This is a genomic window from Liberiplasma polymorphum (assembly GCF_043951795.1).
GTDB classification, from domain to species: domain Bacteria; phylum Bacillota_I; class Bacilli_A; order Izemoplasmatales; family Izemoplasmataceae; genus Liberiplasma; species Liberiplasma polymorphum.
The window spans coordinates 1-57,671 of sequence record NZ_JBIOAG010000006.1 but is presented as its reverse complement, the minus strand read 5'-3'; the positions used below and the strand labels follow the sequence as shown (position 1 = coordinate 57,671).

Annotated in this window: 63 protein-coding genes (1 of these 63 running past the window's edge); 6 read left to right on the top strand and 57 right to left on the bottom strand. The window is 30.9% G+C overall.

What is annotated here, in order from left to right:
- From wzx to ACHAJD_RS02265, 51 genes are all read right to left on the bottom strand, one after another.
- Positions 1–1,137 carry the 5' portion of an O-unit flippase-like protein gene (wzx, locus tag ACHAJD_RS02515; protein ID WP_435584283.1) on the bottom strand. Its footprint begins 303 nt before the window's first position, so 1,137 of the gene's 1,440 nt are visible here — the first part of the coding sequence; it begins with the start codon at positions 1,135–1,137; its stop codon lies beyond the left edge, outside the window.
- The gene (locus ACHAJD_RS02510) at positions 1,118–2,236 is read right to left on the bottom strand and encodes a glycosyltransferase (RefSeq protein WP_435584282.1); all 1,119 of its coding nucleotides are present in this window, start codon (positions 2,234–2,236) and stop codon (positions 1,118–1,120) included. The genes wzx and ACHAJD_RS02510 overlap by 20 nt, the downstream gene beginning before the upstream one ends.
- The gene (locus ACHAJD_RS02505; protein ID WP_435584281.1) at positions 2,233–3,618 is read right to left on the bottom strand and encodes an O-antigen polymerase; all 1,386 of its coding nucleotides are present in this window, start codon (positions 3,616–3,618) and stop codon (positions 2,233–2,235) included. Before ACHAJD_RS02505 ends, ACHAJD_RS02510 begins: the two co-directional genes overlap by 4 nt.
- Before the next feature lie 32 nt (positions 3,619–3,650).
- Positions 3,651–4,727 carry a glycosyltransferase family protein gene (locus tag ACHAJD_RS02500; RefSeq protein ID WP_435584280.1) on the bottom strand — a complete coding sequence of 359 codons (1,077 nt, stop codon included), beginning with the start codon at positions 4,725–4,727 and terminating at the stop codon, positions 3,651–3,653.
- Entirely contained in the window at positions 4,717–6,846 is a 2,130-nt protein-coding gene (locus ACHAJD_RS02495) for a bi-domain-containing oxidoreductase (RefSeq protein WP_435584279.1), read from the bottom strand. The genes ACHAJD_RS02500 and ACHAJD_RS02495 overlap by 11 nt, the downstream gene beginning before the upstream one ends.
- Positions 6,847–6,848: 2 nt before the next feature.
- Entirely contained in the window at positions 6,849–7,955 is a 1,107-nt protein-coding gene (wecB, locus tag ACHAJD_RS02490; protein ID WP_435584278.1) for a non-hydrolyzing UDP-N-acetylglucosamine 2-epimerase, read from the bottom strand.
- Positions 7,956–7,963: 8 nt separating this feature from the next.
- The gene (locus ACHAJD_RS02485) at positions 7,964–9,187 is read right to left on the bottom strand and encodes a nucleotide sugar dehydrogenase (RefSeq protein ID WP_435584277.1); all 1,224 of its coding nucleotides are present in this window, start codon (positions 9,185–9,187) and stop codon (positions 7,964–7,966) included.
- The gene (locus tag ACHAJD_RS02480) at positions 9,180–11,042 is read right to left on the bottom strand and encodes a heparinase II/III domain-containing protein (protein WP_435584276.1); all 1,863 of its coding nucleotides are present in this window, start codon (positions 11,040–11,042) and stop codon (positions 9,180–9,182) included. Before ACHAJD_RS02480 ends, ACHAJD_RS02485 begins: the two co-directional genes overlap by 8 nt.
- Positions 11,029–12,303 carry a glycosyltransferase family 4 protein gene (locus ACHAJD_RS02475; protein WP_435584275.1) on the bottom strand — a complete coding sequence of 425 codons (1,275 nt, stop codon included), beginning with the start codon at positions 12,301–12,303 and terminating at the stop codon, positions 11,029–11,031. Before ACHAJD_RS02475 ends, ACHAJD_RS02480 begins: the two co-directional genes overlap by 14 nt.
- The gene (locus ACHAJD_RS02470; RefSeq protein WP_435584274.1) at positions 12,293–13,171 is read right to left on the bottom strand and encodes an NAD-dependent epimerase/dehydratase family protein; all 879 of its coding nucleotides are present in this window, start codon (positions 13,169–13,171) and stop codon (positions 12,293–12,295) included. The genes ACHAJD_RS02475 and ACHAJD_RS02470 overlap by 11 nt, the downstream gene beginning before the upstream one ends.
- 18 nt (positions 13,172–13,189) lie before the next feature.
- Positions 13,190–13,792, bottom strand: a complete 603-nt coding sequence (locus ACHAJD_RS02465; protein ID WP_435584273.1) for a sugar transferase — start codon at positions 13,790–13,792, stop codon at positions 13,190–13,192.
- Entirely contained in the window at positions 13,782–14,609 is an 828-nt protein-coding gene (locus ACHAJD_RS02460; RefSeq protein WP_435584272.1) for a formyltransferase family protein, read from the bottom strand. Before ACHAJD_RS02460 ends, ACHAJD_RS02465 begins: the two co-directional genes overlap by 11 nt.
- Complete coding sequence (locus ACHAJD_RS02455) at positions 14,609–15,289, bottom strand: PIG-L deacetylase family protein (protein WP_435584271.1); 681 nt, start codon at positions 15,287–15,289, stop codon at positions 14,609–14,611. Before ACHAJD_RS02455 ends, ACHAJD_RS02460 begins: the two co-directional genes overlap by 1 nt.
- A gap of 15 nt (positions 15,290–15,304) precedes the next feature.
- Positions 15,305–15,925, bottom strand: coding sequence for a winged helix-turn-helix transcriptional regulator (locus tag ACHAJD_RS02450; protein WP_435584270.1), 621 nt, complete (start codon positions 15,923–15,925; stop codon positions 15,305–15,307).
- A 208-nt stretch (positions 15,926–16,133) separates the two neighbouring features.
- A complete protein-coding gene (locus ACHAJD_RS02445; RefSeq protein WP_435584269.1) occupies positions 16,134–16,628 on the bottom strand; it encodes a hypothetical protein in 495 nt (164 codons plus the stop codon).
- Positions 16,615–16,941: a hypothetical protein gene (locus ACHAJD_RS02440; RefSeq protein ID WP_435584268.1), complete on the bottom strand. Its 327-nt coding sequence runs from the start codon at positions 16,939–16,941 to the stop codon at positions 16,615–16,617. The genes ACHAJD_RS02445 and ACHAJD_RS02440 overlap by 14 nt, the downstream gene beginning before the upstream one ends.
- On the bottom strand, positions 16,928–17,569 hold the full coding sequence (locus ACHAJD_RS02435; protein WP_435584267.1) for a hypothetical protein: 642 nt from the start codon (positions 17,567–17,569) through the stop codon (positions 16,928–16,930). The genes ACHAJD_RS02440 and ACHAJD_RS02435 overlap by 14 nt, the downstream gene beginning before the upstream one ends.
- Positions 17,550–17,891 (bottom strand): hypothetical protein, encoded by a 342-nt coding sequence (locus tag ACHAJD_RS02430; RefSeq protein ID WP_435584266.1) that lies wholly within the window; start codon positions 17,889–17,891, stop codon positions 17,550–17,552. Before ACHAJD_RS02430 ends, ACHAJD_RS02435 begins: the two co-directional genes overlap by 20 nt.
- Positions 17,892–17,898: 7 nt before the next feature.
- Positions 17,899–18,579: a hypothetical protein gene (locus ACHAJD_RS02425; RefSeq protein WP_435584265.1), complete on the bottom strand. Its 681-nt coding sequence runs from the start codon at positions 18,577–18,579 to the stop codon at positions 17,899–17,901.
- Complete coding sequence (locus ACHAJD_RS02420; protein WP_435584264.1) at positions 18,579–19,430, bottom strand: hypothetical protein; 852 nt, start codon at positions 19,428–19,430, stop codon at positions 18,579–18,581. The genes ACHAJD_RS02425 and ACHAJD_RS02420 overlap by 1 nt, the downstream gene beginning before the upstream one ends.
- Before the next feature lie 12 nt (positions 19,431–19,442).
- Positions 19,443–20,219, bottom strand: coding sequence for a hypothetical protein (locus tag ACHAJD_RS02415; protein WP_435584263.1), 777 nt, complete (start codon positions 20,217–20,219; stop codon positions 19,443–19,445).
- Complete coding sequence (locus ACHAJD_RS02410; protein WP_435584262.1) at positions 20,219–21,334, bottom strand: hypothetical protein; 1,116 nt, start codon at positions 21,332–21,334, stop codon at positions 20,219–20,221. The genes ACHAJD_RS02415 and ACHAJD_RS02410 overlap by 1 nt, the downstream gene beginning before the upstream one ends.
- Position 21,335: 1 nt before the next feature.
- Positions 21,336–22,166: a phage distal tail protein domain-containing protein gene (locus tag ACHAJD_RS02405; RefSeq protein WP_435584261.1), complete on the bottom strand. Its 831-nt coding sequence runs from the start codon at positions 22,164–22,166 to the stop codon at positions 21,336–21,338.
- Positions 22,163–24,181, bottom strand: coding sequence for a phage tail tape measure protein (locus tag ACHAJD_RS02400; protein ID WP_435584260.1), 2,019 nt, complete (start codon positions 24,179–24,181; stop codon positions 22,163–22,165). Before ACHAJD_RS02400 ends, ACHAJD_RS02405 begins: the two co-directional genes overlap by 4 nt.
- Before the next feature lie 199 nt (positions 24,182–24,380).
- Positions 24,381–24,722: a hypothetical protein gene (locus ACHAJD_RS02395; RefSeq protein WP_435584259.1), complete on the bottom strand. Its 342-nt coding sequence runs from the start codon at positions 24,720–24,722 to the stop codon at positions 24,381–24,383.
- A 10-nt stretch (positions 24,723–24,732) separates the two neighbouring features.
- Entirely contained in the window at positions 24,733–25,299 is a 567-nt protein-coding gene (locus tag ACHAJD_RS02390; protein ID WP_435584258.1) for a major tail protein, read from the bottom strand.
- 2 nt (positions 25,300–25,301) lie between these two features.
- Complete coding sequence (locus ACHAJD_RS02385) at positions 25,302–25,637, bottom strand: hypothetical protein (RefSeq protein ID WP_435584257.1); 336 nt, start codon at positions 25,635–25,637, stop codon at positions 25,302–25,304.
- 1 nt (position 25,638) lies between these two features.
- The gene (locus ACHAJD_RS02380) at positions 25,639–26,019 is read right to left on the bottom strand and encodes an HK97 gp10 family phage protein (protein WP_435584256.1); all 381 of its coding nucleotides are present in this window, start codon (positions 26,017–26,019) and stop codon (positions 25,639–25,641) included.
- The gene (locus ACHAJD_RS02375) at positions 26,006–26,341 is read right to left on the bottom strand and encodes a hypothetical protein (protein WP_435584255.1); all 336 of its coding nucleotides are present in this window, start codon (positions 26,339–26,341) and stop codon (positions 26,006–26,008) included. Before ACHAJD_RS02375 ends, ACHAJD_RS02380 begins: the two co-directional genes overlap by 14 nt.
- Positions 26,342–26,346: 5 nt before the next feature.
- Positions 26,347–26,625, bottom strand: a complete 279-nt coding sequence (locus ACHAJD_RS02370; protein WP_435584254.1) for a phage head-tail connector protein — start codon at positions 26,623–26,625, stop codon at positions 26,347–26,349.
- 28 nt (positions 26,626–26,653) lie between these two features.
- On the bottom strand, positions 26,654–27,796 hold the full coding sequence (locus ACHAJD_RS02365) for a phage major capsid protein (RefSeq protein ID WP_435584288.1): 1,143 nt from the start codon (positions 27,794–27,796) through the stop codon (positions 26,654–26,656).
- A gap of 10 nt (positions 27,797–27,806) precedes the next feature.
- Positions 27,807–28,397: an HK97 family phage prohead protease gene (locus ACHAJD_RS02360; RefSeq protein WP_435584253.1), complete on the bottom strand. Its 591-nt coding sequence runs from the start codon at positions 28,395–28,397 to the stop codon at positions 27,807–27,809.
- Positions 28,381–28,599 carry a hypothetical protein gene (locus ACHAJD_RS02355; protein WP_435584252.1) on the bottom strand — a complete coding sequence of 73 codons (219 nt, stop codon included), beginning with the start codon at positions 28,597–28,599 and terminating at the stop codon, positions 28,381–28,383. The genes ACHAJD_RS02360 and ACHAJD_RS02355 overlap by 17 nt, the downstream gene beginning before the upstream one ends.
- The gene (locus ACHAJD_RS02350) at positions 28,583–29,803 is read right to left on the bottom strand and encodes a phage portal protein (protein ID WP_435584251.1); all 1,221 of its coding nucleotides are present in this window, start codon (positions 29,801–29,803) and stop codon (positions 28,583–28,585) included. The genes ACHAJD_RS02355 and ACHAJD_RS02350 overlap by 17 nt, the downstream gene beginning before the upstream one ends.
- A gap of 2 nt (positions 29,804–29,805) precedes the next feature.
- Positions 29,806–30,993 carry a hypothetical protein gene (locus ACHAJD_RS02345; protein ID WP_435584250.1) on the bottom strand — a complete coding sequence of 396 codons (1,188 nt, stop codon included), beginning with the start codon at positions 30,991–30,993 and terminating at the stop codon, positions 29,806–29,808.
- A gap of 25 nt (positions 30,994–31,018) precedes the next feature.
- Positions 31,019–32,662, bottom strand: a complete 1,644-nt coding sequence (locus ACHAJD_RS02340) for a terminase large subunit (protein WP_435584249.1) — start codon at positions 32,660–32,662, stop codon at positions 31,019–31,021.
- Positions 32,662–32,982: a hypothetical protein gene (locus ACHAJD_RS02335; protein WP_435584248.1), complete on the bottom strand. Its 321-nt coding sequence runs from the start codon at positions 32,980–32,982 to the stop codon at positions 32,662–32,664. Before ACHAJD_RS02335 ends, ACHAJD_RS02340 begins: the two co-directional genes overlap by 1 nt.
- Before the next feature lie 5 nt (positions 32,983–32,987).
- Positions 32,988–33,902, bottom strand: a complete 915-nt coding sequence (locus ACHAJD_RS02330; protein WP_435584247.1) for a hypothetical protein — start codon at positions 33,900–33,902, stop codon at positions 32,988–32,990.
- A 95-nt stretch (positions 33,903–33,997) separates the two neighbouring features.
- Positions 33,998–34,303 carry a hypothetical protein gene (locus ACHAJD_RS02325; protein ID WP_435584246.1) on the bottom strand — a complete coding sequence of 102 codons (306 nt, stop codon included), beginning with the start codon at positions 34,301–34,303 and terminating at the stop codon, positions 33,998–34,000.
- 44 nt (positions 34,304–34,347) lie between these two features.
- A complete protein-coding gene (locus ACHAJD_RS02320; protein WP_435584245.1) occupies positions 34,348–34,632 on the bottom strand; it encodes an HNH endonuclease in 285 nt (94 codons plus the stop codon).
- The gene (gene metK / locus ACHAJD_RS02315) at positions 34,619–35,749 is read right to left on the bottom strand and encodes a methionine adenosyltransferase (RefSeq protein ID WP_435584244.1); all 1,131 of its coding nucleotides are present in this window, start codon (positions 35,747–35,749) and stop codon (positions 34,619–34,621) included. Before metK ends, ACHAJD_RS02320 begins: the two co-directional genes overlap by 14 nt.
- 40 nt (positions 35,750–35,789) lie before the next feature.
- On the bottom strand, positions 35,790–36,089 hold the full coding sequence (locus ACHAJD_RS02310) for a DUF6329 domain-containing protein (protein ID WP_435584243.1): 300 nt from the start codon (positions 36,087–36,089) through the stop codon (positions 35,790–35,792).
- Positions 36,086–36,463, bottom strand: a complete 378-nt coding sequence (locus ACHAJD_RS02305) for a hypothetical protein (protein WP_435584242.1) — start codon at positions 36,461–36,463, stop codon at positions 36,086–36,088. Before ACHAJD_RS02305 ends, ACHAJD_RS02310 begins: the two co-directional genes overlap by 4 nt.
- Positions 36,456–36,890 carry a hypothetical protein gene (locus tag ACHAJD_RS02300; RefSeq protein WP_435584241.1) on the bottom strand — a complete coding sequence of 145 codons (435 nt, stop codon included), beginning with the start codon at positions 36,888–36,890 and terminating at the stop codon, positions 36,456–36,458. Before ACHAJD_RS02300 ends, ACHAJD_RS02305 begins: the two co-directional genes overlap by 8 nt.
- A gap of 78 nt (positions 36,891–36,968) precedes the next feature.
- Positions 36,969–38,180: a DNA modification methylase gene (locus ACHAJD_RS02295; RefSeq protein WP_435584240.1), complete on the bottom strand. Its 1,212-nt coding sequence runs from the start codon at positions 38,178–38,180 to the stop codon at positions 36,969–36,971.
- Positions 38,119–38,640: a hypothetical protein gene (locus tag ACHAJD_RS02290; protein WP_435584239.1), complete on the bottom strand. Its 522-nt coding sequence runs from the start codon at positions 38,638–38,640 to the stop codon at positions 38,119–38,121. Before ACHAJD_RS02290 ends, ACHAJD_RS02295 begins: the two co-directional genes overlap by 62 nt.
- A 197-nt stretch (positions 38,641–38,837) precedes the next feature.
- Positions 38,838–39,272 (bottom strand): hypothetical protein, encoded by a 435-nt coding sequence (locus ACHAJD_RS02285; protein WP_435584238.1) that lies wholly within the window; start codon positions 39,270–39,272, stop codon positions 38,838–38,840.
- 275 nt (positions 39,273–39,547) lie between these two features.
- The gene (locus ACHAJD_RS02280) at positions 39,548–40,339 is read right to left on the bottom strand and encodes a Lin1244/Lin1753 domain-containing protein (protein WP_435584237.1); all 792 of its coding nucleotides are present in this window, start codon (positions 40,337–40,339) and stop codon (positions 39,548–39,550) included.
- The gene (locus ACHAJD_RS02275; protein ID WP_435584236.1) at positions 40,326–40,532 is read right to left on the bottom strand and encodes a helix-turn-helix domain-containing protein; all 207 of its coding nucleotides are present in this window, start codon (positions 40,530–40,532) and stop codon (positions 40,326–40,328) included. The genes ACHAJD_RS02280 and ACHAJD_RS02275 overlap by 14 nt, the downstream gene beginning before the upstream one ends.
- The gene (locus ACHAJD_RS02270; protein WP_435584235.1) at positions 40,529–41,479 is read right to left on the bottom strand and encodes a tyrosine-type recombinase/integrase; all 951 of its coding nucleotides are present in this window, start codon (positions 41,477–41,479) and stop codon (positions 40,529–40,531) included. The genes ACHAJD_RS02275 and ACHAJD_RS02270 overlap by 4 nt, the downstream gene beginning before the upstream one ends.
- Positions 41,472–41,741 (bottom strand): helix-turn-helix domain-containing protein, encoded by a 270-nt coding sequence (locus ACHAJD_RS02265; protein WP_435584234.1) that lies wholly within the window; start codon positions 41,739–41,741, stop codon positions 41,472–41,474. The genes ACHAJD_RS02270 and ACHAJD_RS02265 overlap by 8 nt, the downstream gene beginning before the upstream one ends.
- A 632-nt stretch (positions 41,742–42,373) precedes the next feature.
- On the opposite strand from ACHAJD_RS02265, the gene ACHAJD_RS02260 reads away from it, so the two are divergent.
- From ACHAJD_RS02260 to ACHAJD_RS02235, 6 genes are all read left to right on the top strand, one after another.
- A complete protein-coding gene (locus ACHAJD_RS02260) occupies positions 42,374–43,120 on the top strand; it encodes a helix-turn-helix domain-containing protein (RefSeq protein ID WP_435584233.1) in 747 nt (248 codons plus the stop codon).
- A gap of 176 nt (positions 43,121–43,296) precedes the next feature.
- The gene (locus ACHAJD_RS02255; protein ID WP_435584232.1) at positions 43,297–44,994 is read left to right on the top strand and encodes a recombinase family protein; all 1,698 of its coding nucleotides are present in this window, start codon (positions 43,297–43,299) and stop codon (positions 44,992–44,994) included.
- A complete protein-coding gene (locus ACHAJD_RS02250) occupies positions 44,981–46,615 on the top strand; it encodes a recombinase family protein (RefSeq protein ID WP_435584231.1) in 1,635 nt (544 codons plus the stop codon). Before ACHAJD_RS02255 ends, ACHAJD_RS02250 begins: the two co-directional genes overlap by 14 nt.
- A gap of 508 nt (positions 46,616–47,123) precedes the next feature.
- Entirely contained in the window at positions 47,124–47,861 is a 738-nt protein-coding gene (locus tag ACHAJD_RS02245; RefSeq protein ID WP_435584230.1) for a hypothetical protein, read from the top strand.
- Positions 47,862–48,687: 826 nt separating this feature from the next.
- Entirely contained in the window at positions 48,688–49,209 is a 522-nt protein-coding gene (locus tag ACHAJD_RS02240; RefSeq protein WP_435584229.1) for a hypothetical protein, read from the top strand.
- A 1,268-nt stretch (positions 49,210–50,477) separates the two neighbouring features.
- Positions 50,478–51,167, top strand: a complete 690-nt coding sequence (locus tag ACHAJD_RS02235; RefSeq protein ID WP_435584228.1) for a hypothetical protein — start codon at positions 50,478–50,480, stop codon at positions 51,165–51,167.
- Positions 51,168–51,200: 33 nt separating this feature from the next.
- On the opposite strand, the gene ACHAJD_RS02230 is transcribed toward ACHAJD_RS02235, so the two are convergent.
- The 6 genes from ACHAJD_RS02230 to ACHAJD_RS02205 all read right to left on the bottom strand — a co-directional run.
- The gene (locus ACHAJD_RS02230) at positions 51,201–53,798 is read right to left on the bottom strand and encodes a TOTE conflict system archaeo-eukaryotic primase domain-containing protein (protein WP_435584227.1); all 2,598 of its coding nucleotides are present in this window, start codon (positions 53,796–53,798) and stop codon (positions 51,201–51,203) included.
- 70 nt (positions 53,799–53,868) lie between these two features.
- Complete coding sequence (locus ACHAJD_RS02225; protein WP_435584226.1) at positions 53,869–54,924, bottom strand: nucleotidyl transferase AbiEii/AbiGii toxin family protein; 1,056 nt, start codon at positions 54,922–54,924, stop codon at positions 53,869–53,871.
- On the bottom strand, positions 54,921–55,646 hold the full coding sequence (locus ACHAJD_RS02220; RefSeq protein WP_435584225.1) for a DUF6577 family protein: 726 nt from the start codon (positions 55,644–55,646) through the stop codon (positions 54,921–54,923). Before ACHAJD_RS02220 ends, ACHAJD_RS02225 begins: the two co-directional genes overlap by 4 nt.
- Positions 55,647–55,837: 191 nt before the next feature.
- Positions 55,838–56,329, bottom strand: a complete 492-nt coding sequence (locus ACHAJD_RS02215) for a hypothetical protein (protein WP_435584224.1) — start codon at positions 56,327–56,329, stop codon at positions 55,838–55,840.
- 85 nt (positions 56,330–56,414) lie between these two features.
- The gene (locus tag ACHAJD_RS02210) at positions 56,415–57,041 is read right to left on the bottom strand and encodes a hypothetical protein (protein ID WP_435584223.1); all 627 of its coding nucleotides are present in this window, start codon (positions 57,039–57,041) and stop codon (positions 56,415–56,417) included.
- 231 nt (positions 57,042–57,272) lie between these two features.
- Positions 57,273–57,671, bottom strand: a 399-nt coding sequence (locus tag ACHAJD_RS02205) for a type II toxin-antitoxin system RelB/DinJ family antitoxin (protein WP_435584222.1), incomplete at its 5' end; no start/stop codon positions are given.

Genomic DNA, 57,671 nt, shown 5'->3' with positions numbered 1-57,671 from the left:
TTGGTGAAATGAAAAAATATATACAAATATCAATAAAATAAGTAAATTGATGCGACTAACTAAGTAAGTGTTAGAGTTAATTATACTTAAGAAAAAGTTACCGAAAAGTATAATAGTAATTCCTCCTGAAAAAATTATTAGTGCCTGCACTGCAATTGAATATTTCATTTTCTTATATGCTTGAACATTATTCTTTTTAACCTTTAAATGTATAATCTTAGGTAAATATATATTAAATAAAACATTTCCAATAGTTGCAGTTAATGTTAAAATTTGAATAGACAGTCCTAAACTAGCAGAAACAGCTAAACCCAAAAAAGCTGAAGTCAATAAAATAATTACTTTATCTGATAGATAATTTGCGATTGATATTGCACCTTGGCGAAAGGCATTTGGCCACATTATGTATATAACTTGTTTAAATTCTCTATAATGAATCTTTTTAGAGAAGAAATTGTACGAAGTACCAAGATATTTTTTAAAATAGTGCGCTGCAAATAACCTCAATGAAGCTGATCCTGCAAAAAAAGCTATCGAAACAGCTAGTAAACCATAACCCATGTATAAACCTGCGATGGCAATAACAAGATTGATCATTTTTGAAAACACCATAGATTTATAAGATTCTTTTATTGCGCCTATACCTTTTAAAGATGGTAACCAATACCCTAAGAAAATATTGAAAAAAATAGCGAGGATATAGATTATCCAAGGGAGCAGAATAATCCTAATAGCAATACTCTCTTTACCAACGTAAAAAATGTATAAAGTTCCAAAACTGGCTAATAATGCTAGGACTACAATCCCAATTATAAAGTAGAAAAATCTGGCACTTTTGATGACTTTATTGGTTAGTATCAAATTAGGTTCATTTTGATATTCTCCAATTGGTTGATTAAACCTAGGTAAATCTTTTGCTCCACCCCAGCCGTATGCAATATTTCGAGTAATAGTATTTTTAAAACCAAAATCAAGTAGATTAGCTAAACCACCAATTGCAGTGAATGTATACCACATACCCAGCTCAATATTAGGCAATAATTTTAGAACAAACGGTAGCAATAGTATGTTGACACCTAAATATAGAAATTGACCAAAATAACCCCAATAAATATCTTTATTTATTCGATTTTTCATTTTTAGCTCTATCTATGATTTTGTCAATATAATTCTTCCATTTATTATATATATCTTTTTCATTATAAACATCTTTAACTTCTATTGCTTTAATTGACAGTTTTTCAGAAAAAACTGGATTTTCCACTAAATAAACCATCTTTTTTGCTAAATCAATGTAGTCTTCATTTCTAAAAAGAAGTCCTCTATCTGAATTATTTGTTAAAAGTTTGGTTCCACCAGATGGACAATCCGATGATACAGTAGGAACTCCTTGTGCTAAAAATTCTAATAGAATATTTGGTATTCCTTCCACTCTTGAGGGCAAAACAAATATTTTCGAATCTCGCATTTCCCATGAAACATTTGACCTATAACCCATAAAAAACACCTTGTTTTCTATTTTTAATTTTCTTGCTAGATCTTTATAACGTTTACTTTTGTAATAATCACCAAATATTAAAAGCTTATAATCATGGTGTTTCTCTAGAAACAAAGCAAAACCTTTTAGTAAAATATCTATTCCTTTACGATGTTCAAATCTTGCAACAGCACTAACAACTATGTTTTTTCTATTCTCGAAAGCAATATGGTCTGATTGTTCTAAACTTTTCTTCGGTATATAAGGATTGTGTATGATAATACCTTTCTTGCTTATTTTATGTGAAAAATAATTCTTTGCATCTTCTGTTTGAAATACCACTCCAGAGCTAGAATTATATACAACTTTACTTAAAAACTTTATTTTTCTTGACACTTTAGACGGCGCTGTTCTTTCAGAGCAAAGAAGAGGGACATCCCTTCTTCTCTTTGACAATAGAGTGATAATTGCATCGTATACATTAAAGGTAATAAACAATTCCGAATCATCATTTTTTAATGTTGTTCGTAAGAATTGTATTTTTTGTATGAATCTAAACAGTTTAAATCTTTTCAAACCTTTAGAATTGATTGTAAGATTCAATCCTTTTGTATTAAAATCAGTGTTTTTCACACTTGGTGAAAGAGATATAACATTAATATTGTAGCCATCATTAAACAATTTGGTTGCCAAAAAATCAACATTTTTTTGCACACCACCAACTCCTAATTTTTGTATAACAAAAGTAATATTCTTCATCTTTTTTTAATCCTTTTCGTTTGAGTTTTATATACAATAATAGGTACAATTGTTACAATGATAACAGTTCTAAAAATTTCAAAAAATGATGCTCTAACTAGATTGAGTATCAAAGGGAAAAGAGAATAATACAATACAATCTTTAAAAGATCGTTTTTCATTTTACTAAAATGCATAATTTTTGATATAAACATATAAAACAACAACAAGAATACAATATAAAACAATCCAAAGTTAGCATATGAATCTCCAATTATACTACCTCCTGTAGGAATATTGGTAGTACTATATAAGTAATTAGATATAGATACCTTCTCAAAAAATCCAGGTAGAAGCCACCCGATAGGAAGAATGGAAATAATTGATCCGACAAAACTTAAACCATATTGGTAATTTATTATATTCGGTATATATTTATACACTTGAGCAACAGAAAAAATAGAGTACCCAAAACTTCTAAAAACTCTATATATAATCCCATATTCACTTCCATAATTAGTGATGAAACTGTTCAAAGTAAATTCGTTAAGTCTAAGTTCACTTAAAATAGTTAAAACATCAATAAACAAAATAGCAAAGATGATATAAAAAATTGTTTTAAAAGTAAACAATTTAATATTAGTGAGATACATATGAAGAGCTAATATACTCAATATTGATAATGTTTGGTATCTTCTATCTCCAGTAAAAATCATAATAAGAATAAAATATGCAATGGATGTTAATAATATTGTCTTGTAACTTCGCTTATGACTCACAAATAAAAATACTAAAATAAAGATTAAAGATGGTAAAAATAATTTAGCTGGCTCTCTAAATAAGCCAAAAGTACTATTTAAAGCAGAATACGATTGTGAAAACTGAACAAGCAATATCGCTCTTATATCTTCGAATAATCTAAACGGTAAGGATATTAAAAACAGAATTAACCCGGTATTATATAGTGCACTAATATTTTGCTTTTTAATCAGATTAAAATCTTTAATAAAAGAATGTTTTTGCTTTGTCAAAACGAAAGAGACAAATACTGTCATTATACCAGCTAAAACTATTAAACTAGAATTATACAGTATTTTATTATCAAAACTATTTAAAAGATTCCAATATATATTATCATCTAATTCTAAAGCATTTAAATAAATGCGTCCAAACATAAATATGTGCAAAAGAACAATTGATATTATTTGATATTCCCAAACTCTAAATTTTTCAAACTTAAGAACTATCACTTGAAATATTAGCGAAAAAAACGAGATTACAGATATTGTTTTTGACCAATTTTCTAAAAAATAATTATTGTTAACTAAAAAATAACATAAAAAAATATACGCGATAAGTAACAATATATATAAATAATTACCAAGTTTAATTGAAAATTTCATTGTAAAACCACCTATCTTATCAATTATTACAATCAATCCTCTTTATTAATTAAACAACTCGTTATAACTGATTTAAATGTTTCTTCATCATTACTTACAATCTCTAAAAAATTATTACATCTTATTTTGAAATCATTAAAATCTATTTTTATGTAACTATCATAAACAAAATCAGGAATTCTATTAGCTTCATAGTCAATAACAAATCCAAGGTTATATTTATTAACAATTTCTGACATATATGTATCCTTATCAACAATTAATGGAATATTCAATTGAACACCATAATACAACTTATTAGATAACGCATAGTCTAAATATGGATTATTGTTACCATATGTATTTAGTATTATGTCAGTTTCTAAGTAGAAATCAATTGTTTTTTCTTTGACAAATCTTCCAATTAATTTAACGTTCTTGATTGATTCTTTTTCTACAAATAACCTTAAGTTTTCTGATCCTCTTCCAATAAATCTTAACTCGAATCTATTGTCGTTTTTAAATATGTTTATTATTTTTTTGAATTGCTCAATAAATCTAATACTACCAATACATGAAATTATGATTTTTTCACTTCTTGGCTTAGGGTTATCTTCTTTTTTTGGATATTCGAATTTTGTTGACGAAATATTATGCGAGATAATATAGTTATGTTCTGGTAAAAAGTTCCTATATGCTTGCGAAGTAATGACAGTTTGAAGAGAGTTTTTTACTAAGTTACTAATAAAATAGTACTTTACTTTATTTCTTTCACCTGAATAATCTCTAATATCTAAAATATATTTGTTTCTATAATGTTTTAATAGATATTTATAAATCAAAAGACCAACTTGAGTTGGAAGAATTATTAATTTATCATATTTTTCTTTTTTAAGTACTTTAATTATATATCTTCTATATTTTAAATACCCTTGCAGTTTCTTAATTTTGGATTTATTATATGTTAAATTAAAAGCAAATTTGTGAGCTGTTTTTCCTTCAAATAATTCATTGATACTGTGTTGATCCCAATAAATAATATCCATGTCATTCGATATATCTAAATATTTGTGGAGACTACTAATATTAAACAAATTCCGTGTGGTTATTAAGCATATTTTACTTTTCATTTGGTGTCAACTCTATTGAATTTTCAAGAGACATCATTAATTGTCGATGATTATTGAAAGTAGAATTAATGTATATATTTTTCTGGTTTCCAACTAAAACATTATATATGAAGTCATATTCTTCAAGAAATCCCTTGTTTTGTCTTAGCTTAGATTTATTTTTTGAAATAGTAGAATATTTAACCAACTTTAAATAGTTTGTCATTTCGAATGTTTTCCCTGTCGAATGAACAACTAGTTTCTCTTTTGGGAATTTTTTTGATCCTACAGAAGTATATATTATCGTTCCAACTGAACCATTGCTAAAAGAAATAGTCATTACTGCATTGTCTTTGGATCCATTATCATTTTTTGCATATGTAGTTATGATGTTTGTAATATCATTACCTTCTAAAAATTGTAAAGTATCTACAAAATGAATAGCTTCACCAATAATGCGTCCACCACCGATATTCTCGTCTTGATTCCAGTTATCCTTTGGTATATGACCAGCATTACATTGATAATTATAAATGTTTGAAGATGAAGTACTTATATCTTTTTTTATCTGCCTTATAAATGGTGAATGTTTTCTGTTCAGGCCTACAAACAATTCACCTTTGGACAATGAATATGCTTTTTCTATTTGATTTAGCTCTTCCATATTCAAGCAAAGTGGCTTTTCACAATAAACATTTTTGTTATTATTAAGTGCTTCAATAACAAATGCTGCATGTGAATTATGTGCTGTAGAGATAACAATTAAATCTATACTATCATCAGCTAATAAATCACTATAATTATTTGTTGCATAATCAAATTTATACATTTTTGTTGTTTGAGCCGAACTAATCCCACCCGTAGTAGCTATTGATCTAAAATTAAATTTTTTCGATTTCTTCATATTCTTTAAGAGCGTACTTCTAGCAAAAGCTCCTCCACCAATAATACCAATACTTATATTATCTGGGTTTAATATCGGTTTTTTGTTTAATATAATTTTATCATCATTTTTGCTTTCGCTTTCTAAATAATTAAATAATATTCCAATATATTTCTCATTGTTTGGATTATTAGTGATTAAATTGTAAGCATCACTGGACTCTTTAAAATCATATATATGAGTTATTAAGTCTGTTAAATTAATTTTGTTGTTTTCTATTAATCTTATAAACTCTTCGATGTTTCTACCTTCAGTGAAACGAACATGACCTATAGGATAATCAATTCCCTTTTCTTCGTAGTTTAAATCATATCGTCCAGGACCATATGATCTTGCCATTGTGAAAGTTAATTCTTTTTCATAGAATGGACGTCTATCCAGTTCCATTTTTGTAACACCAATCATACAAATAATTGCTTTGTCTCTAGCTATTGCAGCAGCAATATCCACAGGATCGTTACTTGATGTAGAAGCCGTGATAATTACTTTATCTACACCCCTATGTTTTGTAAGTGAATTTACAGAATCGATAAGATTTTTGTCTGTAGTTAAAATAAAAGCTTTCAATTTTGTATCTAACAATTCTTTGTTATTTATATCTAGTCCAATCACATCACAACCATATGCATTTAATATTCTTGCAGTGATATGTCCTAATAAACCCATGCCAATAATTGCTACTGTTTCACCAGGTTTCACATCTGACTGGTGTATTCCCTGTAAAGCTATTCCTCCTAATGCAGCAAAAGCTGCTTGTTTAATAACTTTTTCATCGTTTGATACTTTTGTTATTAAATTTTTATTGACTCGATTAATCTCTGAGTGATAAGCTTGTCCAACCATAGCTACAATGTCACCTACAAAATACTCAGATGTATTTTTACCACATTCTATTATTCTACCAACACCAGTATATCCAAGAGGCATTGGCTCCTCTAACTTATTAAAAGCCGCTTCAATAGTTGTTAAGAGTCCGTCAGTAGATATTTTTTCTAATACTTTTTTTAGCTGGTCTGGTCTTTCTATTGCTTTTTGTAGTAGATTTTTATTACCAAAAGATGCTAAAGATCTTTCAGTTCCTGCACTAACTACTGAATACAACGTTTCAACTATGACATAATTTTCTTTTGCAGTGGGTTTAGGTGTTTCAATTAACTCAACATCTCCACTCTTTATATTTAAAAATAATTGTTTCATTCCTATACCTCTTTCTTTTCAATTTGCAATATATCTGCTATTCGTTTCGATGCATTTCCATCTCCATAAGGATTCGATGCTTTACTCATTGCATTGTATACATTAATATCATTTAGTAATATCTTAAAGTTGTTATAAATAGTTTCTTCATTTGTTCCTACTAATTTTAATGTGCCTGCTTTTATACCCTCAGGTCTTTCTGTGGTATCCCTCATTACTAGGACGGGTTTCCCAAGACTTGGTGCTTCTTCTTGAATACCACCACTATCAGTTAAAATTAAATATGATCTTGCCAAAAAGTTATGAAAATCAATAACTTCTAATGGTTCGATTAATTTCAATCTATCCATATTACCAAATATCTTTGCTGCAGTTTCTCTAACTAGTGGATTTAAATGAATTGGATAAATTGCTTTAACATCATCATACTCATCAAGAATCCTTTTTATTGCTTTAAACATATTTTCCATAGGTTTACCGAGATTTTCTCTTCTATGCGCAGTTATCATAACTAATCTAGAATCAGAAGCCCAGTTTAGTAAATCGTGATCATATTTATCATTAACAGTAGTTTTCAATGCATCAATAGCAGTGTTCCCCGTTACATAAATATCTTTTTCACATTTCCCTTCTTTAATAAGGTTTTCTTTTGAAATATTAGTTGGAGCAAAATGGTATTTTGCAATAATTCCAACTGCTTGTCTATTAAATTCTTCAGGATAAGGTGAGTAAATATTGTATGTTCTCAACCCGGCTTCTACATGTCCTACAGGAATTTGCAAATAAAAACATGCGAGACTTGTAATAAATGTTGTTGATGTATCACCATGTACTAAAACTACATCTGGCTTTACTTTCTCGAGAACATCTTTCATTTTATCTAAAATAGATGTTGTTATATCAAACAAAGTCTGTCCTTTTTTCATAATAGATAGATCATAATCAGGTACAACACTGAATGCGTGCAGTACCTGGTCCAACATTTCTCTATGTTGTCCAGTTACACAAACGATAGTCTCTATAGAATCTCTAGTTTTTAACTCATTAACTAAGGAACACATTTTTATTGCCTCAGGACGAGTACCAAATACAACCATTATTTTCTTCATACAACCTCCTAAAGTTTGTAAATGTCATTTTTATCTTTTACAATATTTTTCGTATCAAGAATCTTCATGTCGTTTATAAGATTTAAATTCTCTTTTATCTCATCATGTGCCACCATAATAACTAATATGTCAATTTCTTTTAAGAAAGTATCAAGACTAAAGTATTGGTTTTCAACCATTTTCTCTTTAATATAAGGGTCATAAACTTTAATTCCATACGATAAATTCTCTTCTAATTTTTTTAACAACTGCAACGTTGGACTCTCACGGACATCATCGACATTTTCCTTATAGGTTAAACCATAAAGTCCTACACGTGAAACATCCTTTATATTTTGTTCTTTCATAATAGAACTAATTCTTTTCAAAACATGTGAAGGCATAGAGTCATTAATTTTTCTGGCTGCTAATATAAGGTTTGTTAGATCAGGATAATCGCCAACCAAAAACCATGGATCAACAGATATGCAATGACCTCCAACACCTGGACCTGGCTGTAGTATATTTACCCTTGGATGTTTGTTTGCTATTCTAATTATCTCATACACATCCATATTATCTGATCTACATATTTTAGCTAACTCATTTGCAAAAGCTATATTCACATCCCTAAAAGTGTTCTCCACAACCTTTGACATTTCAGCTGATCTAATGTCTGTTAAAACGATTTCCTCTTTACAAAAAGTAGCATAAATATTCTTTACTTCTTGTGCTACAACCATAGAGTCGGCTCCTATAGTTCTTGAATTGTACACTAATTCATAGATCATATTACCTGGTATAATTCTTTCAGGAGCATGAACCAAGTGAATGTCTTTTCCAATGATGTATCCTTTTTCTTCAATCACTGGTCTGATATGCTTATCTATAGAACCAGGAGATATTGTAGATTCAATAATAATCACAGCACCTTTATCAGCGATTTTCATTATGCTTTTCACTGCACTTATTACGTATGTGGGATCTAATTTTTTACTTAAATGCATAAAAGGTGTTGGTACTGCAACTATATACATGTTAGTATTTTGATAATCAGTTGTAAACTCAATGCCATTTGAAACAGCATCAGTAAATAGTTCGTTTAGACCCTTTTCTTCAAAAGTCAAAATATTATTATTCAATTTTTCAACGAGTTTAGCATTCAAATCTGTACCGACAACTCTATTTCCATTTTTAGCCAAAATAAGTGCTGTTGGTAATCCTATGTAGCCTAATCCTATAACATTAATCATTTCTATTCTCCTTACTTTCTATTCTAAATTTAAATTTTTGTTCATTATTATTATTATCTATAAAAATTATTTGATAAGCTTTTATTTGTTGCATATAATATTTGCTTTGGTATATTTCTTCAACAATAACTTTTAAATCTAGTGAATATTCGATATATAGAGTAAACTTATCACTAGCCTCGATTTTAATTTTTCCATTTTCTATAATTGGCATTAAAGGTGTATGAAAATAATAACTAATTTCTTTTTCACTTGTTAATACCTTATCCTTCAAATAAAAGTAGTCATTTGCAAATTGCAATTGTCTAACATGTGTATAATTGTTTATAAATATACATTCGCCAATAAAATTATAATCATCTAATTTCAATATTCTTGATTTGCTCCTATTAAGTACCATAAATTCACTGATTTTATTCATTTGTTCAATATCTATATAAGGAACGTTATGTGCTGCTGTTTTTGATAAGTTTTGTCCTAATTTACTAGCATAACTATATGTGCCAGAATCTGACAACACATTTACACCATCAACCCATAAGTCCAAATGTAGTTGATCCATATGTGCTGGCCTTGACTTATATTCTTGAAGTGGAATAAATACATGATATTTATCAAACCTATACACATAGTGACCTATGTTATTATAATGATTAGTTTCTCTTCTTAACTCCTCTAGAACTATGTTTGACTTAATATTATTCCACAATAATTCCTCATCATAAATATTATTCATGTAAAGTTTTTTATTATTTATTTTTGCATATAATGCATTTATCATCGGTCTATAATCGGAATAATCAGAATTAGAAACCGGGAATATTAAAGCGCCATCATTTGATCCATAATTAGGAACCTCGCCAGATTTATTTTGTAAATTATAGAGTTGTAACAAACTTTTAGTTAGTATATGAGTGTTTTTTAAATCACTAATTTCAACTTCTTTTAAATTGAAGAAATGTTCAAATAACTGCAAAGTAAATCTTTGATAATTAAATGAGTATTGAGTAAAGCCACCATCGTTTGTAAACTGCTTTGTTATTTCTTTATCCAATAGCGTAATTGACTTTACTAATTTCCGTTTTGAACAAATTAACTTGCTTCCTATAACAAGGCCAATGATTTCAGTAAAAGTATGATTGTTTTTTATACATCTATGTGCATAATAAAAATTAGATAACACTTTTTTATAACTACCTTCACAAATGGCTAAAACATTTTCTTCATCATTGTTGTTTGCCAACCCTACCTCTGCAAAATATTTATAACTTAAAAGAACATTAATCATTCTCAATGTAGCTTCTTGTCCACATTTGTAGTTGGGACCATAACCATATTTGTTTGTCTTTATCCAACTACTCAGTTGGGTAGAAAATGCATTATAATATTTAATATCCTTTGTAAGCATGTGAGCTCTTATTAAAATAAACAAATGCTTAAATCTTGATGGTTCCCAGACAATCTTAATATCACCAATAGTTCTATCAAAATCTTTGATTTGAAACCATTTTTTGTTCAAATCATAGGTTTTACCTGTTGTAGGATTATAGTTCCACTGAATTGGATTTCCATAATCATATAATGTAGATTCAAATGCATATATTAAACCATTTATTGCATTGTCTGCATTAAAAATTATTTTATCCTTTTCGCTACTATCAAGTTTACTAAGGAAACTATTAATTGGCGTAAAATCTAAATTGAATATATCTAATTTTTTTATATGAACTTTTTTTTCAAAAACAAACGATAGAACAGGAAATAAGTTTAATGCTTTAAGTTTAAGAATATAGGAGAATCTAAAAACAGTCCAAATTAGACCAAATTCCTTAATAATCAATCTAAGTTTTTTCATTAGCAACATTCCTAATAGTTTCTTCAAATTTTCTTGATAAAACATTATAATCATATTCTTCAGCTGCTTGTCTAGCATTATTTGACATTAAAGTGTATTCCTTAGTAGACAGCTTCATTATTGAAATTATAGCGTGAGCTAGTTTCATAGGTTCGTGTGATTCAATTTCAAGTCCACAACTATACTTTTCGATAATAGAATATCCCATTTTAACTGTTGAAATTACTGGTTTACGAGAAGCTAAATACTCAAACAACTTATTTGAACTATTTCCTCTTGACCAATCATATAGATTATCAGAATAATTTAGCAAATTTATATTAGAGTTTGATAGTATACTAGGGATTAAACTTCTATTTACATAGCCTTTAATTCTTACATTATCTATATTTTCTCGAATTATCCTCTGCTGAAGTCTTTCTCTTTCGGTACCTTCACCATAAATTAGAAACAAAACCTTTTCTTTAGTAAGGAGTTTTGCGGCATCTAAAATGAAATCAATATCATTTATTTTTCTTAATGCACCTGTATAAACTATTTTAAATTTATTAGATGATAGATCAGGATCTTTTAAGACTATTTTAGTATCTATTTTCTCATCAAAATCAGTCAGATTAATACCATTATTGATATAAACCGTTTTATCAAGTAGTATTGCTTTTTTACCTCGATGCCATTGCCTGTCAATAATATATTGACAATCTCCCTCTTTAAGAAATATTAATGCACTAGAATAATAATAAATTTTTTTTTCGATTGACAATAAGAATTTACCTAATAGCGATCTTTCAGAAAGTTTGCCTGATTGGAAGATAACTTCAGGCCAAAAATCTCTGATTTCTGAAATCAATGGAACTGACATTTTTCTTGATAATTTCATCCCTGCTAGTAATGTTAACAGATGAGGCGATGAAGCAACGATAACATCTGGATAGCCAATTTCATTAATTAAATGATTCTTTAGTGATAACAATCTAAAATAATAAGAAAACATATTAAGTAATCTTCTAAATCCTTTGTTTCCATTTACAGTTTTTAAATAAACAAAATTAGAGTGCTGATCAGTTTCAACAATGAATTTAGTATTATTCTTTATTAAATTAGTATCACTAAAATGCAAATATGATGAAGCTATTGTAGAAATAATGATATTATTCGATTTAAGTTCTTTAGCAAACATATATGGCCGAAATAAACCATTATATTTTGGGGTTACAGCATAATGGTGCAATAACCACACGTTCAAACTCTTATTTTCCATTTTCTGATACCTCCGTCATTTTTCTGCTGTCCTCAAATGAGAAAATATTGTAATATGTTTTATATTTCTTTTTCATCCCGTGTGGACTTCCAGGCATATCATATGAATACTCTAGATTTCCTAATACTTTTGAAAAATTTTTTGACAAAGGAATGAATACTTTTGATATGTTCAAAATTCGCGTTCTCATTGTATTCTTTCCAGCATATTTACGAATATTGAAAATTAAATTGGATAATGAAACATACTCATCATTTTGAGGGAAGCTGATTCCACAAATCTTACATTCAATAATATTCATCAAAAAATTACATAAGTTATCAATATAAATCAAACATCTGCTATTATTAAATTTAGGTACAAAAGTCATCGATTTTGCAAATCTACTTAAAGTAACATAATTGCCCATACAATTGTGATTATAAACCATTGGAGGTCTTGTAATATGAAGACAGAATGTGTTACTAACAAGATTTAACAACATATTTTCTGCTTCCAACTTTGATTTAGCGTAATTTGTTTTTGGATTTAAGTTAGTCCATAAATCTACATATCCCTTTTCTATGCCGTATATACCCATAGTACTTAATAAAATAAACTGCTTAACTCTAACAAACTTTGTTTTTTTTGCGATTTCATATGTTAAATCCCTATTAACTTTATGGTAAAGATTTTTATTTTTTTTCTTAAAATGAACAATTGCTGCTACGTGTAAAACAACATCATAAACTGAAAAATCATGCTTTTTCCATGAGTCGTCTTGAACATCAATAGCCTCAACTTTATATACGTCTGACCATTGACTCACCCATTTTTCAAATGAAGTTCCTATGTAAATATCTTTACCTGTTATAAGAATTTTTGTCATGTTATACTTCCTTTACGACTATACTAGTGGCTTATCTTTGAATCTGTCTTCTCCCAATATAACCACAAGAATTGTTCTAATAATTATTTTAACGTCTAAAATAAATGAATAATGCTCTACATAATATACGTCATATCGATACCTATCTTTTAAAGTTAGGTAGATATTTCCACTGACTTGTGCTAATCCAGTAATACCTGGTCTAATGTTCAATCTCTTAGATATCTCCTCATTATATTCTTCTAGTGATGCAATGCGTTCAGGTCTTGGACCAACTAAACTCATATCGCCTTTAAGAATATTGAGCACTTGTGGAATTTCATCGATTTTAGTTCTTCTAAGAACTTTACCAATTATTGTGACTCTATCATCGTCACCTAGTACTTCTTTACCCTTGATCATTTTTTCTGATCCCGGTTTCATTGTTCTAAATTTATAAACTTTAAATATTTTTTTGTTTTTCCCAGGTCTATCTTGTAAAAAGAAAACTGGACCTCTAGAGGTTAATTTTATTAATATTGCGACTACTAACCAAATCGGTAAGAAAATAAGTAAAACTGAAATAGAAAATACAAAGTCAACAGTTCTTTTCAAAAATAATTGACCCCACTTACTCTTCATGTTCTAAAACCTCATAATCTATTAACTCCAAATATCCGTCTTTTAATTTAATGTCACCAACATTTTTATTCTTCGATGCACTCCAGATAACTATTTTACTGCTATTTCTAATAAAGAATGCTCCCGGATAAGGATGGGTCGTCCCCCTAACTAATGCATGGGCTTCATCCATTGTCATTGCCTCACTTATTTTTCCATCTTTAGGTTTTCTACCTGGCCATTCTGTAGCTAATTCATCATCTTGTTTTATTGGACTTATGTTATCAGAAATAATATCAAACCACTTATCTCTAATTAACTTAGTATGCATGGCATTTACTTTATCGTATAGTTCAGTAGCAATAATATCATTGCTAAGTTCTATTTCACCTTGTGTAATGATATCACCTGTGTCTACACCTTCATTAAGTTTAAACATGGTAACACCTGTTTTATCCAGTCCTTTTATGATAGCCCAAGGAATCGCTGCTCTACCTCTTCCAATTGGAAGCAGTGTTGGATGCATACCTATACACCCTTTTTTTGGTGTATTCAATAGTTCACTTTTTGCGATTTGAGACCATCCAATGATAAATAACCAATCGATATCATATTTGACTAGCGCTTCAATAACTTCTCTATCATTGACATTATAAATTTTCAATAACGGTACATTGTTATTTGCTGCTATTTCATCTAGATAAATGCGCCCTGACTTATCAGCTGCTTTATGATCCTTTAGTGTAATTAGTAAATCTAGTTTTCCACCAATTTTATAAATTTCTTCTATACAACTTAGTCCAATTTGCACACATGTAACGAATGCTGTTTTGATCATTAAAAACCTCTCCTAAATACACTCTCGAATGCTTCAGCGTAATAAGTTCCTGATTGCCCACCTCGATAAGCTGCTAATCCTTTAATAAATTCATCACTTCTTGGGTGAGGAAATGGTCTCATAACACCTCTATATAAAGATAGAGCAAACACTTTTTTTTCTACTGCATCTTTTCCAACTTCGATAAATAGATTCGGATTGAAAGCATTCATAGCCTTATTAACAGACCATTCGGTAGATGAAGGAACTTCCATAAATAACAATTCTTTAATTGGTTTAACTTTAGAATTTCTTTGAAATAATCTTATAGCTGCTTGTGTTGCTATTGAAGTGTGTAAGTGATCATTGTTTGTATCAGCCGGATGATGTGTTATAACTACATCTGCTTCTGAATCAATAATTGCTTTTTCGACGAATTGCACTAATTCTAAATGATTGACGTTATTAAATTTAATGTTAGGAAATGTACCCTTAAAAGTGTTTTTAACACCTAGAAAATCTAATGATGACTGAACATCATGATCTAATTCATTGAGTTCAGGGCGACCTTTTCTTGCTTCCACATGACCAGACATAATACATACATCTACTCTATGTCCTTCGTTAGATAGTTTAAACATAGTGGCCCCTGCACCAAGCACTTCATCATCTGGATGGGCAACAACAATTAGATAATTCATAAATTTAATCCTCCATTAATCAAAAAACTGTGTGATTTTATTTTTGGGATATTCTATTGATAGTAAGTTTTTCAGTAAAATCTTATGATGTTTATAGCTTGAAACAAGAATAGAATCGTGATCATAGTTAATAATGTCCTCTTTTGAAATGATTACTTTGTTTAAAAGTAGTGAATTGCGCTTATCATTATCATCATCAACAATGGCTACAACATTTATTTTGCAAGTGGGTGTCTCATTTATTACTTTTAAAATAATCTCTGCAACTTCCCCTGCTGGGTATAGAAGGATACTTCTGTATCCCTTTTTAACTAACTCGTTTAAAAATTCTAATATATTATTAGTTGCAGACTGATAAACTGACTGAGCTGATTTTAAATACCAGATGTTAAGAAGTTTTCTTCTCTCCACACCTTTTTTAGTGACAAAATACTCTACATGCTTCGTAGAGTGTTTTTTTCTTTTAATAAGTCCATTTTTCTCATACTTGTCAACGTAGCTGTTTATCATTGAGACTGCTACACCAATAGTCTTACTAATTTCTCTTTGTGTAATATTAGCATCTTTTTCAATAAGATCTAAAATCATAAATTCTTTGTATAAAAGTGTTGGTTTGAAAAACGAGTTATCACTCATGACTTCACCGTCCATTGTTCGATAATTGAATAATTCTATTTTATATGATTGAATTATAAATTACAAGGGTAAATGGGATTTTTTGTTAAAAAAACGAACATTTATTTCATAAGAGTTTCTAATGTTTCAAACATAATCTTTAAAAATACAAAAAAGCCATTGTGTGATTTTACTCATACAATGGCTTAATATAGTTTATTGATATATTCTATTTGCTTTGTATCAAAAGCTTTTCTGCAATAATTTTCTCAGCTTCAGATAAAGTGGATTTACCTTGCATCTTATTGCTGAAGGAAATATAGTCATCAATGATTGCCTCAATCTTACTTTGATTATCTTCTACGAAATGAATTGCTTTTTCAGTTGATCCAGTGAGATTTGAAACCCACTCACTAAGTCTTCCAATAACTGCATGCTTCTTATCATCACCATTTAGGTATGCTTCACCTTTAGATTTTGCAAGCTGATTCTTTTCCTCAACAATCATAATAAATTCTTTGATGGTTTTCTGAACCGCTTCATCAAAAACAATGTCTTTAGCTTTAGAGATAAGTTCAGATACAACTTCAGAAGATTGTTTTATATCATCTTTAACTTCTTTAATAACTGAGGAAAGGCTTTTATTTTCTTTAAACTTTGAAGTGATGTATAAAGCTAATAAGGCGATATTAATCACGAGTAAAATGATTTCAAGTGTTGTCACTGTTTTGTCCTCCTAGACGTTTATATATATTAACTTGTGAATCTTCTAGCCTAGATACACGGTGTTCAAGGATATTGACATCCTTTTTTAAAGTCCTAATATCTTGGCCATGCATTTCTAATAAATTCAGCATTTTGACATTCTGCCTATCTATTTTCTGTAAATTCGTTAAAATTTCATCATTGCTCAATTTGCTTTTCTTATCCTGTCTGTTGAATTGCTTTATAGTCGTTAAAATAACTACAACCATGGTTACAATCCAATAGATCAGGTTTTCCATTCTAAAAAATGTGATTAAATTATCCCAGTCCATCATCTATCATCCTATCTCTGTATTCTATTAAGTATTGAAGCTCAGCTTCCAGTTCCTCAAGATAGCTTTGTCCTATCTTGTTATCCCAATTATGTTTATAGTCCATCATTTTCGAATACCAAGGTTCTGGTACCGTTAAATTGTAATGGCCAGTCTCATCATAGTTATCAATCATACCTCTCAAACGAAAGATATGATAATGTGACTTTAAGTTTTGATTGATTTCAAATCGCATTTTTCCATAATCAATCTGGGCTTTTAAATGTTTTAGCATGAATTCCTTTGAATCACAGTTTTTAATATGCTCTAATTCATCTACAAATGAAGAATCAAGATAAATCAGATTTGAATCAATGCTCATTAAGTTATCTGCACTCGCTCTGTGGTATGAAGTAATTGATTCATCAAAATGCTGTCTTTGGATAAAACGTTCTTTTGAGAATACAAACAAATCAATCTTATCAAGATTTAAATGAATATTTCCATTAAAGTTATCAAGAACAACTGTGATATCTTCATCACTTTCATCATCTTGTATGCCGTATGCGATTGAACCACCATAATAAACAAGTAATAGCTTTGAAGTAGGAAAAAGCCCTTCTATTTGACTAAGTAACTGGTTCTTCATTATCTAATGTCTCTACTTCTAAGATGGAATCTACAACTTCAAAATCATCTGCCGCGTCTTCAAAACCTACCACATTTTCTTTTAGCCAAAGATAGCCACGTTCAATCGGATTCGTTTCTAAAAATGTATTAAAATCACTTTGTGGTATTTCGATATCAATCTCTTCAATAGGTTCACTATGATTTTGCCGTGCTTCTTTTGATAGATAGGTTGCGACACATAAAACAATGTTTTTCCTTGAATAACTGATATTAAATGCTGTAATTCGATGATATGAAGCCTGTACTCCAAACTTGGTATCTAATTCTTTTATAATTGCCACATGATCCCTACTTTCTTTTCATTCTATATACCGTAATCGATAGACTATCTGGTGAACCAAGATTTAAACCGGTGTTGATATAAATTTGTCCAAGATTACCATTAACAGAATGTACAAAATCGCATGATTTAACCGTCGTATCACTTTGTCCTGATAAAGTCGTTACACTTTTTCCATATGCATTCCATTGAGCGATATTACTTAAAGATGCATTAAAGGTAGGTGACAAATCAAATGAAATCACTTTTGTAATTCCGCTTGTTATAGTTGATCCTGATTCATAGCTGTCTTCGATATATTGAATAGTTGAATTTTTTGCACTTCTCGTTTGATACACACTGCTTTCTGTACTTGCATGATAGTTTAAATAGCTACCAAGTAAAGTTGACGATGCTGCAGTCCTGTAGTAGAAATAGGTGTCCGAAGTATCTACTGATGTACCATAAGTTGAAGAAATAATATGAAGCTTGTAGACATAATTTGGATCAAAAGCATAATTTAAGGTATGTGTATAAGCGTAACCTTCATATGAGTAAACGAGTTCTAATTCTCCACCAATCTTAACAACTGAAGATGGTGTTCTTGCATAGAGAGCATTATTGTTATAATCAAACGCTAATTCTCCTAAATAATTAAGTTGTGCAGTCGTGGGTTTAGCTGTTCCTCTTTTAACCCTAATAATCGCCATTAATACGTTCCACCATCAATAACAGATGAAGGTTGTAATACTTTACTTGAATCAATGCCAATTGAATACTTAATCATATGTGGTGTGTAATTGGAATCGATGACTTGATTTATCTTTAATCCACTGCCAATGACAGCTGCATCAAATGCTGCTTGTGATAAAGAGAAATCAGATCCTGCACCACTAACCACGCGTGAGTTCATAATGTTTGCGATAACGTTTCGTTGTGTTTCTGTTAAGTGAAGGTTACTTGCAACATGGGTATTATAAGTTGATGATGCAACACCGCCTAAACCTGCAAGCGTAATTGAAACTGCACCAGTCGATCCATTGACGCTCGTTACTGCATCGGTTGGTGTTAAAAGTTCTTGCCAGTTTGCAAGCGTTGAATATGGAGATGCCTTTAGGATAAAGGATTTGTTTAAATCGGTTCTAACCGCAACGTCACCTTCTTGAGCTGCTGATAAAGCTAGCATTGCTGTTTGTGAAGCAACTACAAACGTATTTGTCATCGCAATCTTTGGAACGACACTATCAGCTAGTTTTCCGTTCGCATCAAGTATTGGCACATTGCCATTTCCTGTTCCTGTATTTTTAGTTGCAGCTGTTCCTAAGCCTAAAGCTGTAATCTTTGTATCAATTTGTGTATCTACCTTGCTTGTAGATGGAATTTTTAGATAATCACTATCTGCAAGTGGTACGGATACTGATGCAGTTTTATCTGCCTTTGCAATATAGAGATGCTCACCAGTAAAATCAACTAATGGTTCACCGGCTTTTACACTACCGGTTGTTCCAACGAGTGGACCTGTCCCAGCAGAGGTTCTTCTTTTAATTTGAATTGTTGCCATAGTACTTCCTCCTTATTTTTTTAAGTAAGCTGATGTAATGTTGTGCATTGTGTTCCCACAAGATAATGTGACAACACCATTTTCATAAACCACAGAAAGCGAATAATCTCCTCCAGCATATCTGTAGTTCACATTTCTATTTGAACCAATATGAATAAATAGACTATCGCCTGGAAAACTAATTACTGTCGTATTATTGATAAACACATAAACTAATGATTCCATAAGTTCCGTTGAACTTGTGCCAAAGAATTGATAGACACCATTTGATACTTTGGTTAATGTCTTTCTTTGCGGTATATATTTAACTAATAACCTTTGTTCCAGATTATTAATGATCGTTTTTGGACTTAAAATAAACTTCCTTTGATAGGCTTGATTTAAAGTCACAGAGGTTGTTGTTTTGGTATAAGCACATAATACAAACTCATAAAGTCCATCATTATTAATTAAATTGGTTAGCGTCAAAGAAGGATAGCCACCTGTTTGTTCTTTTAAATAAAGGTTTACCTCATTATTTGATGTATTAACACCTAAAATCACATAACCACTTTTACTTGAGTCTGGTGTCACGCCAATCGTTGTTTGATTTTCCATATAGATGACTCTCCCGTAGATTGAAACATAACCATCTTGAAACGTAATTGTATTGTTGGCTAGTGTCATCGAGCATTCATTCTTTAGACTCTTTAAAATACCAACATCATATGAATTAAAGAAATGATATAAATCTGCATCGATTTTTGCAGTGACATTCCCACCTTCAAATGTAATTTTTTGTAACCCCATTAGAATTCACCTCCATCTAAATCTGTATTCGTTATTGAAATATGACTCACCTGTTGTGATTTAGCTTTACTCAATAATTGCACCTTTTCTGTTAATTTCACTCGGTATTCACCAAGTGTGACCTTTGCAACTTTGAGTGTATCCTTAAAAACCAGTCCAGTTACAACCGTATCATATGTTTTTTTATTATGTTTAAACGAAATATAATCTCCCAAATTAAAGTTCTTAAATGGGATAAAAACTTGATTATTCAAATCTAGATTAAATGTAATCTGGTGATCAAGCTTTGAAGTTACCATTTCACTTCTTGCCTTAGTTTCTAACGTTTCATATTCATGATCACTATAGATAAATGTTTTTGTCATCACTGCTTGATAACGCAAGACATGATTCATATCTGTTGTGATATTGCCATCTGTTAATAAGTAAAAAACCATACTTGAGGTATGGAGTTGATTATCACTTCTTGGATAATAAATGACCTTATTAATAACTTGGCTAGATGAATCATTCGTTTCTACATTTAAAATAGAGGAAAAATTACTCTTCATGACCAGTCCTTCTTGGACATTTACGATCTTAAATAATATATGAGTGATTCTACCTCTTAGATAAACAACTTCTGTTTGAAAACTAATCCCATAGCTTTTTGAAACAAGCTCGAATATCTTTGAAATGTTTTCAACTTTATCAGCCTCATAGGTCAGTGATCCAGTAACACTGGCTTCTTTTTGAATCGTTAAGTAATCTAAATTCTGCAAGGTATCTGGATTTGTTTTGAAGTGTGAAGAGATGAGTTGATACAGATAATCTATTAAATCCCCTGTAAAACTTGTGACTAAGACATCCAAGTTGAAGATCTCTCTAAAATCAAGTGTTCTAATAATTGTTGAATGATCATCTTTTTGTTCGATACTTTCTAGTATTCCAATATATGAAAATTCATCATTCTTGGCGATAACTATATCGCCAATTGAAGTCTCAATATTTGTCTTGTTTAGCTTAAAGCTTGAACGTTGAATGAGAACCATATCTAGGATAATTTCATATGCTTTACCAACTGGTGCATTGTCCTTATAGCCTAATGTTTTACGATCTAAAAATATGACTTTCATATCAAATACCTACATAACCTTCAAAAAGTGTGACTCTACAAACAGTTGTTGAACTAACACCAGGTTTAAATTCAAGCTCATAATCTCCATGACTCACGAATAAGAAGTTATCCGCTTCAAAATCTTGCATGCCGTAGACATCATAAGTCGATCCATTTTCAATCATCTGAATGACTTGTTCACTGGGATTTGATACGATAGTTAGCGTTGCATCTTCTGATTCAACATATAGTTTAAGTCTTTGGATAATATTACCGTTCTTTTTGATTGTAATTTCAGGATTTAAAAAAGCACCATAAATCTCAATGTTGAGCGGTGCTTCATCTAATCCTTGATTATTAATATGTGTGATGCCTTGATAAGAGTTTGCATAAATAAATGGATATGGGTAGGGATAAACTTTCCCATAACTACTGCCGTTGGCAATTATCTCATATGTTTTTTCTTTGATCCAAAGAGATAGTTTTTTAAAGATAATTTGACTTTGAATTGTACCGCTAACGAGCTCAGCTTTAGAAAGGTTTGATACATCGACAATTGTATATGCTTTAAATGCAGGTGTGATGTAATGAAGTTTATGTTCTTTTTTTGATTTTGATAAGTAATCCACAAATGCTTTATAGCCTTGATAACCTTTTAAAAAGACTAAGGTTTCACTGATTTCAGTGAGTGGTAGTTGATATTCTGATTTCGCATAGATACGGTTATACTCCAGATACTTGATATCTAGTGTAAATCCCAGTCCACTAGCTTGAGTAATGATTGTCTGGGTTCTATGATCAAAATAATAGATCTCGCCATACTCATTTTCTAAATAAAATTGTCTAATCAAATCACATTACCTCCTAACGCTCTGTTAATAGAATCAATATCAAATGTTGGAGATGTTGTGTTGATGGTGATGTTGTTTGTATTCGTTGATGATGAATTAGAGCTTGAATTATTGACCATACTTGAACCTTTTAAATTAAAGGTATCACTAAAAAATCCTCCAACCTTACCAAATAGTCCTCCAACTTTATCTGCAGCTTTACCTGCAAAATCACTGATACCTTCTGTAACGTTTGATGCGATATTACTGATACCTTCTGTTACACTGCCAAATACGTTTTTAATCTTTCCTCCAAAGTCGCCTATTTTAGAAGGTAGATTTCCAATCCATTCAAAGACCTTTTGAATAAACTCGATGATTTTTTGAACCACTTTTAGGATTGGATCTAGTACGGTCTTTAAGACTTTAATCGCTGGAACTAATATGGCTTGTAAAACTTGGCCTAAGGTCGTAATGAGTGGTGCGAGTGCTTCTAATATTTCTGCAAACATTCCAACTTGCATAATGAGTGGCATCAGTATGATATCTAAGATTGGTACGAGTAAATCAATCAGCATAACGACGAGATCAATGATCACATCGAGGATGGGTTGTAATGCAGTCATCAGAGCATCGACAATCGATAAAATCGGCGGCAAGAGTTGCATGAAAGTTTCCATGAGTCTACCTAATAATGCTTTAAACTCCTCACTTTGAAGTAATGCCATCGCTAAAATGGCGATGAGCGCGCCTATACCAAGCGTAGCAAAGTTTATACCCGCCCCTGCAAAAAGCCCCGCAGAACCGACACCTTTAAGCGTCATGGCCACAATATTTAAGAGTGGTCCAACTTTACCAACAATGGCTAGAACTGGACCAACCGCAGCAACTAGACCTACAAGGGTTGCGATCATTTTTTTCGTATCTGAATCAAGCCCATTCCATTTAGCAACCCAGTCTTTGACAACTGGAATCATTTCATCTCTTACTTTGATGATTAATGATTGTAAGATTGGCATCATCGTTGTTGCAATATCGACACCTAAACTTGATAATGCTTGTTTCGTACGATCTAGTGCATCGGTAAACTCACCAGCTTGCGCTGCTTGTTCATTAGTAACAATACCTAAGTCTCTTGCTTCTTGTCTTAAATCTCTAATCGTAGAAATCTCGCTGGAAAGAATAGGTATGAGTTCTGTTCCGATTTTCTCACCAAAAAACTTATTGGCGACACCTACTCTTAGTGCTTCATCTTCCACCTTACTTAGTGCTTCACTAATGATTTCAAATGCCTCATCAGCGTTCTTACCCTTAATATCATCAACAGTTAATCCAATCAATGCTAAACTATCAACGACTTTATCAGCATTACCTGTAGCAATATCACCTAAGATACCATTGACTTTAATAAATGCCTTATTAAGACTTTCAGTTGATGATCCCATGATTTTAGCAACATGATTCCATTCCTGAAACGCTTCTGCAGATAAACCTATCTTTTGTGCGGTATCGCCAATTGTATCAGCAGTATATGCTGCTTTGACTGAAAAGGCTGTTAAAGCAGAAACGGCTCCTAATATAGGAACCGTAACAGATTTTGTAAGTGTTGAACCAAGTTTACCAATCTTATCGAATTTAGCATTGTTTAATTCTTTGATTTTACTGTTTGTTTTACCTAGTTCATTGTTTAGTTTTGATAACTCAGCTTCTGTGTATTGGACATTCCGCTTGAGCTTATTAAACTCATCTTGACTCATATCGCCAATTTGAACAGCTTTTTTGGCTTTTTCTAGTTCTTTATTCTGAGTATCAAGTCGCTTTTTTGTGGTCGATAGGATGTCATTAAGTTTATCTTGTTTTGATTTCCATAAATCAAGATTAGAACTATCATATCTTAGATTAGTATTAATGGCTTTGAGATCTTTGTTTTGTTCTTTAAGATCCTTTTTTATACCGTTAAGTTCGTTTTCTAAATCTTTACCATCAAGCGTTAACTTGATGTTTAACCCTTTGACTGTTTCAGCGATTGTAATCACCTCCTATAGCAGAAAATTATCTATATCTTTTTGATTTGCTAACCGAGCGCTTTTATTCCCACTAATTACATTCATCTCTAGCCCTACAATTTCAAAATAGGTTTCTAAATCAAAGTGCTTTGTATCTTCAATGGATAGTCCTAAATGTGCTAGGTTAAAAATGATGTTTGCTGTAACGTTTTCTATTTCTTGGTTATTTTCACTTGTTTGTTGGGGGTGTGCTTTTCTGAAATGTCCCGAGCATTTCACCTATCGTATTCGTCAGATTTTGTAATTCATCCTGGTTACTTAATAAACCAAAATCAAGTGACATTAAAAAGTCGTTATATGATTGCTTACTAAACGGTCTATGAAGTACATAGATGATCCTAAAGATTGTATCAATCACTGTGGATAAATCTTCTTCTTTCTTACCAGTCTTTTCTAGCTTTTTTATATCACTAAATAATTCCGTTGAAAATACATTACGGTAATCAATGATCGTAAAAAGTGATGAATGCAGGCGATAGTCTTTATCACCTAGATTAAGTATTTTTTCCATGTGCTACCCCTTATATAAATGTTGGCAACGTAGGTGCAGATGTTAGAAACGTTGCGTAATTTGTATCACTTGCTCCTGCGATTGCTCTTAAAATTAGATTGTTTCCTGCTTCAATCGGTCTTGCAGTAATACTTAACTCAATTGAGTTCGCTTCAATAGAATCACCTTTTGATTTGCTTGCATCGCCTGATGGTGTTGCAGTACATAAATAATACCAAATACGTCTTGCTTTTTGATCACCTTGAATTTCATAGCCTAATGCAAAAGTTTTTGTTTCAGCATTCACAATTTCTATTAAGTTGCCATTGGTATCTTCTAAGAAACCAAAGATATCTTTTTTAAACGCTTCATCAATTTCAGTGAACTTTAGTGTCACGTTAGACCCTGAATTAGATACGAGTGTCTTAATCACTTTATCATCTGCGTAAACTTGTGACATATTTCCGATAGCTTCAGTTGTAATTTCTTGTGCACCTTCTAGTCGTTTAGGTATACCAAAGGTCCAACTACCATCTTCTGTTTGTGTTGCCAGTGCATAATGCACATTGGTTAAACCAAATGTTACTTTATTACTCATTGTTATAAAACCTCCAATTTGATTTCATATACACGGTTTATTGAACCGTCTTCATTTTGATATTCTGTGATCATTTGAAATTCATAACCACTGTAATATAAAGATACCTCGAGCTTTTCTTCTAACTCGAGGTTCTTATGTTTTGTAATTAAATTAAGTTGGATTGTCAGTATACGCATGGTTACTTTATCATCTGCATACATTGATCCTTTATTTGATACTTCTTGATAAATGATATAATCATCACTCGCAACAATACTTTCTTTTTTACCATAACTCACTTGCCCTGGTAAAACAGAACTTAATGTCGTGAAAAGTGATTCTAAAATTTCTTTCATATCAGTTTCCTTTAGAAATGATTTCTTTGATGTCTTCTAGCATCTTTGGTGTAAACATATCATAAGCTGGTCGCATAAAAGGTCTTGGTCCAACATACTTTCCACTTCGGTGTGTATAGCCAAACTCAAGTAAATGTGTGAGTCCACCTTTACCTTCAGAATAGATGGATATAGAAGTGTTCATACCAGTACCTTGTGAGGTTGCGACAAATGAATCCGCAAACGCATTTTTATAGCCACTTCTTGGAGCATTACGTTTCATGTAATTTAATATGTCTTCTGCAGTATCACTCAGCCTTTTCTCAAGCTTAGGAATTAAGCCTTCTACATAACTTTCTATTTCATCTTCAATGGCTTTGCCTAAGTCATCAAGTGTAATCAATGATATCACCTAACTTGATTGATGTTCTTTTTAAATATAATTCAATAAACTGTCCTGTTTGATAGGTTCTTTCAATCTTATAGATAACTTGTCCGATATCCACATACTTAGAACCATCATAGACAATCCCTTGTACTTTAACAGCGACATCTATTCTGATATCTGAACGTTTACTTTCATAATACTCTCTTGAAGTAATTGAAAAATTAATACCTATGACTTCTTTTTTTGACTTAAACTGATAAGCCATTACACCCATGGTGTTAGGAATCATCTCCAAGGTTAGCAAGTGCATTCTTATATTAGGGGAATTAGGATACATTTTATTTAGCTCCCTTTAGTTAATGCAAGTTGACCTACCAGCATATCAAATGACTTGGGTAGGTCTTTTGTGCTTCCATCGTTTTTAAAGCCATAAAATGTCTTCACATAAATAATAATGACCGTACTAACCATTGGATTTGATTCATCATTGATGTAAGTTGGATCAACCCCACAACTCAAAAGGTAATGTTTACAGCTATTGATGTGCGTGTTTATCTCATCATCAGCATAAGTCTCTACTTGGGGGATGAGTAAAGCCTTTTTTACAATATCTAAAATCATGATGGGATCAATCCTTTCTTAACTAAAATTAGCCTGCAGGTGCAGCTTTCTTTTTAATACGTAAGAAGCCGTTATAACCGACTACGTTACCACCAGTAAAGACTGAAGCTTTATAACTGATAATACCGTCTTTAAATTTATAATCTGTTGATTTACCAATTTCTACCGGTGAGAACACTGGCACTTCATAGTTCTTAAGCGCACCATAAGCAATACCATATTCACCAGCAACTGTATTACTATCTGAAATAGCTTTACAATGCGAATTAATGATATATGGAATACCATCAATGGTTTTATTGACATAATCGATCGTATGTACTTTTCGACCTTCTTGAGTCTTAAGTCCTGCAAATGCTCTTAAGTCATTCTTATTCAAAATAAGAACTGCGCCACCTTCGACTTCTTCATCGCCACCATAGGCAAAGACAATATCATCAAGTGTTGAATCCGTAATTGCTTCAATTTCAAGTGCTGCTTTATCTGCAAGTGCCACTGCAGCTTCACTAAAAATACCAGTAAATGTATTTGTGGTTCCAGCACCACGTAAGATTTGTTCACTGATTTTCTTCTTAAGTGAAATATTAATGTTTCTTAAGACTTCTGCTTGATAAGGAATTGAAGGTAGTTTTTCTAACTCTTCAGTAATCTCTGTATAAGCAGTGATTTTCACTTTTGAAATAGTTAAATATCCAAATGCAGGTTCTGTTTCTGAGTATGCTGCACCTTCAGCAGTCGTTCCAGCGATTCCATTTGATTTAACAAATGATTTCTTGTAAGTCTCGCCACCATTTAAGTTAATCACATTCACACGATCAACTAAGCTTGATACTTGAGCAAATGGAACTGGCGCAAGATTCGTTGATGTGTGATCAGGGAGTAAAATTTCTGTACTAGATACTTGAATGACTCTGCTTTCTTTTAAGCTTTGTCCTCTTGTTTCCAGTTTTTCTTTATCGACCATTTGACGGTTATCTACTTGAATCGGTTTAAACTCAGTTTTAGAAGCAATCGCCATCTTCTTATCAATTGATGCTCTTTCTTCTTGAAGAGTTGTTGTTTCTGTGTCTAGTGCTTCTAGTTTTTCTAGATCAGTTTCAGAATCTACTAGACTTCTAATTTCTTTTAATCGTGATTCGATTTCTTTTCTTCTTAATTCTAAATTCATGATTTTTCTCTCCTTAGATTTGTGATTTAATTTTGATACGTTTTTTGATAATGTTTGATTTTTCTTTTTGCTCTGCTAACTCCATAGTCTTTAGTTCCAACTCCATGGACTCTAAAGAACGAGCGTATATACTAGTTGCATCATATGCTGGTGTATCCACAACCGACACATCATACAATCTTTCTATCTTTGTAATGGTTCTTTTAGGAATATCACCTTCACGGTTCCATACTTGTTCATCAACTGTAAAGGCAAAACTCATTTTATCTAAAAGTCCACTTCTAACCATCTTATAGATATCCTGGTTATGACTTGTATCTAAAAGTTCCGCTCTTACCTTTAGACCGATATGATCAACAGTGAGTTCAAGTGATTTATTCTTGGTTCTAGCAATAATTAAAAAGGAGTCCATATGATTGTATTTCATAGGAACATCCTTCATTTTGGTTTCCCCTAAAGCAGTAGGTGATATTTCTTCAATGAATCCATATGTTTCATCACCGATTAAGGTTTCTTGATTAAAGACTAAAGCATAGCCTTCTAAAATCATCTTGCCTTCATCTTCATGAAGACTGACTTCTGCAAGTCTAGTTTCCTTTATCATTGGTTCTTACCTCTACTTTTTTTGTTTGTTTAGGTTTCACTTCTTGTTCATAGTCAAACTCAAGTTCAGAGTCTTTATACGAAAAAGTTTCTAGCTTCTCTTTCTTACAAAAATCAGCGATGGTTTTTGTCTTTTCCTTTTGTGTTTCTAAAATACTTTTTAAAGCTTCATTTGATATTTTTCCGTTAATCGTTACTTTCATGATCTTCTTCCTCCTTAGATCCTACTTGATATAAGTTTGCTTTATCAGCATCCACAAAATTTAAAGATTGAAGGCGTTTGTGTCCACCTTCGATGGGTTCTAATCCGAGTAGTGCTCTTGATTCATTTAATGACATAATCCCTAAGCTCATAAGTTTTTCTATCGCAGTGACTTTCGTGTTCCATGAAGCATATTGTAATCTTTCACTAAAGAACACAATCTCTTCACCACGTTCAAGTTGATTATTGGTAAGTAAGCCTATAGAAAAAGCCTCGCTAAGTTGAATAGCTAAAGGCTCAATGGTTGACTCGTAAAACGAGTTATATTCATCTTCTGTATACTTATTTGTAAATATGGGAACTGATACACCAAAGTAATCTAAAATCTTTGACTGTAAGAATTCTAGCGTATCTTTGTCTATGAGTTTAGGATCAACATCAAGTGGGATATATTCACTCTTTAGATCAATTGGAATAATAGAACTACCTTTATTGTTAACCGAATCAGAGAGTGCACTATCAAAGAGTTCTCTTTGTTTTTTCTTATCTGCTTCTGATAACATCCCGTTCATCTTCACAATCCCTTTAATCTGCATCGATGATTTTATCGCATTATCAATGCCTTGAAGTAAACTATCATTGATTGAGATGGTTTTTAGGATTGCTTCATGATCACCACTAGATCCATTACCACCAAAGATATCATTTTGTCCGTAGTGTTTTCTTAAGTGAATGATATTCTCATAAGGTAATGTATAGGAGTCGCCATTTTCAAATAGGAACTTTATATAATAATGATCACTCTGATCGATTACCATTTCAACCGTTATGGGTTTAAGTGGATATAGACCTATAAGGTGTCCTGTATATTTATCAAATCTTGGATAAATAAAGGCATTATCATTTAACAACAGTGTAGTGATAACCTTATAGATAAAATCATAAGGTGTCATGATTTCATTTGGCTTATGCTTCAAAAGAAAAGACAGCTTTCCGCTTTTCTCGGATACTGTCTTATCGTTTTCTATTTTGATATATCTTGGTTTTAGTTTTGCACATTGACTGGCCACCCTATCAATACAAATCTTAACAACATCACTTTTAGAAATGTTCGTTCCAAATGGTGTGTAAAATGTGTTTAAATTACTAATTAACTTGAGTGCATCAAATGATCCAGTTTTGTTTTTGCGTTTAAATATTGTCATGGTCACCTCTTAACAGATTTACAATAATCATCGATTATTGTTCTTATCTTATTCAGTGTAGATTTTTCCAGCTTTTCTGCTTGTTCAACATAAATTTTTTGCTTGTCATCAACAACAAATATAGATATTACTATATCTTCATAATTTAGATTCAAAACATCATCTTTTAAGTTAAAATATTTTTCGTGTTCCATGTTTTTTATGTAAGGTTGGATTTCTTTGGGTATGTTGCTAGTAGAATATTTGCTTACACCATTCCAGATATCAATTGCATAAATCATGTTAGATTCACAGGCAATTTGAAATGCTAGTTTATCATCATCATATAAATATTCAAATTGCTCTACTACTTCATTTTTTTTAGTAAGGTCTATAAATTTATATTTCATGAGTTCAGCTACTGAATCATAAAATTTAGGATCTTGCATAAATTGTTCATAATGCAATTCATAAAATTCGCATTTTTTATATGCTTCTATATTTTTAATACCTATATACTTCGAGACGAAATCATCTGTCAGTGGTCCTGACATTGTGTCTTTAGTTCTAAGATAAATTCCTTTATCCATAAGTAATACTGGCATAGGATCAATAAATAGTCTAAAAACAATAATTGCTCCTATGATTTTTTCTACTGCTTCCTCGAAGAATTCTTGTTCTCTATCAAAATCATATTTAGATGATGCAATAGGATGTGATCTACTTGCATAAAAATTAAAGAAACTTTGCTTGTGCACTTTTTTATTTAACTTTTTATTTAGCTCTCTAATTGATTCAAAATATTCTTCCATTTGAGAAGTAATATCCTTATACAAATCACTTCTTGTAGATAAATATGAATCCATTCTTGAGAAGGTATCCATGTGATCTAGACGATTCCATTTCTTTAAATGTTCTCCTAAATTGATTGTCTGATGTTCAATAAAATATACCAGTAACATAAATAGTTCTAATATTGACCTAAGGCTATAAAATGCTGCATCAAAATAACCTAATTCAAATTGCTTAATGGAGTTAGCAGTCATATGCTCTGCTTCAACTAAAAAACTAAAAGAAACCTCTGCTCCCATTCTACCTGATATGCTACTAGTCACTGCTGTTTTTAAGTCTGATAAGAACTCTATTTTTCTTTTAATGATTGATTTTCTCAAATGATTTTTTTCACAAAAATCAATAAAACCGTTACTCAATACAACCACCTCATCTTTATAACAATTATAACATGTTTTCAAAATCTATTTTATATCTATTCAAAACAGCATATGCAATAATCAAAGCGACCGTTCCATCAATTCTTTTATACTTTGAGTTTAGCTTTGAGGGTTGTATATTTCCATTTAAGTCTACTTTAGCTTGTGTATTAGATAAACACCATTTTAGGATTGGATTATTATCATAAACTAGTAAATTGTTTTTAAGGTCTGCTTCCATCTGTTTCATTGGTTCTGATAATGAATAAATACCTTGTCTAACTTTTTCCATGTTAAACCCTAGGTATTCCATCTCTTTAATCCAATATTGAGAGTTCCATGGGTCGTAACCTACCCAAAGAGGTCTTATACCATATGTTTGAATCATCTTCATAAACCATTTAGTTACTAGACTGAAATCATTTTGATTCCCTTCAGTTAATGTTACAAAACCCTTTTTAATCCATATATCATAGGGTACATTGTCTTCAGTTATTCTTTTATCTAAAACTTCACTAGGCATAAAGAAATGTGGAATCACAAACTTTTTATTGCTATCTTTTTTCTGGATGATTAAGACTGCAGCAGTTAAATCTGTTGTTGATGATAAGTCTACTCCACCAATCGCATAACTATCTCTTAAATCTTCTAGACTATATCTTTCTTCATTGTTTAGATCATCATAAGACAACCATGATCCAGAATCTGCTTGTTTGATATTGAAATCCTTACAAAGCATGGTTACTCTTGTTGATAGATCATGCTTTGATTTATTCATAACATCTTCAAGATAAGATGACGTCTTTACTACACCAATACTTGGATTTGATTTTTGCCATGTTCTTTGATTATCATATATTTCTTTGACTGTGTCTTGCGTGTATAACCAGGGAAGTACTCTCTCATCATCAATTTCACCTTTAATCATCTTCCTAGCATAATCAAGTTTGTGATCTAAAAAACCACCGATGGTTGTACCTTCAGTGGTTATGATAAATATCAGAGGTTCTTTTTTAGTTGATTGTGATTGCTTAATCGCATCATATACCTTAGAATCTGTCATTTCATGGACTTCATCAATACAACCAACTTCAATATTGTAACCATCTTTATTCCTTGATTGAGCAGATAACTTTTTAATTTTGTTCTTTGTCTTTGGTGAATAAATATAAAAGATGTTCTTTCTACTTCTAGTATCCTTTGATAAGGATGGAGATTGTTCTCTCATATTGTTTATCTCTTCAAAAAGAATGTTAGCTTGTTCTGTCGTATTTGATGCACATACAATATCAACACCACCACTTGCTAAAAAGAACTCAGCAAGATCTAATCCTGCAATAAATGTAGTTTTACCATTCTTACGTGCGATCAATAAAACAACTTCATTAAAACGTCTTAATTCTGTATCAGCCATTTTAAATCCGTAAGCAGTTTGTATGATTGCCTTTTCCCAAAGCTCAAGAATAAATGGTTGTCCATTAAACGGTGATTTTGTATGCTTACAAAAAGTTTCAATAAAATCAATTCGAAGCTTACCAGGCTGCTCATCAAAAAGATACTTTGGATTTTTCAAATCCCTGATTAAACAAGTGAGCTGGTTATATAACTCTTCACCAACTAGAATGTTGCCAGATTGAATCTCGTTGTAATATTCAACTAAATAGTTCATTAGGTTGCTCTCTTAAGAAATTCATCAAATGCATCATCTCCATCATTCACTTGTGTTCCTAGAATTGAATTTAAAGTCTTTATAACTGTCCCGTATGAGTTTACAAGCTTTGTATAATACTTGGCTGCTTCTGTTTGCCGTTGAGCACCCTTACTTGATATTTGAATAGCACCGTGAATTCTGATTTGATCTTGAAGTTTGGAAAGTTCAACTTTCATAAATGCAGCTTGATGGATTAAATTATCTACTAACTCAGTTTTTGATTCATCAACCGATGAAAAAAGCGACCGTAATCGCTCGTATTCAAGTTCAATATTCATATGCTTCAAAACTCCTTTGAATCAAATAATGTTGCGTGAGGTATGTTGCTCTTCCATATATTTGCTTCTTTATTATTAACTATATCGTAGACATATATTATGACAACTGGGATTTTCGCTAACTTATTCATCAATAGTTCATCTCCTACTGGTGAAATTCCGTATAGAGTTATTTCATTTAATGAGTCAAGATCAGCATAGATATCCTTTGCTTCTACTTTTTCAGTTCTCTCCAGTAACATAAAACCAAATTGAGTGTACTTATTCTCTATATCTCTGACTTCATTTTTATCAATTTGGTATCCAACAGGTAACATAATAAGCTCATCTAAACTCTCAATTGGGAAATGGTATTTTTCAATAAACATATCATCAATAGCAGATGCATATTCTATATCGAACATCATACGATCTTCTTCAATTGTATAATCATTTTTATCAAACGGAATGAAATCTATCTTACCATGTAAATGAATTGTAATATTTTCATCATCCCAATATTCATAGTAATTTGTGCTAAGAATTTTTTTATGGTTTTTAATTTTATAAACAATTTCCTTTGGTATATCAACTTTAATCAGTTCGTTATTTTCTACAAACATAGCATTAATAAAAACTCTTTTTAACAAAGTGAGTAGTTCAAGAAACCTTTTCTCTGTCATTTTTTTGAAATAGCTTTCTCTTTTTGTTATAACTAATTTAAAACATTCAAACAACAATTCTTCTACATTTCCAGAAAACCTAGTGAAGTCAAAGTTATTTTTGATTTCCGTTAAAAAGACTATATTATTTTGAGTACCTAAAAAATATATTGCAGACTGTAAAGTCTTCTCTATTCTTTTAACTATTTCTTTTGATGACAAGTAATTGCTATTAGTTAAATTTACACCATTACCAAGTAGAAGATTATCAGTCTTCAAGATGAATCACCACTTTTCAAAAAAAATTGACCGCGTAAATTAAACGTCCCCCTACGCGGTACCCGCGCAATAAATAATAAGCATTAAGGCGGGGTCTATAAACGCTTTCCTGCATATAATTCTAAATCAAAATAAACGTAATCTCTCTCTTCATACAACTTTATTACACATTTTTTGTACCCCAGAGCATTTGTCAACTTTTGATCAACAGTACTTTTAATACTATTCAAATTAGTATGAGTAGGATTTGAAAACAGCACAAAATTTTGAGTCTTACTTAGTGTTGCTCCATTCTTACCTACCTTTTGATAATTAATTTCAATTTCAAGTGTATTATTAGTAATTTTTGAAGTGTATGTAAAGTTACTAATTATTTTCCCTTCACCTGGTAATTTTATCACTTTTTTCACAACCTTTCTGTGAATAGTATATCATGAATGCATATTTAACTCATTATCAATTGACCATCTTCATCAAATTGCTGTGACTTCGAGAAACGCTTATGTTCTTTGTTGTGACAGTCTTTACACAGAAGTTCTAGGTTTTCTTGATTAATACTAATCGTTGGATCTTTAATATTATCAACTGTAAGTCTAATCTTATGATGGACTTCTTCACCAACCCTGCCACATCGTTCACACTTACCATTTTGTTCTTGATACTTAATTTGTCTAGCAACTTGCCATACTGTGGATTTATAGAAGTTATGTAATATCTTAGGCTTCTTCATATAATTCTAGTAGCTCTTCTATTTTGTGATCTACATCTTCCCATGGAACATCTAAATCTTCTCTACCAAAATGACCATAAGTTGCGACTTGTTTGAACTTAACATTATCTAGTTTAAGTTCTTTTTTCATTTCACCTGGTCTAAAGTCAAAAACCTCATTGACAAATTGTGTGATTTCTTGATCTGATGTTACTCCTGTATCAAAAGTATTAATAAGAATGCTTGTTGGCTCCGCAACACCAATCGCATAGCTTAAACAGACTTCGCAGCGTGTCGCCAAACCTGCCCCTACAACGGCTTTTGCTACATATCTTGCATAGTAAGCCGCAGAACGATCAACTTTGCTTACGTCCTTTCCTGAGAAGGCACCACCACCATGTCTAGAGCTACCACCATAAGTATCTACAATGATTTTTCTACCAGTTAATCCAGAGTCTGCTTTAGGTCCACCAAGTATAAATTCTCCAGTAGGATTAATGAGTATCTGAGTACCATTTAATAAATCATGTCTTCCAATTGTTCTAAGGATTGCTTGTCTAATGATTTCTTCATAGACATCTCGATAAACACCTGGTTTTGTTTGAGCAGATACAACAATGATTGGAATGTTTACTGGTTTTCCATCCTTGTAATCAACACTTACTTGGCATTTACCATCAGGACCAAAGATATGACTGTATTGTTCTTTTCTTAGTCTATCAACTTCTTTTGAAATCTCATGTGCTAGCATTATTGGTAATGGCATAAACTCTTGTGTTTCATTACAAGCATAACCAAACATAATACCTTGGTCTCCTGCACCTTGTTCTTTTTTTTCTGTTTTATTAACACCTAATGCAATATCAGGTGATTGTTTACTTATTTGTTCTATAACTACAAAATCTTCATTATAGCCAATATCTTTTAAGACAGTTTTAGCTATTGCCTTGTAGTTTAATGATGCAGTAGTTGTTACTTCACCAAAGATAAATACTAGATTGTCTTTAATGGCAGTTTCAACTGCTACTCTTGATTCTTTATCTTGTTCTAGTAATGCATCTAATATCGCATCACTAATTTGGTCACATACCTTATCAGGATGTCCTTGAAATACTGATTCACTTGTTACTCTTTGCATAATATAATCTCCTTCGTTTTAAGTAGAAAAAAAGGAGCTTTTAGCTCCCAAGGTTTGTTTTAGGTAAATAGGCTGCATACCTCGCATAATGATAGCCTTCGCTTTCTACGAGAATCCCAAATTCATGTTCATTTGATGTCACATAAATACAGTGGTAAACTCCATCAGTATCACAATACATCACATTTTTATTATCTTTAATAAAGTCGTAATCTCCAAGAGGATTACCAATAAACTCATCAAAGTCCCTCTTACTTAAAATTACTTCTTTTTCAATCACAAACTCATCTTGTGGAATAAGTTCTTCGTATTCTGCTTTACGAATAAAATTCACTTTCATTTCTTAATCTCCCATGCTGTATATACTGAGCGGTAACTACAATCCCATGTGTCAAGTATGACTCCATCAACACAAGCTGTAATGTGTCCCGTCATTTTTAAGATAAAAGTTCCTTTTGGATGCAACTTTGTAAAGTCACTACCTTTAATTCTAGGTTCACCTTTAATTGGTTTAAATATGAGTCTTGGATAACCTTGGAAATATTCATATAAGAACTTAGTATCTTTATAAGTATTGTAGCATAACTCACGCTTTTTTCTATTCAGTATTTTTCTTGTTTCTAGGTAGTCTGAGTTGGTCGCAGTTGTGATTGCTCTAACGACACAATCACTTGTTTTAAGTCCTTTAGGATGAGCATTGTATTCTTTATACATTGTCACTCCACCCTTCATTAAACCAATTGATAAGTTCTCTTGATTTATCTGTTTCAAAAAGTGGTTCTGTGAAATCATTCTTTCTACCGTACACAGTATATCTTTTTTCTTCTCTAAAGCAGTTAATCGTTATTGTGAATAAGGTATCGCCAGACTGAATGTCTGCAATTCTGAAATCATCATATAATGGTCCAGCCAGTGGACAATTATTTTTAAACCAAACATACGTTTTATCAAGATTGAGTTTCCCACTATCTTTAAATTGTTTAACGATGTTTCCCATACGTTTGGTTTTGTTTGCTAGACTTTCATCTTTGCAAAACCAATCATACCAACCTGCCTTAATCTGTGTTTGTAAATCTTTCGAATCGTATTCACCTTTGTTAAATGATTCGATCCATGTTTTTAGATTTTGTTCTTTACTCATAAGTCTATAGTCTCCTTATAATTTTTTGGTTACTATATATATCACTCTAAAGGCTCATAATAGCAAGCACTTTTGTTACTATAGTAAGATATTATTAAAAACCTCAAAAGAGCTTAATGGAGACTTCTTTCCATTTCTAATCAAATAGCATTCATCAACTGAATTGGTATGTTTAACATATCTTTTAACAATGACATCCACAAATCTTTCATCAAGTTCCATTAAACAGGATTGACGATAAAGTTGATCAGCTGCAATCATAGTTGAACCTGAACCACCAAATAGATCAAGGATCGTTTCATGACGTCTTGATGAATTAGAGATAGCTTTTCCGACTAACTCTAAAGGTTTCATGGTTGGATGTTCTTCATTCTTTCTTGGTTTGTTATATTCCCAGATAGTATCTTGAGAACGGTCATCAACAAAGTAATGAGCTGCGCCTTCTTTCCAACCATATAAAATAGGCTCATGTCGCCAATGATAATCTTGTCTTCCAAGCACCAAAGCATTCTTAACCCAGATTAAACATTCCGCCAATTTGAATCCAGCATTTTTGAATGCATTTCTAAAGTTTAATCCTTCAGTATCTGCATGACAGACATAGATAGCACCACCTGGTTTAATATTTTGAAACATGTTATTAAAAGCATCGTATAAAAAAAGATAGAAGTTATTATCTTCCATCTTATCGTTTTTAATTTTTCCTGCAGTTCCTTCATAATCCACATTATATGGTGGATCCGTAAAAATCATATCAACTTGTTTTCCATCAACTAACTTAGTAACATCTACTTCGCTTGTTGAATCTCCACACATGACTCTATGTTCACCAAGTTCATAGATGTCACCAGTTTGTGAAAAAGGTGTTTCTGGTATTTCTTCATCGATATCGAAATCATCATCAGTAGCGTTATCTGGAATGAGTGATTCCATTTCTTCAAAACCAAATTGAAGCATATCCATATCGACATCAAACAACTCAGACTCAAGTTTAGTAAAGTCCCAAGTCGCAAGTTCAGCTGTTTTATTATCAGCCAATCTAAATGCTTTGATTTGTTCATCTGATAAGTCATCTGCAATAATACATGGCACCTCTTCTAGATCAAGCGAAATTGCCGCTTTAAGCCTTGTATGTCCAGCAATGATAACATGATTGGAAGTAATCACAATAGGCACTTTAAAGCCGAATGCTTTGATACTGTTGGCTACTGCTTCTATAGCTTCCTCATTATTTCTCGGATTGTTTTCGTATTCGTTTAATTGGGTTACTTTCTTCATGACTATTTTCATTCGACCAAACCTCCTCACCTTTTTCTAAGCGTTTATTCATCAATTCTATTTCTTCTTTTTTATCGTTGTATTCAAGTCCAAACTTGATAATCAGTAAATACTTAATCGCAGCTATCTCAGGTAAGGATTTCTTTTTATATTTGGTAATTCTTTTTTTAGTTCCTGTCTTGGTTTCTTCTATGATGGTTTGCGTTTCTTCATAATCAAAACCGACAGCTCTTTGATACATGGAATCAAGTAAGGTTTGTTTTAACTCCTCATCACCATATTGAAAGGCTTTATCTAATTTAGGATGTACTTTTCGTAACTTGATTAATGTCTTTTCAGTCACACCTAAGTACTGAGCAATTTGTTTTTGAGTTGCTCTTTTAGAAATCATCTCAGATATTGCTTTTAATTTTGTTTCTAAATTTCCGGATTCTTTCCAGCGCTCGTAGGTATCAAGCATTTTTCCTTTCATTAAATCACTCCAACTGTTAATTATTAAACATAAGATTCACAGTTGGAATACTACAAGTATCTCTGCAAAAACAAAAAAAGAACCCATATTTAAATGAATTCTTCTTGCTTCTAGGCTGGTTATATAGCCAGTATTCCATATCTATATAAACTTTTCTCAGTTTAATCCTATCACACCCTTGACAGTTTCACAATTTGTCATAGTTGTTCAACCTTGTCTTTTTCCGAAAGCGCAATTTGTGACAACGCTTTTTCATGCCAGCGTCTTACTGTTGAAGATGAGTATACCAGATTTTTTGCAATGTTATCCCAACTCAACCAATCAATATATCTGTAGATCAATAATCTTTTGCATCTTGAATCATCAAGCCTATTAATGACACCAATAATCTCACCTTTAATAATTGGGAGCTTTCTTTTCATTAGCGTAATTTTTTGCTCATTTTCTAATGTTTTTTGTATCCATATTTCAAATGGTGCTTTTAAACTTTTCGTTCCATCCACACGCAACTGATCAAAACTAATTCCAGGAATTGAGTTGGCTAATCTTATGAACTCTTCTATTTCTTTTTCTAAAAGTTTGATCTTTTCTTTTGTGTTGTGGTATCTACTCAGATAATCTTTTACTTGCATCGTTTTTCTCCTCGATTGCTCTTAAATGTAATTTTTAGTCGTTTTTCTTCTAAGCAATTAAAAACTGTAATTGTTTACCAGTATGGATCTATGTTTTTTTAGATATCAGTCATTAATCACTTTTTATACTTAAATTTTATAAATTTCCTTAAAATCATGTTTTCTCATGAAAATGCTTATTCATCATAATGCACTATGACATATGCTTTCGTATAGTTATTACTATGAAATATCTTTGTTCTCGCTGATGTTCACATCTATTAGTGACACCACATTTATGAATTAATTAATGATTTAAATAGTTCTTCTATAGATATATGATTAGGTTCTTTTGTTAATCGCTCTAAATTTTTTGTAATTGAAGTTTCAAAAAAATTATAGCGGTCATCAATCTTCGTATTTGATCTTGATGCATAATTACACAAGTATCTAACTGCCTGGTATAATGTATCACCATCATAACGATGTAACAAATCTTCAAAGAGTTCATTATATTTATAAATATCTAAAGAGTATTCATTAATATATCGATATTCTATTAAACAACTTGTTAAGTAATGCTTCTTAGGCGCATGTTCATTGATGTCTTTGATTCTTCTTTCTTGAATTTTTTGTTTCTTAGGTTTTTTCTTTTGTTCTTTTTTTACTTCTTCAACGATTTCATTTGGTGTTTCTTCTTCATCTAATAACCAGTACTTTGATAAATCTTGATTTTTACGGCTTCTTGTTGCTACTAAAAATCGTTTTTGAATACCTTTAGAAGTCACAATGTTTTGATGCAATAAATCCTTATCTATCAAATCAATATAAGCTAAATACAAAATAATTTCTTGTAATTTATTTTTCCCATTGATGTACTTACCGCCTATCCCATTAAGCAAGATATAAGCCAAGTCACTCGTTGATGCCTCAAGATAATAGCCATTCATAAATACATTGGTAAGTATTAGATAATAAGACATAAATCCAAGCGGTCCATAACGATGGATTAATTTTATAATTTTTGCATCATTGAAGATATTGACATCTAAATTGAAAAAATCTAATCCCAGACTACTTTTTGACATAACGTGGATACTCCACTTCTGAAAGTTGTTTTAAGAAATCATCAATATGTTTTTTTGAAAAACGCCATTTATTGGCAATTTTGATGCCTCTTAATTTTCCTATTTTAATATAGGTGTAAATCGTTCTTTGTGTAACACGTAAGTTGGTTGCCACTTCATTCACTGTATAATGCGTGATATCTTCTTTCATCATTTGTTTTCCTCCTCCTCTTCATCAAAAAGATAATTATTAATACGAAACTCTGAATCATCGTTAATGCGATTTATATTGTGTGCATAAATTAATGTCGTTTCGATATTTTTGTGTCGTAGCAATTGTTGAGTAGATTCTAAAGTGCCACCTGCTTGTAGATTTAAATACGCAGTTGTATGTCTTAATGAATGAGGTGTATGTTTTGCATTATAAATACCTGCTTTTTTCATTAAAACAGTGATGGCTCTTCTTAGTGTGTTTGATGATAACTGCTGGCAGCTAGATGTTTCCCCATGAGTCACAAATAAATACCTAGAATTATCTTTTCTACGGTTTAAATAATCATTTAATGCATCAGTTACTTCTTGAGATAATTTTACAAAAGTATCTGCACCATCTTTTCCTTTACCATGGACATATAAAATCGAAAAATTAAATAGTTTTGATATATCTGTCTTCATTGCCCTTACAACTTCTATGGATCTAATACCTGTAATAATCATTAATAGAATGATTGCATAATTACGATAACCAGTAATATCAGTTTTATTTTGTTTAGCTATTTCAATTAGTTTAATGGCTTCTTCTTTATTTAAGGGTTCTTTCTTATAATTACGATCAATCTTTGCGCCTTTTATTTGTTCTGCAATATTAAACTGATAGATTTCTTCAAATTCTAATTGTCTTTGATTTACTTTTAACCATTGATAAAAGTTACGTATCACTACGATTTGTTTTTGAATGGTATTTGCTCTTAACCCTTCTTCCCACATTTGCTCTCTATAATTAATAATGTCAGAGCGCTTAGCGTATTGGATGTTATGTCTTTTTAAATATTTTACATAACGGAATAACAATGCCTTATAGCTACTTACACTATTTTTTTTAATATCTAGGTTTTCACAAAACAACTCAATTAAAGGTTCTAAAGGGTGTTCTTTAATCATATGATTGTTCCTTTAGATATTGCTCTTCTAGATCATAAAGTTCATTGAGGTTTATCTGGAGTAAGGTTGCTAATTTATTCGCTGTTTTTAAAGATAGTCTTTGTCCTTTTGTCCCTTTTTCAATCCTTTCATAGTACGATTTACTTATTTCAATCATTTCTGAGACTTGGAACATTGTGTAACGGTTTTTCTTTCTAAAATTATATAGATATTTTCTTTGGGTGGAACCAAAGTGAACACCTTTTATCTTTTTTTTATCCATTTATCTTTTACTTCACTTTCCTTTACTTTATAGATTTTTAGTTTCAAAATCGGCCAATTTTGATGGTTAAAACAAACACAAAAAGTTGATTTTCATCAACTCGATCTAAAAGATTGGGAATTTTGTACGCCATATCAAACTTATTGTTGATGATATCTAAACACCATCAAACACAACTTTGAACACAGTATGTGACATTTCACACACGGGACGTTAATTTGGCGAAAATCGTCTTGGTGAAATATCGAAGTATTTTTATAAGTTTGAGTGGATCTCTCCAATCACTTCGCTCGAGTAAATCTCTTTGCATAAATTATTCTATCAATACAGATTTATTTTTTTCTGAGAAAAGATTTTTTCTGAAATCATCACACATATGACAACTTTAAATTTCCCTTAATACACAGCTGTAATTTAATAATTTTCATTACTAAATGTATGCGTTTCATAAGGATAACATATTCTAATTACATTAGTTTTGAAACGCAAGAAATTATGGTTTTTTATAGTTAACAGTGTTTTTCAATACAAACGTAATGATTATTAAATTTTCCATGACAAAAAATCATATAAAACAGCATATTTTAATGTATAATATTTTTGTGTTTGCTATTTTATGGAGGGAAAAAAACATGAAAAATAAAAATTCAAAAATAGGTAGAGTAATGAGAGAAAGAGTAGGGTATACACAATGTCACCTAGCGACATTACTAGACAAAAAATTTAGTGTTTCATCAATCAGAAATTATGAGAATGGTGACCGAGATGCTCCCGTTTCATACTTATTAGCTTTATCCAAATTATATCGCTGTACATTAAATGATTTAATTGATGAGGAGAAAACGTTTTATATGTTTTCGAACATAGATATGCTTAATTACTCTTATGTAAATCACATATCAAATATTGAAAAACCTGTTGTAAAAGTTGCTTATAGTTATGATCGCAATATTCATACTGATAAATACACTTATTTATATTATCTACTTACAGCAGATGATGTAACATTAAATCTTCCATCAGGGACTCGTTTACTTGTACAAATGAAAGGCAAAGAAATGATTGATGTGAACTACAAAGAAAGAATGTATTTAATTTCTGCAGATAAACAAAATCATCCAGATTTTAATTATGAAAAGCCATTTCAAATCGATTCAAACTCTAAAACGACTGAAACAAAACAATTTTTTACTAGAGCAAGACTTGTTAAAGATTTATCAAATAAGACAGTGATGTATTATGATGGTGAAATCATCCGTCACATGAACTATAGAAATTTTAAAAGTATGATTGATGGGGTTGTCTACAAATATGTTTTTGATGAAAATATTGATGAATTTACATTAATGCAGCCTAAAGACGGTTTTATTCTTCAATAAGCTGTGTTATACTATCAATGGTGAAAATCGAAAACGGGACATGTTCTCTCTTATTGAGAGGACATATCTCGTTTTTTTTGTATTTATCGAATTTAGTCCCTTTAGATAAGACTATAGACTTGATAAATAACTTGTTAGAGGTAATATACACAGTAACAAAAAGGAGGTTTTCACCAATGAACACATATGTAGAAATCATTGAACCAAAAATTCAGTACAAAGATGAAAAAACGAATGAAATTAATGTTAAAAGAAAAGTTGCAGCTTACGCTCGTGTATCAACTGATGAAACTGATCAATTAAACAGTTATCAAGTTCAAATTAAAGAGTTTACAGAGCGTATTAAGAGCAATCCTGAATGGGAATTTGCTGGCATGTTTTCTGACGAAGGCATAACAGGAACTAACATGAAAAAGCGCATTGGCATGCAAAAAATGTTAGAATCCGCAAGAAATGGTGAGATTGATATGATCATCACTAAATCTATTTCACGTTTCGCTAGAAACACTGTAGATATGCTAACGGTTATCAAAGAAATGCGAGAAATCAAGGTTGAGATTTATTTTGAAAAAGAAAATATCAGTAGTGCAGATCCAAAGATTGATTTCATTTTAACGATCATGTCTTCTATTGCTCAGGAAGAATCTAGAAACATCAGTGAAAATACCAAATGGGGATTTCGTAAACGATTTTCCCAAGGACAATTACTGATGAACACAACCAACTTCTTAGGTTATGATAAAGATGAAGATGGCCAATTAGTTATTAATGAAGAACAAGCAAAAACTGTTAGATACATTTTCAATCAGTATTTAAATGGTATGGGTGTCTCAATGCTTTCAAAACATCTCATAGAAAAAGGATTTGAAAATGGCCGTGGTGCTGTTGTTTGGTATCCAGATACTGTTAAAGAAATACTAAAAAATGAAAAATATGCAGGCGACCTTATGCTTCAAAAGACGGTAACGGTTGACTACCTTTCACATAGAACCATAGAAAATGATGGCCATGCGACAAAATACTATATTAAAGATAATCATAATCCAATCATTGATAGAGAAACTTTTGACATCGTACAAACGATGATTCACGCAAGAGATATTATCTTAACCAATGATAACTTAGAACGCTACAAGCATCTCGCACGAAAACCAATTAAAGGCCTTGTTTACTGTAGTAGATGTAAACGCATGTATCGTTCTAAGATGCATAACTCAGGAACTACATTCAAGAAAAGTATGTTAAAGTGCCACACCGATAGAAATAATCCTCATCATTGTGATAATCCTTCTATTCATGAACCACTGGTAGAACGAGCTACGCTTCACTTAATTAAAGAACTTACTAAGACTGAAGATATGCAAAAATCACTATTAGCATTTATGGAACAATCCCTGGAACAAGTAAACTCTCACGTACCACTCAAAAAACTTAAAGAGAAAAGTATTGATCTAGCAAACGAATTAAAAAAACATGTCAGAAGTAAAATACGTTCTGGCATGTCTGATGAAGAATACGATACAATTTATAAAGAAATCGAAGGCAAACTAGAACAATGCGAAATCGACATTGTAAATCTTAGAAATCAAATCAATCGAGAACTTCTCACAAGAAGACGTCTATATGCATTAACAAATTTTATTGAATCAAACTATGAAGACAAACGCATTATTAAAAGCTTCTTTGGAATGATTCTCGTCGATGGTAAAAACCATCTAAAATATATCATTGATGATACATTTTCAATTATCGATGATTTACACGAGCACATCGATATACTAAATAAATACAAACCTTTCTTAAAAGGAAAATATTATGATGAAACTACAAAGGATATTGTCACCTATGAGGTAATTAAATATGAAGGACATTAAAGTTATTGAAACGAATCAAAATGCAAATAAACATATTATTAAGCGTGTCGCGGCTTATGCGCGTGTATCTACAAAACAAGAATTGCAGGAATCATCTTTAGATCTTCAAGTTAGACACTATGCTAAAGAAATTATATTTAATCCAGATTACATTTTTGCGGGTATTTATTACGATCACGGAAAAAGTGGTACATCAATGATTAAACGAGATGGCTTACAGGCATTATTAAAAAAAGCCTATGCAGGCCATGTTGATCTCATATTAGTTAAATCTCTATCAAGGTTTGCAAGAAATACGATTGATGCACTAAATGTCATTAGAGAAACAAGGAAACAAGGCGTTGAGTTCTTCTTTGAAAAAGAAAACCTATCATCACTAGATACTACCATTGATATGATTCTCACGATGATGGCAGGACTTGCTGAAGCTGAGTCTCAACAAATATCATCAAATATTCGCTGGGGTCATAGAAGCCGTGCAAAAAATGGTAAAGTTCCTATACATCCAACATTCGGATATGATATCAATGAAGATAAAAAATATGTTATTAATGAAACAAACGCATCGGCTGTCAGAAAAATATATAAAAAGTTTCTTGAAGGTAAAAAACTTAATGAAATCCTTATCTATTTAATAGAAAAAGGATTTAAAACAGCTAAGGATAGGGAGTTTTCCGATTATCAACAAGTTAAAAATATTTTAACCAATGAAATTTATATAGGTAGAATAACTTATGGTAAAACCTTTATCAAAGTTGATGGGCTTGAAAAAAAGAGTGTTATCAATAATGGAGAGCAACCTAAATACATTATCAATAATCACCATGAACCTATAATTGACATAGATACATACAATAAAGTTCAATCAATTTTTGAAGAGCAAAAAGCAAAAAGAAAAAAAATTGAAAAAACAGATATAAACAATTATGAGAAGTTTGCTTATTCAACTCGCCATGAAGGATTTATAAAACGGAAACGCATAGGTGTCATAGATGAAGAGGGTGCTGAACCTATACCTTTTTTTCGAAAATCATCTGTCCCCAAGTTTTACGTTAAACACACATCAAAGGTCCTCTTCCGTTCTCTAAACGTACTGTCGCGAAAATTTGGGCGCTTGGAAGCATTATTTGATGCTCAAGTTGATGACATACTCTCTAAACAAAAATTAACAAAAAAGCTAACTGAACAAGAAAAAATAGTTGAAGATTACATGCGACAGTATTACAGATTGCAACGTAAAACCATAAAGGATAAAAAAGATCGAATAATGCTTTTTGAACTAGAAACACTGATCATTCAAGAAAGTATGATTTATAATGCCATAGAAGATGAGTACAACAACATTGAAGAACGTTTAAATCATGCTATAGATCTTAAGAAACACTTCAAAGAATTAAAATATCCAACCGAAGCTCTAACACCAGAAAATGTTAACAACATCTTTGATGGTTTCCTTATTGATGGTCAAGATACATACATTGCATTCATCAATATATCTAATAAAGAACTAACTCCTGAGGCAATGAAAAAGGCAGCTTTCAATACACCACTGCACACTGGTGCTTACAAAACCAAAGGTAGAATTGATGCAGAAATCAAGTGGAGCATAATTTTAACATAACACAATTAATAATGGGTAAAATATAAACAAAAAAAATACGATAATCTATGCTAAAAGGTAGTAAATGAACTACCTTTTGCATCGTATTTGGCTCTAAATATATAAGCCTTTTCATAACGTTTCATAGCCATGACTACACAATCGACAGTCTAAAGTAAAGGGTCAGGGTGCAAAGCACACTACGGCCGAAAAGTCAAGTATAAAAATATCATTTATTATCTTAGCTAAGCGCATAAGATGACACAGAAACGACATATAAAATACATCAGTTTCATAGTCTATCGTATAAGCACCAACATCTTGAGCACTCTATCTAAATGATCGATTTACAAAATAATCACAAAATAGTGTCATTAAGCATTTGAATTTACTTTTACCCTAAAAAACACCATGTCATTAACGTTTCAAAAATACTGACGTATCATTTTTATTAAAATGATGCTAAAAGCTCATAGTTTTTTATGCATGAACATGTTACAATAAACCAATAAAATTAAAGGAGCATTCCATGAGTCAAACACAATTTATCGCTGGCGTTATAGGTTTATTACCTAAAGATGCTATTCATGATCTGAAGAAGTTTTATGATCAGCAAATGCATCAATATACTACAGAAAGCATTTATTTAAAAACAATCTCTAGATTAGCAGAAAAAAAGATCATCACAAAAGTTATGAGATCTCATTATTATATTCCCAAAAAGGATTCAACAAGATTAACACCTACTGCTTGGAAAGTAAGAGCATATATCTTAGAAGATGCATCCAAGTATGTTGAAATCGGTGATGCTTTATATTTTAGAAAGAAAATCTCTTTAAAAACACCTGAAGTCACATCATATTTTGTTAACGATATGGATACTCAAACAAAATCCATTTTAAGTTTTAAGTTTACAAATATTAAAACACCATTAACAAATACTGTTAAAACACATATTGAATTATTGGATATCCTATCAAACTATGACAGTATGCCTTATGTGATTCATCATCGGTTTCTACAATTAATGGAATCATACAGCAACCAGTTTTGTGAAGATACTTTTCATATCATCTACAATGAATTTAAATATAAGAAAAAAACGATTGCATTTTTATGTGAGGTTCTCGATCATTATAATATTACACATGATTTAAGAAGTTTATTATCAGCTGCTTCTACATATCATGTACCAGATTGGAAAACGAATGGTTGTGAATATATTGAATCAGCAAAGAAAGTATATAAAAACATACTTGGCCGATAATTTTTAACTTAGGATATAAAGAGGTATTCTCTATGTATAGTGGGTAAAACCACTTTTTTTATAATCTCAAGAAAAATATTAAATTAACCGTTTTAAAGCGTATGAGTTCACACTCACGCATTTTGGTTGCATTTGCTTAATAATGTGTGAGTGATTATAGGATATACATATAAATATTTCTGATTTTATTTTTAAATAATGGCTTAATATGGGGAATAACTCTATACTTTATTTAAAAATATGAATGAAAATGGACCCTATGAATATAAACCATTAAAAAAGAAGAGTTTTTTACTCATCTTTATGATTAATGAAAATTTAAATGTAACAGATGTCATTGGTTGCAAAGATATGACACACTAACAGACAGTTCTTGAACTAGGAACAGTGTGCAGGCATACTTTCACAGAAAAGTCAAGTAAAAAAATGACTTTTTTTCTCTTTATAAAGACGTTTAGTCACTATGATTTTCATAACAAAATACATTGGTTTCATAGCGACAACATAACAAAGTACAGTTCTAAAAATCACATCGTCCATGCATGTTTTCGTAAATCACTAGTGTTTGATGTGTCAAGACGATATATCATTTTACGTTTTACAGTCTTTAGACGGTTTTATTATTTTTCTTAATCTGCTATCATATTATGACAAGGAAGTGATCAACATGAATATAACAAATGAAGTGAAAGAAATAATTCTGCAGCTGCCAAAGAACCAGCTGTTTAATTCAAGAGAAATTTACGAAAGATATTTTATCGATTTTTGCACGGAATCGACATATTCTAAAATTATAAATCGCATGAAAAAAGAGGAATCAATTATCATGTTTCAAAAAGATATCTTTTATCTTCCTAGATATCGAAATGGTAAACGCGTCAATATTAGACAATATCAAATCAAATCTTATGTCTTCTCTAACAACAACCATGGCGTTTTAGTAGGTGATGGATTATACTATCAATTAAAACTATCTAAGGTTATTGCAAAAGAGTATCTTGATTATACAAATCAAACAGACGAGCAATCAAAGAAAATCGGTAATGCAAGATTCTTATTCTTCCCTTTTGATTTTGATCCTACTACAACTTCTATTATTCAGCTCGTGGATGTTCTTTGTGGTTTTCATAAAATAACAAACATTGATCTAACCCAGTTTCATAAATTTTTAGATTCATCTGTTAAAATGTATGATGACATAGCATTTTATGAGATCCATAAAATTATGAAGTATCCAAAGCATGTTATTGCATTCTTAAAAACCATACTTGATGATTTGGGTATTGATAACCTTCTCGATAAATTCCTTTCAGCAAGAAGTAACTATAAGATTCCAGATTGGAAATAGGCGGCTTAGAAATTTTGAATCCATATAATTCCTTTTACAATTACACTAAAAAATCGGAAACTTAAAAAGTGACCGATTTTTATTACGTTTGTCTGTATTTTGATACTTCTTATGTTTTTTGATGTTAGTATTCATTACAAATGAGTTAATTGGCCTGAGACCAGTTCAATTACATTCGTTTACTTTTTAAGACATCTTATCTTTTCTAACAATGATATTCGATACAAATGAGTTGATTGCTATGTGATTAGTTCAATTACAAACGTATGCTTTTTGAGAAGTTTTTACTAATGTGATGAGAATATTTATCACAAGTGTGTATGTTGATGGAAAATTGACATGAACCAATTTAACTACATTCGTATACTTTTTAAGATGCCTTATCCATTTTGTTAACAATATTCATTACAAATGAGTTAATTGACCTGAGACCAGTTCAATTACAAACGTATGCTTTTTGTGAGAATTTTTCTAATGATATGAGAATATTTGCCACAAATGTATTGATTACTATTAAGTTAAAAAGTCATCAAATTATAAACACAACACCAGAAAAAAAATAATTTAGTCATGATCAGCCCTTTTCATAATAATGAATATAGAAAGGGTATATAACATACAGTTCTCACAATGACAGTCCTTACTAAAGGGTCAAGGGCCCTAATCATTAATTTTAAAAACTTAGTGAAAATCATAGAAAAACCCATTATAAATCATTGTAAACCAATAAGAAATAGAGTGTAACTTTGCCATCTTAACAAAGCCATTTCATAGCCACATACATGCCTTTCATCAGGATAGACAGTTGTAAAAGATGGGGTTGTGTGCAACGAAATATATGTGGAAAAGTCAAGTGCTTTTGTCATTTTTTTTATCGCAACAAAGACGTCAAATATGTCAAAGGTTGCAGTGAAAAATACACGAAACCGACAGTTGTGAACAAAGGGTCTAGAGTGTCAAGTTCATTAAAAAAATACATTTAATAGTGTCAAGTTCACATAGTTTTTACTCTTTGATAATAAGGTATGTTATACATTTATTTTTCTAATACGTTCATTTAATAAAGGTGTATAGAAAATACATAAAACCGACTGTTCAAAGTGAAGGGTTTCAGTTAAACCTACTGTTGTTAGTAAAGGGTCCATAATGTCAAGTTCAATATGAAAATGGATTTCTTTTCGTTAATTTGCAGAGGTCTAATTTTTTGTGTAAAAACATGATTATATTATGAATATCTCATGATAAAATAGATAGGAAAGAGGTGCAAGATGAAAGAATCAGACTTAATTACAGGAACTTGTGAAATGCTTGAAAAAGGGGTCATCTATGATGCAAGCAAAATCTATCATGATCATTTCCATCCCCTATTTAATGAAGTAAACTATTATCAAGTATTATCTAGAATGGTGAAAAATAATCGGCTTATTAAAGTCGCTAAAGGACTTTACTATAGTCCTGAATATAAAGATGGAAACCAAGTTCCACTAACGCATAAACATATAAAGAAATTTATGTTACCATATCATGGTTTAGGTTTTGCGGTTGGTGAATCATTATATTACAGGTTAAAACTAACATCTACGAAACCATCAAATTATACTTATTATGTAAACCATATTGAAGAAAAAACGAGAACAATTCAAAATACCAAGTTTATTAGAATTTATTCTGAAATTAATGCTGATATTATAAAACATATTGAATTTATCGATATCTTAGAGCATTTTGACTCTATCCATAATATCAATCTAGAAGGCTTCAACCATTATATCTCTTCATTCATTACTACATACGATGAAAATATCATGAAACACACCATTAAAGTTATCAAACCTAAGAAAAGAACTATCGCTTTTCTTAAAGAGATACTAGATGGTAATAGCATTGATAATTCATCAGGGTTGTATCTATCGACAACTTCTAAATATCATATCCCTAAGTGGATTACAGGATCTTAGCAAAGTTTGCTAAGATCCTGTTTTATTTTAGATTTACTCTGATTGAATTAATTTTTTAGCTAACGCCTTATTTTCTATTCGCATTATGCTGTCTTCTTGAATAGATGAATAGGTAAACGGATTTATTGAACCATACCATACAATATATTCGTCAACTATAATCAAGTTTACACTATGTTTGATTTCTTTAGTCTCTAATTTAGTTTTAGCAACAAGTTTGTTAAGTTTTCCTGTATGGCTATTTTTAATCATAAATGTAATGGAATCAGTTGCTGACTTTATATCATCAATAAGTTTTTCATCATAGTTATCAATATTATACAAGTACTGTTTTGTTTCAAGTTCACTTACTAAGTTGAATCCTAGAGAGTTGTAACCTCGTTGTCGTTTTAAAAACATATTCGAATATATCCGAGATTGGATATCAACATAATCGTATACTGATACTTCCTTTTTACCTTGTCTTTGTCTATTTAACCTGCCTACATACTGTGCTAGTGTCCCTTTCCACTTGAATGGCATTGTTATTAGTAATGTATCTAGCCTGTCGTCATCGAACCCTTCACCTATATATTTTCCTGTTGCTAGTATAACAAATGAATCATCAACATTCTTAATTGTTTCAAACATAATATTTTTTTCTTTTTGTGATAGTTTACCATGCAAAACAAATAGATTTTTCACCTTAGACCTAAGATGCTCTTTCAATATATTAAGATGCTCAACGCGTTCTGACAATACCAAAACCGTTTTATTATTATGAATATTATATAGGATATCATCTACTATTATTCTATTTCTACCTTTGTCATACATGATGGTATTTGTCATATCGTGTATATCATCTTCAAAAGTAAACTGCGTGTCCATAAACCGAATATATAAATCTTTTTGAACATTATTTTTTATTGCCATACCCTCAGCAATAATACCACCGATTAGCATCTCTGTTATTGTTTCTAATCCATCGCTTCTTTTAGGGGTTGCTGTCAGACCATAAATATGTTTTGCACTAAAGGTTCGAATAACCTGCTCAAAAGTATAGGCAGCTAGATGATGAACTTCGTCAATCAATATTAAACCATAATGATCTTTAAGTTTTTCAATTGATTCGTAACTGTTTAGAGATTGAAATGTTGCCACATCAATTTTATTTCCTAGGTTACACTTTCCACCATAGCAAATGCCTATGTCCTGAGTATTAGAGAAATCAGAAATTTGAGTTTTCCATTGTTTGCAAATACTAACTCGATTAGTTAGAACTAAAGTATTCATTTGTAAGTGTGCAGTTAAAGCTATCCCTAATACAGTTTTACCATAACCGGTAGGTGCTACAATAATCCCTTGATTAGATTTAATGACTTCTTTAAAAAGAACCTTTTGATGATTATAAAGATCAACGTGCATCTTAATTTGTCTAGGTATTATTTTCGATTGACGATCATCAATCAAATCATAATCAACATTAGCTGTCTTTAGCTCATTAATGATTTTGTCAAGCAGACCTCTAGGTAAATATAACGACTCATTATCTTCTTTAAACAATTCAATGATTCTAGGTGTTTGGTATGTGCTATATCGCATTGCCTTTTTCTTGTAATACTCAGGGTTTAATAAAGATGAATATCTCATAAAAAACTGCTCAGAACGTGGTGTAAGGGCAGATTTGGATATTCGAATCTCGTTACTAACCTTTAGTGTCAGCTTGTTTAAGAAATCCAAAGGGCGAATATCCAGTGATTTCATTTTGTTAGACACAACTTCAGATGACTCGAAATGTTTTGCTTGTTCTAAAAAGTATCGAAGCTCTTCCTCTGTTATTTTCTTAGTATGAGCCAATTGACCATATTGATCTTCAAATAGTTTGAAATTATCATCAACAAAAAGTGTGGTTCCTTTTTGACCGCTTTTTCCGTTTAAAGGTAGGGCAATAAGATTCCCTATTTGATTATCATCAATAAAATCTTGAGCAGGAAACATTCTATCGTATGAATCTAAAGAAAGAGATCGTTGTTCAAGCATGGTTTTCGATAATAAGATTTTACCGAGGGTCCTAGCTTCTTTTGCTAGCACCTTGTTTTGAAAGAAAAACCAAATATGTGCTCCTTTTCCAGACCTTGATATCTCAATCAGTGGTGAAAACCCTTCGCTTTTTGCAACTTGAGTAAATGCTTTAACATCATCTTTAAATGATTGCTTATCAAAATCAATTGCAAGAAAATAGGTTTTTTGATCATCAAGCATGGGATACAGACCAACAGTTTGATTACCTTTGAGATGTAATTCAACCACTTCTTTTGTAAACGGCTCATATAGGTCTTTCTTACTTACGCCTAGCCTATTTTCATTCGATGAATATCTAAATTCAGATTTATATTTTGGCGCATACCCAGAACTTTCTTTACCTTCAAACCTTATCGCATAGCAATCTTCTCGACCTTTGAAATAATCTAAAAATATATTTAATTTAATATGATTAGGTCTATTAATAATTTGATTTGGATTATCATCAACTACCCAACCCTGTTCATCGATGATTTTTTTATACTTATCAACAAGAAGCTTTAAATTCTTATTTTCTTCTCTTAGTTCTTTAATTGTTTTGATATATCCTTCTTCTTGATTACTCATCTTGATTTACCTCCTCCAAATCAAACAAAGATTTATTTAATATGTTTCCTTCCCCATGAAGCTTGATCACTTAGACAATATCTAACAGTTTTAAAGCTGTAACAGCTTTATTATAGGATTCCATACTTACCTTTTTTAGTCGATTAATGTTTTTATATTCTTTAGGTATTATTTGATTTGGAACATCAATTTTGATAGCGTTTGTTTTTTTGATAAGTTTAGCTGTTAGAAGCATTATATTACATGCATACTCAACAACACTTTCTCCAGTTACTTTAACTCCAAATACATGATTTTGAATACTATGAATTCCTTTTAAAAGTTTTGAATAGTCTTCTTTAAACAAAGCACCTCGTGTAACGATTGTTAAACACATGTTAAATGTATCCATTAATGCTATTTCTTCAGTAATATCAATACCTCGATATTCTATTTCTTGCATGACAATTTTCGAGTAAGATGCACTGATAATATTAAAATCTTTGGCATCTTGTAACAGTTTCGCAACATCTAGAAATTGCTTAATTACTTCTAAATATTTAGTAATTAATATACCATCTTTATTATAGTATTCATATTCAATACCTGTAGTATTAGGCGCAAAAGCAGTGAGTTTATCAGCTAAAATGGATTCTATCGATGGAACTTGTACAAACAATGACTCACCTTCTTGTTCTAAAAAACTGTTTTTAATAGGTACGGATAGAACTTTCTTATACCCATGATTTTCAAACAAGACATCTAGTAGTATTGGAATCTCTTGCTCACTAGAAGGTGACTGATAGTAAAATCTATAATGTTCTTTAGTAATATTATTCTTACCTCTTCTTTCTTGTTTTTCCTTTCGAATAAAGGGGTAAATTTTAGCAGCTTCATTTAAAAACTCATCAAGATTAATATGAGGTTCAACAATGATATCAATATCTGTTGATAATCGATATGGTTTATTCAGTAATAATACAAGTGATGTTCCACCTTTAAATACAAAAGGCAAATTAACTCTTACCAAACTTTCTAGTAAACCAAAAGCAAAAATCATACGCTCAATTAAAAACTCATCTAAGTTTTTGTATGTTTTCTTAATGGATCTTATGTGCGCTTTTGTAAATGAGTTTTTACTAATCATTTAGTTACCTCACTAGGATCATATTTTTTTACAAATTTTTCCGTAATTTCAATTAAATTCCTTCTTTTTGCATAAGAATAAACGGTTTTTATATTGACCTTATACATTCTAAAAATATTATCAATAATAGTCACATATTCTGATTGACTAATTAACTTGGACACTAAATCACTAGAAAATAAGTCAACGATAAGTTTCTCAGCTTTGATTTCATATGATTCTTTGTTCATTGGAGCACGGCTTACCAAACTTGAAACAATGACTATATCGTCTTCTGAATATAAATAATAGTTTTCAGTTGTAGGATTCAACAAGATCTTATTTGTCATGTGATCACGTAAATATGTGAAGACATCTTCCATATAAAATTTTTCGACTTCAACAAAAATGACATTTCGAGATAATTGATGATTTATCCATTCATTAAATATATTTGTCTCATAAATTACTATATCTAATTCAGGATACCTTTCGCTTATTAATTTTTTTAATAGTTTCTTTTTTTTCGTCTCTACCTTTGGCGAATAATCCTTAAGCACACCTTTGTAGTAGTGTTTGGAATCTACTTTTGTAATGTCCCCTGATTTGACAAGTTCATGTATAACCCATCTAATTGATGAGTCTTTTTCATAATCAGTAGATTTTTTTATGTAATCAACCAAATCCTCTTTTAAAATATATTTACTTCTCTCAAACACATCTAGCTTAATACCATCTGACATGACAAACACCACCTTTAATTACATTATATACTTTGTCAGTAGTTATCTCAATGCATTTTACCAATATTTTATTATATTGGCATTTTGCATATCCTTTTAAAAATAATAGCAGAAACTCGATTCTGCAATTATTTTAACTCTCAATTGATACATGAAGCATTATCTAAGCTGTCCTGTTTGTCAATCAAAGTTCAATCGTCTAGCAACTCAAAACCACCACAATAGCTCATCACATCATGAAACTCTTCTATTATATCGTCATTATAAATAGATGAATGCAATGATTCATATAAAGAATTGACTATAGAAGTATCCATATATTCAACAGCTAGAGAGCAAGCATCTTCAAAGACTTCTAAGGCAATGTCAACCAACTCTTCAGTGGGTTTTCCACCATAAAGGTCGATTTCTACAAATAAATGGCCTGCAAACTCATAGGCTATTCCCATGAATGATTTTGACTTAGAATCATTAATTTTATAGCCCTGATAAATTTGGTATGCTTTCAATACACTTCCTGTATGATTTGCTACCTCTTTTTCAATAGCTTTCAAAACTTTCTCTGGGTTTACTGTTTTAATTTTCGTTTCCTTAATAAGAGAAAAATATTCAGGATGATCTTTAAGAATCGTTTTCAATATTTTAACAAGTTCGTTTTTTGTTAATTTATCTAAATTTTTCATATTACACCTCTTCTGACATATAATGTAGTTTATCCGAAGTAACAAATATAACTGTTTTATTTAATCATTTATATGCATTTGAACTTCAAATGCATAGTTTTACTAAAACACTATGTACGGTTCGTCTAAAGCCAGCATATCTCTTACCTTTATAATGCTCACTATAATGTATAATTTCTTCTTTTTTTATTCCTTGGCTTTTTAAAATGTCTTGTAACTGAATTTTTGATTTCTCTATATTGTAATCACTATAAACCAAATATTTAATAAGCTCTAAGAATTCTAAAATATGAATGTTATCTTTGTTGATTTGAAATGGCGGATAAGACACAACCACTTTACCATCGTATAAATGTTTAGATCTTGTATGTATCGATACATTGTTTGATAAAATTTCATAAAATGAAGAAACTTGGGAAGTAAATCTATACTTATTTAATAAATATGAACCTATCCTAATGCCTTGATTGCCTTGTAAATATTTCTTATTTATAACATCTTTAAGTGATGGTTTTAAATGCGAGAATTTCTTTGTTGAACTAGGAATATAATATAATCCATTTTCGTAACGTTTTAATATACCAAAAGAAACCAAATAAGAAACCATTTGATTTAAAGTGTTGATATTTTCAATCTTTAATACATCTTGAATCTCATCTCTAACAATAGGTTCTCTTTCATCGAAAGCATCCATAATTATACTTGCATTCATATTATCACCTCAATAATACAATATTTTTTATATAATTATTATATCATTATTTAATGGTAAAGTAAACAAGATTAATTAGAAGAAAAAATAATGCTATGGTAAATAGTTTCAACTGATGTAATTTACCAATATTTAGATTTTTTGGCATTTAGCATGTATTCAAAATAAAAAAGGATCCCCAACCAAAAAAGATTAGTTATCCAAAGATGAATAATAGATCCAAACATATAGTTACTCAGCTAGTTTTTTATAGGCAGCTTCATATTCTTCTAAAAGATCATCTGATATATCTTTCAGTCTATCTTTCTCATAGGTTTTCTTGATAGCATATAGCGCTACATCATAATCAATATCTCCACGTGCATAAAGATTGATAATTTTTATTAACTTTTTAGGGTATGGTTTACCTCCAGTTAAATTTAATGCTTCAGCCAACTCTTGTTCTTTTTCTGCTGCACCCTTATTTGGCAATTTTACTTTAAAAGGTAATCCTTTATTTAAAATGATTTGGCTCAAGAATAAATCAACCGCAGTAGACATATTTATACCAAGTATATCTAAAATGTCTTCAACTTCTTTTTTTGTTTCTTCATTTACTCTAACATTAATATAAGTGTTTTTACTCACAGT

What these genes read in the sequence shown, in the direction of transcription:
- ACHAJD_RS02510 (WP_435584282.1), bottom strand. Translation starts at nt 2,236, where the DNA reads ATGAAGAATATTACTTTTGTTATACAAAAATTAGGAGTTGGTGGTGTG.
- ACHAJD_RS02505 (WP_435584281.1), bottom strand. Translation starts at nt 3,618, where the DNA reads ATGAAATTTTCAATTAAACTTGGTAATTATTTATATATATTGTTACTT.
- ACHAJD_RS02500 (WP_435584280.1), bottom strand. Translation starts at nt 4,727, where the DNA reads ATGAAAAGTAAAATATGCTTAATAACCACACGGAATTTGTTTAATATT.
- ACHAJD_RS02495 (WP_435584279.1), bottom strand. Translation starts at nt 6,846, where the DNA reads ATGAAACAATTATTTTTAAATATAAAGAGTGGAGATGTTGAGTTAATT.
- wecB (WP_435584278.1), bottom strand. Translation starts at nt 7,955, where the DNA reads ATGAAGAAAATAATGGTTGTATTTGGTACTCGTCCTGAGGCAATAAAA.
- ACHAJD_RS02485 (WP_435584277.1), bottom strand. Translation starts at nt 9,187, where the DNA reads ATGATTAATGTTATAGGATTAGGCTACATAGGATTACCAACAGCACTT.
- ACHAJD_RS02480 (WP_435584276.1), bottom strand. Translation starts at nt 11,042, where the DNA reads ATGAAAAAACTTAGATTGATTATTAAGGAATTTGGTCTAATTTGGACT.
- ACHAJD_RS02475 (WP_435584275.1), bottom strand. Translation starts at nt 12,303, where the DNA reads ATGGAAAATAAGAGTTTGAACGTGTGGTTATTGCACCATTATGCTGTA.
- ACHAJD_RS02470 (WP_435584274.1), bottom strand. Translation starts at nt 13,171, where the DNA reads ATGACAAAAATTCTTATAACAGGTAAAGATATTTACATAGGAACTTCA.
- ACHAJD_RS02465 (WP_435584273.1), bottom strand. Translation starts at nt 13,792, where the DNA reads ATGAAGAGTAAGTGGGGTCAATTATTTTTGAAAAGAACTGTTGACTTT.
- ACHAJD_RS02460 (WP_435584272.1), bottom strand. Translation starts at nt 14,609, where the DNA reads ATGATCAAAACAGCATTCGTTACATGTGTGCAAATTGGACTAAGTTGT.
- ACHAJD_RS02455 (WP_435584271.1), bottom strand. Translation starts at nt 15,289, where the DNA reads ATGAATTATCTAATTGTTGTTGCCCATCCAGATGATGAAGTGCTTGGT.
- ACHAJD_RS02450 (WP_435584270.1), bottom strand. Translation starts at nt 15,925, where the DNA reads ATGAGTGATAACTCGTTTTTCAAACCAACACTTTTATACAAAGAATTT.
- ACHAJD_RS02440 (WP_435584268.1), bottom strand. Translation starts at nt 16,941, where the DNA reads ATGGACTGGGATAATTTAATCACATTTTTTAGAATGGAAAACCTGATC.
- ACHAJD_RS02435 (WP_435584267.1), bottom strand. Translation starts at nt 17,569, where the DNA reads ATGAAGAACCAGTTACTTAGTCAAATAGAAGGGCTTTTTCCTACTTCA.
- ACHAJD_RS02425 (WP_435584265.1), bottom strand. Translation starts at nt 18,579, where the DNA reads ATGGCGATTATTAGGGTTAAAAGAGGAACAGCTAAACCCACGACTGCA.
- ACHAJD_RS02420 (WP_435584264.1), bottom strand. Translation starts at nt 19,430, where the DNA reads ATGGCAACAATTCAAATTAAAAGAAGAACCTCTGCTGGGACAGGTCCA.
- ACHAJD_RS02415 (WP_435584263.1), bottom strand. Translation starts at nt 20,219, where the DNA reads ATGGGGTTACAAAAAATTACATTTGAAGGTGGGAATGTCACTGCAAAA.
- ACHAJD_RS02410 (WP_435584262.1), bottom strand. Translation starts at nt 21,334, where the DNA reads ATGAAAGTCATATTTTTAGATCGTAAAACATTAGGCTATAAGGACAAT.
- ACHAJD_RS02395 (WP_435584259.1), bottom strand. Translation starts at nt 24,722, where the DNA reads ATGGAAAAAATACTTAATCTAGGTGATAAAGACTATCGCCTGCATTCA.
- ACHAJD_RS02390 (WP_435584258.1), bottom strand. Translation starts at nt 25,299, where the DNA reads ATGAGTAATAAAGTAACATTTGGTTTAACCAATGTGCATTATGCACTG.
- ACHAJD_RS02385 (WP_435584257.1), bottom strand. Translation starts at nt 25,637, where the DNA reads ATGAAAGAAATTTTAGAATCACTTTTCACGACATTAAGTTCTGTTTTA.
- ACHAJD_RS02375 (WP_435584255.1), bottom strand. Translation starts at nt 26,341, where the DNA reads ATGTATCCTAATTCCCCTAATATAAGAATGCACTTGCTAACCTTGGAG.
- ACHAJD_RS02370 (WP_435584254.1), bottom strand. Translation starts at nt 26,625, where the DNA reads ATGATTTTAGATATTGTAAAAAAGGCTTTACTCATCCCCCAAGTAGAG.
- ACHAJD_RS02360 (WP_435584253.1), bottom strand. Translation starts at nt 28,397, where the DNA reads ATGATAAAGGAAACTAGACTTGCAGAAGTCAGTCTTCATGAAGATGAA.
- ACHAJD_RS02355 (WP_435584252.1), bottom strand. Translation starts at nt 28,599, where the DNA reads ATGAAAGTAACGATTAACGGAAAAATATCAAATGAAGCTTTAAAAAGT.
- ACHAJD_RS02350 (WP_435584251.1), bottom strand. Translation starts at nt 29,803, where the DNA reads ATGACAATATTTAAACGCAAAAACAAAACTGGATCATTTGATGCACTC.
- ACHAJD_RS02340 (WP_435584249.1), bottom strand. Translation starts at nt 32,662, where the DNA reads ATGAACTATTTAGTTGAATATTACAACGAGATTCAATCTGGCAACATT.
- ACHAJD_RS02335 (WP_435584248.1), bottom strand. Translation starts at nt 32,982, where the DNA reads ATGAATATTGAACTTGAATACGAGCGATTACGGTCGCTTTTTTCATCG.
- ACHAJD_RS02320 (WP_435584245.1), bottom strand. Translation starts at nt 34,632, where the DNA reads ATGAAGAAGCCTAAGATATTACATAACTTCTATAAATCCACAGTATGG.
- metK (WP_435584244.1), bottom strand. Translation starts at nt 35,749, where the DNA reads ATGCAAAGAGTAACAAGTGAATCAGTATTTCAAGGACATCCTGATAAG.
- ACHAJD_RS02310 (WP_435584243.1), bottom strand. Translation starts at nt 36,089, where the DNA reads ATGAAAGTGAATTTTATTCGTAAAGCAGAATACGAAGAACTTATTCCA.
- ACHAJD_RS02305 (WP_435584242.1), bottom strand. Translation starts at nt 36,463, where the DNA reads ATGTATAAAGAATACAATGCTCATCCTAAAGGACTTAAAACAAGTGAT.
- ACHAJD_RS02300 (WP_435584241.1), bottom strand. Translation starts at nt 36,890, where the DNA reads ATGAGTAAAGAACAAAATCTAAAAACATGGATCGAATCATTTAACAAA.
- ACHAJD_RS02295 (WP_435584240.1), bottom strand. Translation starts at nt 38,180, where the DNA reads ATGAAAATAGTCATGAAGAAAGTAACCCAATTAAACGAATACGAAAAC.
- ACHAJD_RS02290 (WP_435584239.1), bottom strand. Translation starts at nt 38,640, where the DNA reads ATGAAAGGAAAAATGCTTGATACCTACGAGCGCTGGAAAGAATCCGGA.
- ACHAJD_RS02285 (WP_435584238.1), bottom strand. Translation starts at nt 39,272, where the DNA reads ATGCAAGTAAAAGATTATCTGAGTAGATACCACAACACAAAAGAAAAG.
- ACHAJD_RS02280 (WP_435584237.1), bottom strand. Translation starts at nt 40,339, where the DNA reads ATGTCAAAAAGTAGTCTGGGATTAGATTTTTTCAATTTAGATGTCAAT.
- ACHAJD_RS02275 (WP_435584236.1), bottom strand. Translation starts at nt 40,532, where the DNA reads ATGATGAAAGAAGATATCACGCATTATACAGTGAATGAAGTGGCAACC.
- ACHAJD_RS02270 (WP_435584235.1), bottom strand. Translation starts at nt 41,479, where the DNA reads ATGATTAAAGAACACCCTTTAGAACCTTTAATTGAGTTGTTTTGTGAA.
- ACHAJD_RS02265 (WP_435584234.1), bottom strand. Translation starts at nt 41,741, where the DNA reads ATGGATAAAAAAAAGATAAAAGGTGTTCACTTTGGTTCCACCCAAAGA.
- ACHAJD_RS02260 (WP_435584233.1), top strand. Translation starts at nt 42,374, where the DNA reads ATGAAAAATAAAAATTCAAAAATAGGTAGAGTAATGAGAGAAAGAGTA.
- ACHAJD_RS02255 (WP_435584232.1), top strand. Translation starts at nt 43,297, where the DNA reads ATGAACACATATGTAGAAATCATTGAACCAAAAATTCAGTACAAAGAT.
- ACHAJD_RS02250 (WP_435584231.1), top strand. Translation starts at nt 44,981, where the DNA reads ATGAAGGACATTAAAGTTATTGAAACGAATCAAAATGCAAATAAACAT.
- ACHAJD_RS02245 (WP_435584230.1), top strand. Translation starts at nt 47,124, where the DNA reads ATGAGTCAAACACAATTTATCGCTGGCGTTATAGGTTTATTACCTAAA.
- ACHAJD_RS02240 (WP_435584229.1), top strand. Translation starts at nt 48,688, where the DNA reads ATGTTTCAAAAAGATATCTTTTATCTTCCTAGATATCGAAATGGTAAA.
- ACHAJD_RS02235 (WP_435584228.1), top strand. Translation starts at nt 50,478, where the DNA reads ATGAAAGAATCAGACTTAATTACAGGAACTTGTGAAATGCTTGAAAAA.
- ACHAJD_RS02230 (WP_435584227.1), bottom strand. Translation starts at nt 53,798, where the DNA reads ATGAGTAATCAAGAAGAAGGATATATCAAAACAATTAAAGAACTAAGA.
- ACHAJD_RS02225 (WP_435584226.1), bottom strand. Translation starts at nt 54,924, where the DNA reads ATGATTAGTAAAAACTCATTTACAAAAGCGCACATAAGATCCATTAAG.
- ACHAJD_RS02220 (WP_435584225.1), bottom strand. Translation starts at nt 55,646, where the DNA reads ATGTCAGATGGTATTAAGCTAGATGTGTTTGAGAGAAGTAAATATATT.
- ACHAJD_RS02215 (WP_435584224.1), bottom strand. Translation starts at nt 56,329, where the DNA reads ATGAAAAATTTAGATAAATTAACAAAAAACGAACTTGTTAAAATATTG.
- ACHAJD_RS02210 (WP_435584223.1), bottom strand. Translation starts at nt 57,041, where the DNA reads ATGAATGCAAGTATAATTATGGATGCTTTCGATGAAAGAGAACCTATT.